At 72.8% G+C, this 57,516-nt stretch carries 51 protein-coding genes and 1 pseudogene (2 of these 52 cut by a window edge); 30 read left to right on the top strand and 22 right to left on the bottom strand.

The window, feature by feature from the left end; all coding sequences use genetic code 11:
- Window positions 1-308: the start of a LacI family DNA-binding transcriptional regulator gene (locus tag D7223_RS20980; protein ID WP_186832277.1), read on the bottom strand. The gene continues 778 nt to the left of window position 1, outside the view; only the first 308 of its 1,086 coding nucleotides appear in the window; it begins with the start codon at window positions 306-308; the stop codon falls past the left edge of the window.
- Between the two features lie 350 nt (window positions 309-658).
- On the opposite strand from D7223_RS20980, the gene D7223_RS20975 reads away from it, so the two are divergent.
- From D7223_RS20975 to D7223_RS20965, 3 genes are all read left to right on the top strand, one after another.
- Window positions 659-1,960, top strand: coding sequence for an extracellular solute-binding protein (locus tag D7223_RS20975; RefSeq protein WP_120730109.1), 1,302 nt, complete (start codon window positions 659-661; stop codon window positions 1,958-1,960).
- 107 nt (window positions 1,961-2,067) lie between these two features.
- Window positions 2,068-3,087, top strand: a complete 1,020-nt coding sequence (locus D7223_RS20970) for a carbohydrate ABC transporter permease (protein WP_120730108.1) — start codon at window positions 2,068-2,070, stop codon at window positions 3,085-3,087.
- Window position 3,088: 1 nt separating this feature from the next.
- Window positions 3,089-4,003, top strand: coding sequence for a sugar ABC transporter permease (locus D7223_RS20965; RefSeq protein WP_120730107.1), 915 nt, complete (start codon window positions 3,089-3,091; stop codon window positions 4,001-4,003).
- Window positions 4,004-4,069: 66 nt separating this feature from the next.
- On the opposite strand, the gene D7223_RS20960 is transcribed toward D7223_RS20965, so the two are convergent.
- A complete protein-coding gene (locus D7223_RS20960) occupies window positions 4,070-4,666 on the bottom strand; it encodes a TetR/AcrR family transcriptional regulator (protein WP_186832276.1) in 597 nt (198 codons plus the stop codon).
- Window positions 4,667-4,765: 99 nt separating this feature from the next.
- Here D7223_RS20960 and D7223_RS20955 point away from each other — a divergent pair, with 99 nt between their 5' ends.
- From D7223_RS20955 to D7223_RS20915, 9 genes are all read left to right on the top strand, one after another.
- Complete coding sequence (locus D7223_RS20955; RefSeq protein ID WP_120730105.1) at window positions 4,766-5,755, top strand: hypothetical protein; 990 nt, start codon at window positions 4,766-4,768, stop codon at window positions 5,753-5,755.
- A gap of 47 nt (window positions 5,756-5,802) precedes the next feature.
- A complete protein-coding gene (locus D7223_RS20950) occupies window positions 5,803-6,144 on the top strand; it encodes a hypothetical protein (protein WP_120730104.1) in 342 nt (113 codons plus the stop codon).
- 276 nt (window positions 6,145-6,420) lie between these two features.
- Window positions 6,421-7,482 carry a BMP family lipoprotein gene (locus D7223_RS20945; RefSeq protein ID WP_120730103.1) on the top strand — a complete coding sequence of 354 codons (1,062 nt, stop codon included), beginning with the start codon at window positions 6,421-6,423 and terminating at the stop codon, window positions 7,480-7,482.
- A gap of 165 nt (window positions 7,483-7,647) precedes the next feature.
- Window positions 7,648-9,267 carry an ABC transporter ATP-binding protein gene (locus tag D7223_RS20940; protein WP_120730102.1) on the top strand — a complete coding sequence of 540 codons (1,620 nt, stop codon included), beginning with the start codon at window positions 7,648-7,650 and terminating at the stop codon, window positions 9,265-9,267.
- A 76-nt stretch (window positions 9,268-9,343) separates the two neighbouring features.
- On the top strand, window positions 9,344-10,669 hold the full coding sequence (locus tag D7223_RS20935; RefSeq protein ID WP_120730101.1) for an ABC transporter permease: 1,326 nt from the start codon (window positions 9,344-9,346) through the stop codon (window positions 10,667-10,669).
- Window positions 10,670-10,674: 5 nt separating this feature from the next.
- Window positions 10,675-11,955: an ABC transporter permease gene (locus D7223_RS20930; RefSeq protein ID WP_120730203.1), complete on the top strand. Its 1,281-nt coding sequence runs from the start codon at window positions 10,675-10,677 to the stop codon at window positions 11,953-11,955.
- A 12-nt stretch (window positions 11,956-11,967) separates the two neighbouring features.
- Window positions 11,968-12,672, top strand: a complete 705-nt coding sequence (locus D7223_RS20925; RefSeq protein ID WP_120730100.1) for a cytidine deaminase — start codon at window positions 11,968-11,970, stop codon at window positions 12,670-12,672.
- A 73-nt stretch (window positions 12,673-12,745) separates the two neighbouring features.
- On the top strand, window positions 12,746-14,029 hold the full coding sequence (locus tag D7223_RS20920) for a thymidine phosphorylase (protein ID WP_120730099.1): 1,284 nt from the start codon (window positions 12,746-12,748) through the stop codon (window positions 14,027-14,029).
- A 92-nt stretch (window positions 14,030-14,121) separates the two neighbouring features.
- Entirely contained in the window at window positions 14,122-14,802 is a 681-nt protein-coding gene (locus D7223_RS20915; RefSeq protein WP_120730098.1) for a DUF4272 domain-containing protein, read from the top strand.
- A 162-nt stretch (window positions 14,803-14,964) separates the two neighbouring features.
- Here the strand turns inward: D7223_RS20915 and D7223_RS20910 are convergent, their stop codons facing one another.
- Both D7223_RS20910 and D7223_RS20905 read right to left on the bottom strand, forming a co-directional pair.
- Entirely contained in the window at window positions 14,965-15,912 is a 948-nt protein-coding gene (locus D7223_RS20910) for a putative RNA methyltransferase (RefSeq protein WP_120730097.1), read from the bottom strand.
- 1 nt (window position 15,913) lies between these two features.
- Window positions 15,914-16,645, bottom strand: coding sequence for a sensor domain-containing protein (locus D7223_RS20905; RefSeq protein WP_158610920.1), 732 nt, complete (start codon window positions 16,643-16,645; stop codon window positions 15,914-15,916).
- A 148-nt stretch (window positions 16,646-16,793) separates the two neighbouring features.
- Between D7223_RS20905 and D7223_RS20900 the strand changes: the two genes are divergently transcribed.
- Window positions 16,794-17,873, top strand: coding sequence for an adenosine deaminase (locus D7223_RS20900; protein WP_120730095.1), 1,080 nt, complete (start codon window positions 16,794-16,796; stop codon window positions 17,871-17,873).
- 16 nt (window positions 17,874-17,889) lie between these two features.
- Here the strand turns inward: D7223_RS20900 and D7223_RS33660 are convergent, their stop codons facing one another.
- Window positions 17,890-18,186 carry a hypothetical protein gene (locus D7223_RS33660; RefSeq protein ID WP_238162137.1) on the bottom strand — a complete coding sequence of 99 codons (297 nt, stop codon included), beginning with the start codon at window positions 18,184-18,186 and terminating at the stop codon, window positions 17,890-17,892.
- 503 nt (window positions 18,187-18,689) lie between these two features.
- Here D7223_RS33660 and D7223_RS20890 point away from each other — a divergent pair.
- From D7223_RS20890 to D7223_RS20875, 4 genes are all read left to right on the top strand, one after another.
- Window positions 18,690-22,271, top strand: coding sequence for a sensor histidine kinase (locus D7223_RS20890; protein ID WP_120730093.1), 3,582 nt, complete (start codon window positions 18,690-18,692; stop codon window positions 22,269-22,271).
- On the top strand, window positions 22,268-22,672 hold the full coding sequence (locus tag D7223_RS20885; protein WP_120730092.1) for a roadblock/LC7 domain-containing protein: 405 nt from the start codon (window positions 22,268-22,270) through the stop codon (window positions 22,670-22,672). Before D7223_RS20890 ends, D7223_RS20885 begins: the two co-directional genes overlap by 4 nt.
- 95 nt (window positions 22,673-22,767) lie before the next feature.
- Window positions 22,768-23,145, top strand: coding sequence for a DUF742 domain-containing protein (locus D7223_RS20880; RefSeq protein ID WP_120730202.1), 378 nt, complete (start codon window positions 22,768-22,770; stop codon window positions 23,143-23,145).
- Between the two features lies 1 nt (window position 23,146).
- Window positions 23,147-23,740, top strand: a complete 594-nt coding sequence (locus D7223_RS20875; RefSeq protein ID WP_120730091.1) for a GTP-binding protein — start codon at window positions 23,147-23,149, stop codon at window positions 23,738-23,740.
- Between the two features lie 225 nt (window positions 23,741-23,965).
- On the opposite strand, the gene D7223_RS20870 is transcribed toward D7223_RS20875, so the two are convergent.
- Both D7223_RS20870 and D7223_RS20865 read right to left on the bottom strand, forming a co-directional pair.
- Window positions 23,966-26,293, bottom strand: coding sequence for a serine/threonine-protein kinase (locus tag D7223_RS20870; RefSeq protein WP_186832275.1), 2,328 nt, complete (start codon window positions 26,291-26,293; stop codon window positions 23,966-23,968).
- A 64-nt stretch (window positions 26,294-26,357) separates the two neighbouring features.
- A complete protein-coding gene (locus tag D7223_RS20865; protein ID WP_120730090.1) occupies window positions 26,358-27,308 on the bottom strand; it encodes a DNA primase in 951 nt (316 codons plus the stop codon).
- A 118-nt stretch (window positions 27,309-27,426) separates the two neighbouring features.
- Between D7223_RS20865 and D7223_RS20860 the strand changes: the two genes are divergently transcribed.
- Window positions 27,427-27,768, top strand: coding sequence for a PadR family transcriptional regulator (locus D7223_RS20860; protein WP_120730089.1), 342 nt, complete (start codon window positions 27,427-27,429; stop codon window positions 27,766-27,768).
- Between the two features lie 9 nt (window positions 27,769-27,777).
- Here D7223_RS20860 and D7223_RS20855 read toward each other — a convergent pair whose 3' ends face one another.
- The 6 genes and pseudogenes from D7223_RS20855 to D7223_RS20830 form a co-directional block, all read right to left on the bottom strand.
- Window positions 27,778-28,473: a permease prefix domain 1-containing protein gene (locus D7223_RS20855; protein ID WP_120730088.1), complete on the bottom strand. Its 696-nt coding sequence runs from the start codon at window positions 28,471-28,473 to the stop codon at window positions 27,778-27,780.
- A 125-nt stretch (window positions 28,474-28,598) separates the two neighbouring features.
- A pseudogene (gene cydC, locus D7223_RS20850) lies at window positions 28,599-30,410 on the bottom strand (thiol reductant ABC exporter subunit CydC); the annotation flags it as partial.
- Window positions 30,356-32,032, bottom strand: coding sequence for a thiol reductant ABC exporter subunit CydD (cydD, locus tag D7223_RS20845; RefSeq protein ID WP_120730086.1), 1,677 nt, complete (start codon window positions 32,030-32,032; stop codon window positions 30,356-30,358). The pseudogene cydC and the gene cydD, both read right to left, overlap by 55 nt.
- Window positions 32,029-33,036, bottom strand: a complete 1,008-nt coding sequence (locus tag D7223_RS20840) for a cytochrome d ubiquinol oxidase subunit II (RefSeq protein ID WP_120730085.1) — start codon at window positions 33,034-33,036, stop codon at window positions 32,029-32,031. The genes cydD and D7223_RS20840 overlap by 4 nt, the downstream gene beginning before the upstream one ends.
- A 9-nt stretch (window positions 33,037-33,045) precedes the next feature.
- On the bottom strand, window positions 33,046-34,302 hold the full coding sequence (locus tag D7223_RS20835; RefSeq protein WP_120730084.1) for a cytochrome ubiquinol oxidase subunit I: 1,257 nt from the start codon (window positions 34,300-34,302) through the stop codon (window positions 33,046-33,048).
- A 78-nt stretch (window positions 34,303-34,380) separates the two neighbouring features.
- Complete coding sequence (locus D7223_RS20830; protein ID WP_120730083.1) at window positions 34,381-34,953, bottom strand: helix-turn-helix domain-containing protein; 573 nt, start codon at window positions 34,951-34,953, stop codon at window positions 34,381-34,383.
- 77 nt (window positions 34,954-35,030) lie between these two features.
- Between D7223_RS20830 and D7223_RS20825 the strand changes: the two genes are divergently transcribed.
- Both D7223_RS20825 and D7223_RS20820 read left to right on the top strand, forming a co-directional pair.
- On the top strand, window positions 35,031-35,375 hold the full coding sequence (locus D7223_RS20825; protein ID WP_120730082.1) for a hypothetical protein: 345 nt from the start codon (window positions 35,031-35,033) through the stop codon (window positions 35,373-35,375).
- A 3-nt stretch (window positions 35,376-35,378) separates the two neighbouring features.
- Window positions 35,379-36,290: an alpha/beta hydrolase family protein gene (locus D7223_RS20820; protein WP_120730081.1), complete on the top strand. Its 912-nt coding sequence runs from the start codon at window positions 35,379-35,381 to the stop codon at window positions 36,288-36,290.
- A 56-nt stretch (window positions 36,291-36,346) separates the two neighbouring features.
- On the opposite strand, the gene D7223_RS20815 is transcribed toward D7223_RS20820, so the two are convergent.
- The 5 genes from D7223_RS20815 to deoC are packed head-to-tail and all read right to left on the bottom strand — an operon-like array spanning window position 36,347 to window position 40,978.
- Window positions 36,347-37,252, bottom strand: coding sequence for a M56 family metallopeptidase (locus tag D7223_RS20815; protein ID WP_120730080.1), 906 nt, complete (start codon window positions 37,250-37,252; stop codon window positions 36,347-36,349).
- Window positions 37,253-37,262: 10 nt separating this feature from the next.
- Window positions 37,263-37,724 carry a BlaI/MecI/CopY family transcriptional regulator gene (locus D7223_RS20810; protein WP_238162136.1) on the bottom strand — a complete coding sequence of 154 codons (462 nt, stop codon included), beginning with the start codon at window positions 37,722-37,724 and terminating at the stop codon, window positions 37,263-37,265.
- 41 nt (window positions 37,725-37,765) lie between these two features.
- On the bottom strand, window positions 37,766-38,590 hold the full coding sequence (locus D7223_RS20805) for an aldehyde dehydrogenase family protein (RefSeq protein ID WP_120730079.1): 825 nt from the start codon (window positions 38,588-38,590) through the stop codon (window positions 37,766-37,768).
- Window positions 38,583-40,013, bottom strand: a complete 1,431-nt coding sequence (locus tag D7223_RS20800) for an aldehyde dehydrogenase family protein (RefSeq protein ID WP_120730200.1) — start codon at window positions 40,011-40,013, stop codon at window positions 38,583-38,585. Before D7223_RS20800 ends, D7223_RS20805 begins: the two co-directional genes overlap by 8 nt.
- Before the next feature lie 5 nt (window positions 40,014-40,018).
- Window positions 40,019-40,978 (bottom strand): deoxyribose-phosphate aldolase, encoded by a 960-nt coding sequence (gene deoC / locus D7223_RS20795; RefSeq protein WP_120730078.1) that lies wholly within the window; start codon window positions 40,976-40,978, stop codon window positions 40,019-40,021.
- Window positions 40,979-41,099: 121 nt separating this feature from the next.
- Here deoC and upp point away from each other — a divergent pair, with 121 nt between their 5' ends.
- The gene (gene upp, locus D7223_RS20790; RefSeq protein ID WP_120730077.1) at window positions 41,100-41,732 is read left to right on the top strand and encodes a uracil phosphoribosyltransferase; all 633 of its coding nucleotides are present in this window, start codon (window positions 41,100-41,102) and stop codon (window positions 41,730-41,732) included.
- A gap of 73 nt (window positions 41,733-41,805) precedes the next feature.
- The gene (locus D7223_RS20785; RefSeq protein WP_120730076.1) at window positions 41,806-42,483 is read left to right on the top strand and encodes a GOLPH3/VPS74 family protein; all 678 of its coding nucleotides are present in this window, start codon (window positions 41,806-41,808) and stop codon (window positions 42,481-42,483) included.
- Between the two features lie 136 nt (window positions 42,484-42,619).
- Here the strand turns inward: D7223_RS20785 and D7223_RS20780 are convergent, their stop codons facing one another.
- Both D7223_RS20780 and D7223_RS20775 read right to left on the bottom strand, forming a co-directional pair.
- On the bottom strand, window positions 42,620-44,344 hold the full coding sequence (locus D7223_RS20780) for a phospho-sugar mutase (protein ID WP_120730075.1): 1,725 nt from the start codon (window positions 44,342-44,344) through the stop codon (window positions 42,620-42,622).
- Window positions 44,345-44,392: 48 nt separating this feature from the next.
- Window positions 44,393-46,435, bottom strand: a complete 2,043-nt coding sequence (locus tag D7223_RS20775; RefSeq protein ID WP_120730074.1) for a serine/threonine-protein kinase — start codon at window positions 46,433-46,435, stop codon at window positions 44,393-44,395.
- A gap of 207 nt (window positions 46,436-46,642) precedes the next feature.
- Between D7223_RS20775 and D7223_RS20770 the strand changes: the two genes are divergently transcribed.
- The 5 genes from D7223_RS20770 (at window position 46,643) to D7223_RS20750 (ending at window position 53,609) form a co-directional block, all read left to right on the top strand.
- Window positions 46,643-48,226: an acyl-CoA mutase large subunit family protein gene (locus D7223_RS20770; protein WP_120730073.1), complete on the top strand. Its 1,584-nt coding sequence runs from the start codon at window positions 46,643-46,645 to the stop codon at window positions 48,224-48,226.
- A gap of 652 nt (window positions 48,227-48,878) precedes the next feature.
- A complete protein-coding gene (locus D7223_RS20765) occupies window positions 48,879-50,360 on the top strand; it encodes an amidohydrolase (RefSeq protein ID WP_120730072.1) in 1,482 nt (493 codons plus the stop codon).
- Window positions 50,357-51,139 carry a histone deacetylase gene (locus D7223_RS20760; RefSeq protein ID WP_202864679.1) on the top strand — a complete coding sequence of 261 codons (783 nt, stop codon included), beginning with the start codon at window positions 50,357-50,359 and terminating at the stop codon, window positions 51,137-51,139. Before D7223_RS20765 ends, D7223_RS20760 begins: the two co-directional genes overlap by 4 nt.
- Entirely contained in the window at window positions 51,124-52,164 is a 1,041-nt protein-coding gene (locus D7223_RS20755) for a hypothetical protein (protein WP_120730071.1), read from the top strand. The genes D7223_RS20760 and D7223_RS20755 overlap by 16 nt, the downstream gene beginning before the upstream one ends.
- A gap of 56 nt (window positions 52,165-52,220) precedes the next feature.
- Window positions 52,221-53,609 (top strand): glutamate-cysteine ligase family protein, encoded by a 1,389-nt coding sequence (locus D7223_RS20750; protein WP_120730070.1) that lies wholly within the window; start codon window positions 52,221-52,223, stop codon window positions 53,607-53,609.
- An 18-nt stretch (window positions 53,610-53,627) separates the two neighbouring features.
- Here D7223_RS20750 and D7223_RS20745 read toward each other — a convergent pair whose 3' ends face one another.
- On the bottom strand, window positions 53,628-54,410 hold the full coding sequence (locus D7223_RS20745) for a hypothetical protein (protein WP_120730069.1): 783 nt from the start codon (window positions 54,408-54,410) through the stop codon (window positions 53,628-53,630).
- Between the two features lie 161 nt (window positions 54,411-54,571).
- Window positions 54,572-55,564: a DUF4349 domain-containing protein gene (locus D7223_RS20740; RefSeq protein ID WP_120730068.1), complete on the bottom strand. Its 993-nt coding sequence runs from the start codon at window positions 55,562-55,564 to the stop codon at window positions 54,572-54,574.
- Window positions 55,565-55,687: 123 nt separating this feature from the next.
- Between D7223_RS20740 and D7223_RS20735 the strand changes: the two genes are divergently transcribed.
- The 3 genes in view from D7223_RS20735 to D7223_RS20725 are tightly spaced (at most 41 nt apart) and all read left to right on the top strand, a layout consistent with a single transcriptional unit that may run on beyond the window.
- Window positions 55,688-56,317, top strand: a complete 630-nt coding sequence (locus D7223_RS20735) for an MBL fold metallo-hydrolase (protein ID WP_120730067.1) — start codon at window positions 55,688-55,690, stop codon at window positions 56,315-56,317.
- 5 nt (window positions 56,318-56,322) lie between these two features.
- Window positions 56,323-57,258 carry a hypothetical protein gene (locus D7223_RS20730; protein WP_120730199.1) on the top strand — a complete coding sequence of 312 codons (936 nt, stop codon included), beginning with the start codon at window positions 56,323-56,325 and terminating at the stop codon, window positions 57,256-57,258.
- Between the two features lie 41 nt (window positions 57,259-57,299).
- A protein-coding gene (locus D7223_RS20725; protein ID WP_120730066.1) for an SCO6745 family protein crosses the window boundary here: on the top strand, window positions 57,300-57,516 show its 5' portion. Its footprint extends 530 nt past the window's final position; only the first 217 of its 747 coding nucleotides appear in the window; it begins with the start codon at window positions 57,300-57,302; its stop codon lies off the right edge, out of view.

Here is a 57,516-nt window from a genome sequence, read left to right as displayed (position 1 = left end):
TCCTCGCGGACCCCGCCCGGGGTCTGGGTGCACAGCACCGGTGTGAAACCGGTCGGCGCCAGCGCCGACTCGATGATCTGGGCGAACGCCGGGAAGATCGGGTTGTCCAGTTCCGGAACGACCAGGCCCACCAGACCGGCGCTGCGCTTGCGCAGCCGCGCGGGGCGCTCGTAGCCGAGCACGTCGAGGGCGGTCAGCACGGCCTGCCGGGTCTCCGGGGCCACGCCCGGGCGGTCGTTGAGCACCCGCGACACCGTGGCCTCGCTGACTTCGGCCTGCTGGGCGATGTCGGACAGTCGAGCGCGCATGGCGGCACTGTAGCTCACTGAGTAGTTCTTGCGCAGTGCTCGGCAAGTTCTTGCAGATTCGAGCAGTCATGATCGTCGAACCGCTCGGCCGGCTGGTGGGGGACCGGCAGATTTCGCCCATCGCGTCGCTCCGGCTGGGGACGCGCAGGTGACGTACGGTCTCAACGCGATCACCGTGGTGGGATGTTGGCCACGTCGCCGCCCGGTAATTTGTCCCAAAGGCACCATGCGAGGGATTGTCAGATGACAAGACGGGCTCGGTTGTTGCAAGCGCGTTCGCAAGGGGTTTCTAATCCCGAAACTTCTTGCTACCGTCGCGCCGATACCCGGCAGGCAATCTAGGAGCGAACATGCGTCGCACAGCCAAGGGGATCGCCGTACTCGCCTCCACCACCCTTGCTCTCGCCCTCACCGCCTGTGGCGGGGAGGACAAGGCCACGGAGGAGACGCCGAAGGCGGATCCCGCAGCTCTCAACGCCGAACTCACCTGGTGGGACACGTCCGACCCGAAGAACGAGGGTCCGGCGTTCCAGGAGCTGATCACCAAGTTCAACCAGACCTACCCGAACGTCAAGATCAACTACCAGTCGGTCCCGTTCGGTGAGGCGCAGAACAAGTTCAAGACCGCCGCGCAGGCCAAGACGGGCGCGCCGGACATCCTGCGGGCCGAGGTGGCCTGGGTGCCGGAGTTCGCCTCCCTCGGTCACCTCTACGCGCTGGACGGCTCCGAGCTGCTCAGCGACGAGTCGGACTTCCTGGAGACCCCGCTCGCCTCGAACAAGTTCGACGGCAAGACCTACGGCGTCCCGCAGGTGACCGACACCCTGTCGCTCATGTACAACAAGGACCTGCTCACCAAGGCCGGCATCAGCGCGCCGCCCAAGACCTGGGCCGAGCTGAAGACGGTCTCGCAGACCATCAAGCAGAAGACCGGCGCCGAGGGTGTCTACATCAACCCGGCCGGCTACTTCATGCTGCCGTTCATGTACGGCGAGGGTGGCGACCTGATCGACACCGAGTCCAAGAAGATCACCATCAACTCGGAGCAGAACGTCGCCGGGCTGAAGATCGCCAAGGACCTGATCGCCAGCGGTGCGGCCGCCAAGCCGTCCGCCAACGACTCCTACGGCACCATGATGACCCTCTTCAAGGAGAACAAGGTCGCCATGGTCATCAACGGCCCGTGGGAGGTCAACAACGTCAAGACCGCTCCCGCCTTCGGTGGCCTGGACAACCTGGGCATCGCCCCGGTGCCGGGTGGTTCCGCCAAGGCCGGTGGCCCGGTCGGCGGCCACAACTACACGATCTGGTCCGGCATGCCGCAGGAGAAGGTCGACGCGGCCATCGCGTTCGTGAAGTTCATGAGCTCCGCCGAGTCCCAGGCGTTCCTGTCGGAGAAGCTGGGCCTGCTGCCGACCCGCAAGTCGGCCTACGAGCTCGACTCGGTCAAGAACAACCCGATCGTCGCGGCGTACCAGCCCGTCGTCGAGGCCGGCATCGGCCGCCCGTGGATCCCCGAGGCCGGCCAGTTCTTCGGCCCGCTGGACCAGATGGCCACCGAGGTCATCATCCAGAACAAGGACCCGAAGGCCGCGCTCGACGAGGTCGCCAAGAAGTACAAGGCCGAGGTCGTCCCGTCCTACGGGCTCTGACCTGACCGCTGGCGCTGGCAGCGGCCGGCGCACACCTTCGGCATCCGGCAGGGTCGCGTGACCTTCGGGTTCGCGGCCCTGCCGGATCTCTCCCTGGAGCACAGCTGATGACCACTGTGACAGCCGAGCCGGCGCCACCGTCCGTGCCGTCCGGCCGCCGCCCCGCTCGCACCTCCCGGCTGCGCCGCAGCTGGGACAAGCACTGGTACGCCTGGGCCATGGTCCTGCCCGTCGTCATCGTCCTGGCGGTGCTGATCTTCTACCCGCTGTTCCGCGGGATCTGGATCTCCCTGACCAACCTCACCGAGGCCAACCAGGCCGCGGAGACCTGCTTCAAGTCGATCACCGGCGCCGAGGTGTGCGAGACGAACGACAACGCGTGGCGGTTCGTCGGCCTCGACAACTACATAAACGTGCTCTCCGGCAACGTCGGCCAGTTCTGGCAGTGGACCGGCATCACGTTGATCTGGACCGTCGCGTGCGTCGTGTTCCACTACGGCCTCGGTCTCGGCCTGGCCGTCATGCTCAACCGCCCGATGTGGGGCCGTGGCCTCTACCGGGTGCTGCTGGTGCTGCCCTGGGCGGTGCCGGCCTTCGTCAGCGCCTTCGCCTGGAAGTTCATCTTCAACGAGCGCTTCGGCCTGGCGAACTCGCTGCTCACCTCGTTCGGCATCGACCCGGTCGACTGGTTCGCCAACCAGTGGACGTCACTGTTCACCGCCATCATCACCAACATCTGGCTCGGCGTGCCGTTCATGATGGTCGCCCTGCTCGGCGGCATGCAGACGATTCCCGGCGAGCTGTACGAGGCGGCCGAGATCGACGGCGCGTCGGCGTGGCAGCGGTTCCGCAACATCACCCTGCCGGGCCTGCGCCCGGTCAGCATGACGGTGATCCTGCTCGGCACGATCTGGACGTTCAACATGTTCCCGATCATCTTCCTGGTGACCGAGGGACAGCCGGCCGGGGAGACCGAGATCCTGGTGACGGGCGCGTTCAAGGCCGCCTTCGAGGGCATCCGCAACTACTCGCTCGCCTCCACCTACGGCGTGCTGATCCTGTCGATCCTGCTGGTGTTCTCGGTGTTCTACCGGCGGCTGCTGCGCAAGCAAGGCGAGGTGTGGTGACATGAGCCAGCTGACAACCCCGGTGGCGGCGAGTCCCGCGGTGGCCGCGGCGGGCGCGAAGACCCGGGCGGTCAGGCGGCCCGGTCGCAGCCGGCGCAGCCCGGCCAAGTCCCTGCTGCTGCACGGGACGCTGATCGTGGCCTCGCTGATCGCGCTCGGCCCGATCGTCTGGGTGCTGCTGTCCTCGTTCAAGCCCGGGTACGCGGTGCAGAGCAGCGACATCACCCTGGTCAAGGACCCGACCCTGGCCAACTACAGCTACGTGCTGTTCGACACCAACTTCCCGAAGTGGCTGCTGAACTCGGTGATCGTCGCGGCGTTCACGATGCTCATCGGCATCTTCTTCTCGGCCACCACCGGCTACGCGGTGTCCCGGTTCAACTTCCCCGGTCGCCGGCCACTGATGCTGACCTTCCTGGTCACCCAGATGTTCCCGGCGGCCATCCTGATCGTGCCGATCTACACGATCATGGCCCGGTTGGGACTGATCAACACGCTGCCGGCGCTGATCATCGCGTACCTGACCATCGCGGTGCCGTTCTGCGCCTGGATGTTGAAGGGCTACTTCGACTCCATCCCCACCTCGCTGGACGAGGCGGCGGCGCTGGACGGCTGCGGCCCGTTCGCCATCTTCTGGCGGGTCATCCTGCCGCTGGCCCGACCGGCCGTGGCGGTGACCGCCTTCTACACCTTCCTCACCGCGTGGGGCGAGGTGATGTACGCGTCGGCGTTCATCCAGACCGACGACAAGTTCACCCTGGCGTACGGACTCCAGCAGTTCGTGCCGCAGTTCAACCCGCAGTGGGAGTACCTGACGGCGGCGGCGGTGCTGGTCACCATCCCGGCCGGCCTGGTGTTCATGGTCGCCCAGCGGCACCTCGTGGCCGGCCTCACCGCCGGCGGCACGAAGGGCTGACCGGGGGACGACGGTCGCGACGGGGGCGGACACCGACCGGTGTCCGCCCCGTCGTCGTTCGTGGGGTCAGCGGGTGGGTTGCAGGAGCGTGCGGACGCCGGCGAGGTAGGTCTCGCGGTCCGGTCCGCCGGTGAGGACGACCTGGAGGAGCCAGCCCGGCACCAGGGCGAAGAGGGCGGCGGCGACGGCCTCGGGGTCGGCCTCGGCCGATATCTCCCCGGTGCGCTGCGCCTGTCGGGCGAGCGTCTCGAAGTGGCGACGTAAGCCGTTGTACGTGGCGGCGACGAAGGCGCCCAGCGCCGGGTCCCGCTGCGCCTCGCCCCAGACCTGGATGGCGATCCGCAGCACGCCCTCCTCTCCGGCCTGGGTCTCCACGTAGGCCAGAATGCGGTCCAGCGCTTCCAGCAGCGGCAGGGGCGGGTCCTGGCGGATGGTCTCGGCGAGCACCCCACCCGCGCCGCCGATCGCGTCCTCGGCGATGGCCGTGATCAGGTCGGCCTTGCTCGGGAAGTAGCGGTAGACCGCCCCGACGGACAGCCCCGCCTCGGCGATGACGTCCTGCATGGTCGCGCGGTGGAAGCCTTCGCGCAGGAAGCAGCGGCGGGCCGCGTCGACGATCTGGCGACGGCGGGCGGCGAGGTGTTCCTCGGGCACTCGTGGCACGGGACACATCCTAAAGCGAACGCTCGTTCTTGACGCTGCCATCGACCGGGGTGCAGGCTGGACATCAAAGAGAACGAGCATTCGTTTTAAGGAGTGCGCATGTCGGCCCGTACCCGGTCACCCCTGCTGCTCGCCGCCCTCGTGGCCGTCCTGGCGGTCGGCCTCCAGGCGCTGCTCGTACCCCTGTTCGCGGCACCAGCGGCGAACCTCGCGCCGCGCGACCTCCCGGTCGCCGTGGCGGGCCCCGCGCCGGTCGCCGGCGAACTCGCCGGCCGGCTCGCCGCCGTCCGTCCCGCGGCCTTCGCGGTGACCACCGTCGCCGACGCGGCGGCGGCCGATCGGGCGTTGCGCGACCGGGAGGTGTACGCCGCCTTAGTCGCCGGTGAGGACGGCATCTCCCTGCACACCGCCTCCGCCGCCGCACCCGCCGTCGCCGCGCTGCTCACCGAGGCCGCCGGTCAGCTCTCGGCCGGACGGCCGGTACCCGTGGTCGACGTGGTGCCCGGCGATCCGGACGACCCGCGGGGTGCCGGTTTCGCCGCCGGTTTCCTGCCGCTGGCCCTGGCCAGCATGCTCGCCGGGGTGCTGTTGACCCTGCTGGTCCAGGGCCGGGCCGGGCGACTGGTGGGGTTGGTGGCCTACGGCGCCCTCGCCGGCCCGGTCGGCGCGGCCGTGCTGCACGGCTGGCTCGGCGTGATCGACGGCGACCGGCTGGCCGAGGTGGGCGCCATCGGGCTCTTCGCCACTGCCGCCGCAGCGACAGTGGCCGGGCTCGGCGCCCTGCTCGGACGTGTCGGTCTCGGGCTGGGCGCGGTGCTGGTGTTCCTGGTCGGCAACCCGCTGTCCGCGGTCGGTGCCGCGCCGGAGCTGCTCCCGCAGCCCTGGGGGGAGATCGGGCAGTGGCTGCCGGTCGGCGCGGGCGCCACCCTGCTTCGCTCTGCGGCCTACTTCGACGGCGCGGGTGGTGGCCGGGCGCTGGCGGTGCTCACCGGGTACGCCGTGGTCGGCGTCGCCCTGGTCCTGCTGCACCGGGGCGGGCGCCGGCCGGCCGGCGCGGGCGAGGCGACCAGCCCGGGACGGGCCGGCTGAGCGGACCCCCTACTACAAAGCGTCGTTGATGGGGCAGGATGGCGCGCGTGGAAGCTCTTCGACTGATACTTCGCTATGTCCATCTGATCGGCTTCGCGCTGCTGCTCGGCGGGGCGATCACCCAGTACGTCCTGGGCCGGCTGCGGATCAACCCGGCCATGCTGTGGGGCTCGGTGATCATGTTGCTGACCGGCATCGGCCTCTCCGCCCCGCTCCGCGACGGCGACGAGCCCGCTCCGGCGAAGCTTGTTACCAAACTGGTGCTCGCGTTGCTCATCTTTGTCATGGTCTTCTTCTCCCGGAAGCGGGACGCGGTCAACCGGGGCCACTTCCTCGCGATCATCGGGTTGACCCTGGTTAACGCGGCGGTCGCGGTCTTCTGGCGGTAGCTTCGAACGAGGGGAGCGCCCCGGGAAAACGGACGAAAAGCTACGCCCGTACGCCCTCCTGCCGGCACCGAGAGTGATCTGGCCCACCCAAGGGTTACGTAGGGGTAACAGGGCTCCAACGGTCGTGCACAGTTGTCGGCCGGTGGGTGGGCGCGGGCGTACGCTCCCGTCCGTAACGTGGGACGCCGGCGGCGCAGGGCAGGCCGGTCAAGGGCTGCCCGTCGTGTGAACCGCGGCGGGCAATGGGAAGGAGACGTCTTGCGCTCGGTGCGTGGGATGCGGATCGCCTCGATGCTGGCGGTGGGTGGGCTCGTGCTGACCGCCGCCGCGTGTGGCGATGCCCCGGAAGAGAACAACAACGCCGGCGGAGGCGAGAAGTACAACGCCTGCATGGTGACCGATGTCGGTGGCATCGACGACAAGTCGTTCAACACCTCGGCGTGGGCCGGCCTGGAGGCCGCCAAGGCGGAGAACAGCAACATCGAGACCAAGTACACGGCGTCGAAGGCCGAGGCGGACTACGAGGTCAACCTGACCCAGTACGTCAACCAGGACTGCGACTTCATCCTCGCCGTCGGCGGCCTGATGGGCACCGCCACGGAGAAGATCGCGAAGGCGAACCCGGACCAGCAGTTCGGCATCGTCGACGCGAAGGTGGAGTCGACCAACGTCTACCCGATGCAGTTCGACACCGCCCAGGCCGGCTTCCTCGCCGGTTACCTGGCCGCCGGCATGACCAAGACCAACGCGGTGGGCACCTACGGCGGCCTGCCGATCCCGCCGGTGACCATCTTCATGGACGGGTACGCCGACGGCGTCGCGTACTACAACCAGGCCAAGGGCAAGAACGTCCGCGTCCTCGGTTGGGACAAGGCGACCCAGAAGGGTTCCTTCACCAACGACTTCGTGAAGCAGGACGAGGGCAAGAAGGTCAGCGACGCGCTGGTCGCCCAGGGCGCCGACATCATCATGCCGGTCGCCGGCGGCGCCGGCCTCGGCACCACCGGTGCGGCCAAGGCCTCCGGCGGCAAGTACAACACCATCTGGGTGGACGTCGACGGCTGCAAGAGCACCCCGGACTGCCCGGCGATCATCAGCACCGTGGTCAAGAACATCCCGGACGCCGTCAAGGAGGCCGTGCTCAAGGCCGCCAACGGGGAGAAGCTCGAGGCCGACCCGGGCTTCCTGGGCACCCTGGCCAACAACGGCGTCTCGCTCGCGCCGTACAACGAGTTCGACAGCAAGGTCCCGGCCGAGCTGAAGGCGGAGATCGACAAGCTGAAGGCGGACATCTCCGCCGGCACCGTCAAGGTCGAGTCCGCGGCTCAGCCGAAGTGATCCATCCCCGGCCGGCCGCGATGAACGATCATCCGGCTGGTCGGGAGTGGCACGGCACCACGATCGGCCGCTCCGGCGCCGCGGGCACACCGTGGCACCGGGGCGGCCGATCCGCTCCGAACCCCTCGACGGGTCCGCCCCGGCAGCGGCACCCGGGCAGCTACGCTGCACCATCGCTTCGCACTCCAGGAGGTTGCGCTGAGACTCGAACTGCGCGGCATCACCAAACGGTTCGGTGATCTGGTCGCCAACGACCACATCGACCTGACGGTGGAGCCTGGAGAGATCCACGCCCTGCTCGGCGAGAACGGTGCCGGCAAGTCGACCCTGATGAACGTGCTGTACGGGCTCTACCAGCCCGACGAGGGCGAGATCCTGGTCGACGACAAGCCGCTGAAGCTGAGGGGCCCGTCGGACGCGATCGCCGCCGGCATCGGCATGGTGCACCAGCACTTCATGCTGGTCCCGGTCTTCACCGTCGCGGAGAACATCGCGCTCGGCGCGGAGCAGGTCCGCGGCGGCGTCGGCGGCTTCCTGGACCGGCGGCGGGCCCGCCGCGAGGTGGCCGACGTCTCGGCCCGCTACAACCTGCGGGTCGACCCGGACGCGATCGTCGAGGATCTGCCGGTCGGCATCCAGCAGCGGGTGGAGATCGTCAAGGCGCTCACCCGCGACGTGGACCTGCTGATCCTGGACGAGCCGACCGCGGTGCTCACCCCGCAGGAGACCGAGGAACTGCTGACCGTGATGCGGTCGCTCAAGGCCGCCGGCAAGTCGATCGTCTTCATCACCCACAAGCTCGGCGAGGTCAAGGCCATCGCCGACCGGATCACCGTGATCCGGCGCGGGAAGACCGTCGGGACCGCGTCGCCGGAGGCCAGCCGGGACGAGCTGGCCGCCCTGATGGTCGGCCGCAGCGTCCGCCTCACCGTGGACAAGAAGACCGCCGCGCCGGGCAGGCCGGTCCTGGAGGTCGCCGGCCTGGTGGTGGACGACGACCGGCAGGTACGCGCGGTCGACGGTGTCGACCTGACCGTGCACGCCGGTGAGGTGCTCGGCGTGGCGGGCGTGCAGGGCAACGGCCAGACCGAGCTGATCGAGGCGATCATGGGCCTGCGGCCCGCGCTCGCCGGCACGGTCACCCTGGACGGCGCGCAGACGCACGGCTGGTCCACCAAGAAGGTGCTCCGCGCCGGCGTCGGATACGTGCCCGAGGACCGCAGCGTCGACGGTCTGGTCAAGGAGTTCACCGTCGCGGAGAACCTGGTGCTGGACATCTACGACCGGCCGCCGTTCGGCAAGGGTCTGGCGCTGCGGCCGGACGCCATCGCCACGTCGGCGAAGGAGCGGATCGAGCAGTTCGACGTCCGCACCTCCTCGGCCGACGCGCCGGTGGGCACCCTCTCCGGCGGCAACCAGCAGAAGGTGATCGTGGCCCGGGAGCTGTCCCGGCCGCTGAAGCTGCTCATCGCCGCCCAGCCCACCCGCGGCGTCGACGTGGGATCGATCGAGTTCATCCACAGCCAGGTCATCCACGAGCGCGACGCCGGCACCGCCGTCATGGTCGTGTCCAGCGAGCTGGACGAGGTGATCGGGCTGGCCGACCGGATCGCGGTGATGTACCGGGGTCGGATCATCGGCATCGTCGGCCCGGACACCCCCCGCGAGGAGATCGGCCTGCTGATGGCCGGCATCACCCCCGACAGCGGCACGACCGGCACCCCGGCCGTCACCGAGAGCGCGGCTCCGGCCCCCGAGGGCCCCGGCAGCGAGGACAAGGCATGAGCGAGCGGAGCGAGCGAATCATCAGGCTCAGCGCCCTGGTGTCTCATGACGGCACGGAGCGAAGCGGAGTGCCGGCATGAGCAGCGTGAATCCCGGATCCCCGGACAAGGAGCCGGCGACCGAGGCGCAGGCCGCGCAGACCGCGCTCGGCAACACCGAGCAGACCGAGTCGGCGACCACGCCGAAGCAGCCGACCCCGGAGGGCAGGCCGACGCTCGGACGGCTGTTCCTGGACAACCTCTGGGCGGCGAACACCTTCACGGTGACCCTGCTGTCGCTGGTGCTGGCCATGGTCGTCGGCGCGATCCTGATGATCGTGTCCGACCCGGAGGTGCTCGCCACCTACAGCTACATCACCGCCCGCCCGACCGACGCGCTCAACGCGAGCTGGACGCTGGTCAGCGAGGCGTACGGGAACCTGTTCAAGGGTGCCGTCCTCGACCCGGACGCGGTCGGTTTCAACGCGGCGCTCAGCCCGATCTCGGAGACGCTGACCTACACCGCGCCGCTGGTCTTCACCGGCCTGTCGGTGGCGCTCGCCTTCCGCGGCGGCCTGTTCAACATCGGCGCGCAGGGCCAGGCCATCATGGGGGTCATCCTGGCCGCGCTGGCCGGCTTCCTGCTGCCGCTGCCGCCGGGGCTGCACCTGCTGGTCGCGGTGCTCGCCGGCGCGCTGGGCGGGGCGATCTGGGGCTTCATCCCGGGCATCCTCAAGGCGCGTACCGGCGCCCACGAGGTGATCAACACGATCATGCTGAACTACGTCGCGGTGTACTTCCTGACCTGGATCATCGTGCAGAACGGGGTGCAGGACCCGAACCGCGCCGACGCGATCAGCAAGACGGTGGACACCTCGGCCCAGCTGCCCCGGCTGCTCGGCGACGGGCTGCGGGTGCACGCCGGCATCATCCTGGCGGTGCTGGCCACCGCGGCGGTGGCCTGGCTGCTGAACCGCTCGACGCTCGGCTTCGAGCTGCGCGCGGTCGGCGCCAACCCGGACGCCTCCCGTACCGCGGGCATCAGCGTCACCAAGACGTACATCCTGATCATGGTCTTCGCCGGCGCGCTCGCCGGGCTCGGCGGCTCGCAGATGGTGCTCGGCACCACGGCCAGCGCGTTGACCCCGCTGGTGGTGGCCCAGATCGGCTTCGACGGCATCCTCGTCGCGCTGCTCGGCCGGGTGAAGCCGTGGGGCGTCGCGCTGGCCGCGCTGCTGTTCGGCGCCCTCCAGGCCGGTGGCAACCGGATGCAGTCCTACTCCGGCATCTCGCTGGAGCTGGTCACCGTGCTCCAGGCGCTGATCGTCATCTTCATCGCCGCGCCGGCCCTGGTGAAGGCGATCTTCCAGCTCCGGGCCGCGCGGGCCGCCCGGCTCCAGACGAGCCTCGCGAAGGGCTGGTGACCGGAGTGTCCACCATGGCAGTCGAGAACGTCGCGGTCGCCCCGGTCGACCAGGGGTTCTGGACGCGTACCCGCAAGGTCGGCGCGGTGCTGGTCGCGCTCGGTCTGCTCGGCGCGGTCCTGTTCGGGGCGCTCGCCACCGACCAGCAGGCCCGCTTCACCCTCAGCGAGGACTCCGCCGGCGCCGCGCTGGAGATCAACGGCACGGTCGGCGCGATCCTGTTCGGCCTGGTCGCCCTCGCCGCGGGCGCGGCGATGCTCGCCGGGCTGCCCAAGCGCTGGTTCACCCTGGTGCTCGGCGTCGGCCTGGTCGGCTTCCTGCTGAGCTTCCTGTGCTGGCAGGTCTCCGCCGCGCCCACCGGGCAGAACTTCATGCCGCTGGTCAACGTCCTGCGGGGCACGTTCGTGCTGGCCCTGCCGTTGATCTTCGGCGCGCTGGCCGGTGTGCTCTGCGAGCGGTCCGGCGTGGTCAACGTGGCCATCGAGGGGCAGCTGCTGATGGGCGCCTTCAGCGGCGCGCTGTTCGGCAGCATCTCCGGCAGCGTGTGGGTCGGCCTGGTCGCCGCCGCGATCGGCGGCGCGTTCATCTCGCTGCTGCTGGCCGTGTTCGCCATCCGCTACCTGGTCGACCAGGTGGTCATGGGCATCGTGCTGAACCTGCTCGCGGTGGGCGTCACCGGCTTCCTCTACGAGCGGCTGATGCAGACCGACGCGGAGAGCTACAACAGCGCGCCCCGGTTCAGCAACTGGGAGATCCCGCTGCTGTCCGACATCCCGCTGCTCGGCCCGGTGCTGTTCCGCGGGAACATCTTCCTCTACCTCGGCCTGCTGCTGGTGCTGGTGATCCACATCGCGCTGTTCCGCACCCGCTGGGGCCTGCGTACCCGCGCGGTCGGCGAGCACCCCACCGCCGCCGACACGCTCGGCGTCAAGGTGCTCCGCCTGCGGTACCTCAACGTGGTGCTCGCCGGTGTGGTGGCCGGCATCGGCGGCGCCTCCTACACGCTGGCGCTCTACTCGTTCACCAAGAACATGATCGGCGGTAAGGGCTTCATCGCCCTCGCCGCGCTGATCTTCGGCCGGTGGAGCCCGACCGGCGCGCTGCTCGCGGCGCTCTTCTTCGGCTTCGCCGACCAGCTCGCCACCTACCTGAGCGCGATCAACAGCACCATCCCCAGCCAGTTCCTGGCCATGCTGCCCTACCTGGCGACGATCCTGGCGGTGGCCGGGTTGGTGGGTCGGGTCCGGGCGCCGGCCGCCGACGGCAAGCCGTACATCAAGGGCTGACGGGAGCGCGACATGGAGATCGACTGGGAACGGCTGCGGGCCGCCGCGACCGACGCGATGCGGCACGCGTACGCGCCGTACTCGAAGTTCCCGGTCGGCGCGGCCGCCCTGGTGGACGACGGCCGGATCGTGGTCGGCTGCAACGTGGAGAACGCCGGGTACGGGGTGACCCTCTGCGCGGAGTGCGGCGTGGTCTCCTCGCTGCACGCCACCGGCGGCGGCCGGCTGGTGGCGCTGTCCTGCGTCGACGCCACCGGTGAGCCGCTGATGCCGTGCGGCCGGTGCCGGCAGCTGCTGTGGGAGAACGGCGGCCCGTCGTGCCTGGTGGAGGCGAAGGGCGGCCCGTTGACCATGACCGACCTGCTGCCGCACGCCTTCGACGTGGCCGACCTGGACGCGGTGACCGCCGAGGCCCCGGTGCCGGTGGTGCCCGAGCGGGTCGCCGCGTGGCGGGGACGGGGCACGGTCTTCGTGCACCCCGACCTGTCCGCCGGGCAGCAGGTCTGGACGGCGTACTGGGAGCGGTCGGCGGGAGACACCGAGGACGCCGAGACCGGTGTGCTGGAGGAGGGTCCCAGCTGGGACGATCCGGTGGAGGCGGTCACCTGGGGTCTGGCCCGTACGCCCCGGGTCGTGGTGGTGGACGCGGCCGGCACGATCTTCTGGGCCGGCGAGGGTGAGCCGCCGATGGAGATCCCTATCCGCTGGGGTGGTTGAGGTGTGGGGCCCGGGCCCCTCCCCGTAACGGTCCGCCGAACGGAATTCGCACCGACGTTGGAGAGATCTGGTTATGAGTGGTGGTTTTGCGGCGGTTGATGTCATTCGGGCGAAGCGGGACGGGGGTGTGCTCTCCGACCCGCAGATCGACTGGGTGGTGGACGCGTACACCCGGGGGGTGGTCGCCGACGAGCAGATGTCGGCGCTGGCCATGGCGATCCTGCTGAACGGGATGACCGGCCCGGAGATCGCCCGGTGGACCGCCGCGATGATCGCCAGCGGGGAGCGGCTGGACCTGTCTGCGGTCGACCGGCCGACCGTGGACAAGCACTCGACGGGCGGCGTCGGTGACAAGATCACCCTTCCGCTCACCCCGCTGGTGGCGGCGTGCGGCGGGGCGGTACCGCAGCTCTCCGGCCGGGGCCTCGGGCACACCGGCGGCACGCTGGACAAGCTGGAGTCGATCCCCGGCTGGCGGGCGGCGCTGAGCAACGACGAGTTCATCGCCCAGCTCCGGGACGTCGGCGCGGTGATCTGCGCGGCCGGTGCCGGGCTCGCCCCCGCCGACCGCAAGCTGTACGCGCTGCGTGACGTGACCGGCACCGTCGAGGCGATCCCGCTGATCGCCAGCTCGATCATGAGCAAGAAGATCGCCGAGGGGACCGGCGCGTTGGTGCTGGACGTGAAGGTCGGCTCCGGCGCGTTCATGAAGTCGGTCGACCGGGCCCGGGAGCTGGCCCGGACGATGGTCGAGCTGGGTGGCGCGCACGGCGTACGAACCGTCGCCCTGCTCACCGACATGTCCACGCCGCTCGGGCTGACCATCGGCAACGCCGTGGAGGTGACCGAGTCGGTCGAGGTGCTGGCCGGCGGCGGTCCCGCCGACGTGGTGGAGCTGACCCTGGCGCTGGCCCAAGAGATGCTCGCCGCGGCCGGCCTGCCGGACGCCGACCCGGAGGCGGCGCTGCGCGACGGCCGGGCGATGGACGCGTGGCGGTCGATGATCCGGGCCCAGGGCGGCGACCCGGACGCCCCGATGCCGACCGCCGCCGAGGTCGAGGTGGTCCGCGCCGACGCGGACGGTTTCGTGGCCGAGGTCGACGCGTACGCCATGGGGGTCGCCGCGTGGCGGCTCGGCGCCGGGCGGGCCCGCAAGGAGGACCCGGTCAGCGTGCCCGCCGGTGTGGTGCTGCACAAGCGGCCGGGTGACCCGGTGCGGACCGGCGACCCGCTGTACGAGCTGCGCGCCGACGACGCGTCGCGGATCCCGGCGGCGCGGGACGACGCCGCCCGGGCGGTGCGGATCGCGCCGGCGGCGCCCGCCCGGCCGCCGCTGGTCATCGAGCGGATCGGCTGACCCGGCGTTCCATTCGGCGGGACGGTGGGGCTATCCTCCCTGCCCAGGGGGGACCACCGGCGCCGAGCAGTCGTGAAGGACAGGGATTCGCCGTGACCGTACCCGCCCCCGATCCGCGTGCCGTGCGCGAGGCGAGCCTCGACGAGCTGGAGCGGATGCGGTTGCCGCTGCCGCCCGCGCAGTTTCCGCTGGTGTGGGAACCGGGCGACGAGATCGAGCTGCGACCGACCGGCGAGATCGAGGCGCGGATCGCGGTCCTGCACCTGGTCCTGGCGCGCTGTTTCGGGATGCCGCCGCAGGCGGCGATGAGCTGGCTGCTCAGCTCGCACCTGGTGGAGATGGTGACCCCGCCGGAGTGGCAGTTCGTGACCGGCGGCAAGGGCGACCACCGCTCGTTCGTGCTGCACCACGACGCCCTCTTCGCGTTGACCTGGGTGCTCGGCCTCACCAAGCAGCTCGACCCGGCGCTGCCGGTGGACGAGCGGCTGGTGGAACGGTTGCCGCACATTCCCGCCGGGGAGACGTTCGGGCAGTGGCGCACCCGCATCCTGGCCGCGCCGCAGCACCCGGCGGACGCGGCGGCGCTGCTCGATCTGCACTACTGCCTGGACTGGGCCTACCTGGAGGCGGGGAAGGCCGGCCGCACGCTGCCCGGCATGGTCGACGCGAACGCGATCGGCCAGCGCCGGTGGGCGCTGGAGTGGGCGGTGATACTGCGCGGCCCGTACCACGACGAGCCGCCCGGGTGGGAAGAGGTCGACCTCTCCACCTAGGGCCTGTGTCAAAGCCTCTGGCCGGCCTGCGGCGGGCCCAGACGACGACCGGCCGCGTTGGAGGTTCGTCCGGATACAACACCGGTATCCGCACGAACCTCCGCCTTGCCGGACCGCCGCCTGGACTTCGCCTCGGCTCGACCGAGGACTTCGACACAGGCCCTAGCGGGGCCGCCAGGTGCCGAGTCGGACCGCGACGGTCACCCGCACCGGTTCGCCGAGGACGGCGATCCGGGCGGCCAGGCCGGCCGGGTCGGTGTGCCAGGCGCTCGGACCCATGCCGACGAGAGTGGCGACCTCCGGCCCGGTGAGCGCCAGTTCCCGCCGGTGCACCTCGGCCGCCGCCTCGGTGAAGTGCCCGCCGAGGCTGTCGGAGACCCGGTCGGCCTTGGCCGGGTCGACCCGGAGCAGATCGAGCGCCCCGACCAGCTCGGCGAGGTGGTCCTCCGCTGGGGTCACCACCAGCAGCGTCCCGGCCGGGTCGAGGACCCGGTGGAACTCGGCGCCGTTGCGCGGGGCGAAGACGTTGAGCAGCACGGCGGTGCAGTCGTCGGCCAGTGGCAGTCGCTGCCACGTGTCGGCCAGCGCGGCGGCGGCCCGGGAGTGGGCGCGGGCGGCGCGGCGCAGCGCCGGCTTGGCGACGTCCAGCGCCAGACCGGCGGCGTCCGGCAGCGCCGCCAGCACCGCGGCGAGGTGCCGGCCGGTCCCCGCGCCGGCGTCCACCACCAGGGGGTACGCCCCAACCTCCGGCTGCTCGGTCCGGGCGGTTCCCGACGGGTCGCCGCCCGACGGATCCCGGCGCGGCGGCGACAGCGTGCCGGGGCCGGCGGCCCGCCAGCGGTCGACCGCACCGACGGCGGCGGCGGCCAGGGCCGACGAGATCACGTCGTAGTGCCCGGCGGCCAGGAAGTCGGCCCGGGCGGCCACCATCTCGGCGGTGTCCCCGACGTGCGGCGCCCGGCCGGCCAGCAGGTTCACGTAACCCTGCCGGGCCACGTCGAAGCTGTGCCGGCGGAGACAGCGCAGGGCGCGGGCGGTGCCGGCGGTCTGCTCGACCAGCGGCTCGCCGCAGACCGGGCAGCGGAGCCGGTCGACGATGCGAGGGTCCACGTCAGGCGTCCAGGTGGGTGAGTACGGCGCGGGTGGGACGGCGGTCGTCGTCGGCACCCGGTCGGACGGGCGGGGCGACGGCGGTGGGGCGGAGCAGCGTCCGGATCAACCGCTCCTCCAGGTGGACCGCCGCGCGGGGCAGTCGGCACCCGGCGGCGGCGACCAGGAGCGCGGCGACGCAGGCCAGCCAGGCGGTGCCGGCACCGTAACCGGGAATGGCCAGGTGGTCCTCGACCAGGTCGGGTCGTACCTCGTGCAGCAGTGGCAGGGCCAGCCCGGGAACGGCGGCGAGCCAGACCACCACCGGCACCACGGCCCCGGCCACCGCCAGGAACGGGTGGGTGAGGGCGAAGAGGAGATCCCGACCGGTGGCGGGGTCGGCGAGCCGGATCCGCAGCCGCGCGGTGAGCGACCCGCGCACCGGACGGTACGGCGTGTGTGGCGTCCCGCCGGCCACCCGTCGCCGGTGCCGGTCCAGCACCACCCGGATGCCGGCGAGCGCGCGATCCAGCAGGGGCAGCCCGACGCCGACCACGCTGAGCGCGGCGCCGAGGGCGCCGGCCAGCGCCAGCAGCAGGGCCAGCGCGACGGCCGGTGTCCCGGTCACCAGGTGGCGCAGGTCCCGTACGGCCTGCCGTGCGACGCTCACCGGCTCATCCTCCCAGGCCGCGCCGGGGATCCCGGGGGCCGGCCGCAGCCGCACCGTGCCGTCCGTCCGCGCCGCCCGCTCCACCCCTTCGACGGTAGGCGGGGTGGTGGCGGTTCTCACTGGTGCGGGTACCACAGTCGATGGTGGTGCCAGCCCCACCGTCCGGCTGGGGCCCGGGACCCACCGGCCGGTCCTCGTCGGCGGCCCGACCCGCGCCGACTAGGGTCGAGGAATGGTCGCGACAATCCGGTACGAGGACATCGTCAAGGTCCCGAAGGCACTGCTGCACGATCATCTCGACGGCGGACTGCGGCCGGCGACGATCGTGGAGTTGGCCGCCGAGGTCGGTCACGAGCTGCCCGCCACCGATCCCGAGGAACTGGGGCGCTGGTTCGTGGCGGCGGCCGACTCCGGCTCGCTGGAGCGTTACCTGGAGACGTTCGCGCACACCGTGGCGGTCATGCAGACGGCCTCGGCGCTGCGCCGGGTGGCCCGGGAGTGCGCGCTCGACCTGGCCGCCGACGGGGTGGTCTACGCGGAGGTGCGCTTCGCCCCCGAGCAGCACCTGGAACGGGACCTGAGCCTGGACGAGGTGGTCGAGGCGGTACTGGCCGGTTTCGCCGAGGGCAGCGCGGAGGCAGCCGCGACCGGCCACCCGATCCGGGTCGGCACACTACTCACCGCGATGCGGCACGCCGCCCGCTCGCAGGAGATCGCCGAGTTGGCGGTCCGGCACCGGGACTCCGGAGTGGTGGGCTTCGACATCGCCGGCGCGGAGGCGGGCTTCCCGCCCACCCGGCACCTGGACGCCTTCGAGTACCTCCAGCGGGAGAACTTCCACTTCACCATCCACGCCGGCGAGGCGTTCGGTCTGCCGTCGATCTGGCAGGCGATCCAGTGGTGCGGGGCCGACCGCCTCGGCCACGGCGTCCGGATCGTGGACGACATCACACCCGGCGCTGAGCCGGTGCTCGGTCGGCTGGCCGCGTACGTGCGGGACAAGCGGATCCCCCTGGAGCTCTGCCCGTCGTCGAACGTGCAGACCGGCGCCGTCGGCTCGATCGCCGAGCACCCGATCGGGCTGCTGCGCGACCTGCGGTTCCGGGTGACGGTCAACACCGACAACCGGCTGATGAGCGGCACCTCCATGTCGCGGGAGATGGCCCTGCTGGTGGACGCCTTCGGCTACGGCTGGTCGGAACTCCGGTGGTTCACCATCAACGCGATGAAGAGTGCGTTCATCCCGTTCGATCAGCGGTTGCGGATCATCGACGAGGTGATCAAGCCCGCGTACGCCGAGCTGGTCGACTGACCGGCGGCGCGGCCGGTCAGGTGTGGTGCCGGTGGCCGGCGAGCAGACCGGCCACCCGGCGCAGCACCTCGCCCGCGCGGGCCGCCTCGGCGCCCAGGCCGGTCTGCCGGCGCAGCACGGCCGGTTCGGCCCGCAGCAGCGCCACGCCGCGCCGCAGCAGCACACGCGGCGCCTTGCGCTGCTCGCCGAGGTCGCGGGCGAGCCGGCGGACGAACGTGGCCCCGCGCGGTCGCCGCAGGGCGTACGCCCCGGCGAGCACCCCGCGCCGGCGGCACTCGGCGACGATCTCGGCAGCGAATATCCCTTCGGCCACGAAAAGTGGCGATCCGGCTATCTCGAATGGCCGGGTGGCCACCCGACGGTCCTGATCGATCGCATAAACCGGCACGTCGGCCCGACCGTCGCGAGCCAGCCGGGCAATCGTTTCCACGGCCGCATCGGCGTCCCAGGACAGGGGTGACTCCCAGTCGACCAGGCCGTTTTGTCGCGGCAACGTAGGGTCATCACCGTCCTTGTAGAAGTCATCCAGACAGAGCACCGGAAGACCGGTTTGCTCCGCTATATACGACTTTCCGGAGCCGGAAGGGCCGGCCAGGAGGACAACGCGGTAGGGGTGTTCCATAACCTTCAGTTACTCCGGACAGACGGACTGCTATCAAATCGCATCAACATCTCATCACACCCTGATCCACGGCCAACCTGGGCTTTCTCTTTCCGGGGAGGCGTGATGGAATCTCGGATGGTCCGACCCGCCGGGTCGGCCGCTGGGCGTTGCCCTGGAGGCAGCGCGAACGCTGAAATCGCGAGGGCGGTGACGTGAGCAAACGGCCAAAGACGGCAGGCTCCTTCCTGTCGCGTCTGCGCCGGCCGGCGGGCCGGCTCCGCGACATGCCGATCTGGTCCAAGCTCGGTCTGATCATGATCGTGCCGACCATCGCCACGGTCGTCGTGGGTACCAGTGGGCTCGTCGAGCAGCTGCAGTCGCTCAACAACGCCAACCGGGCCGGTGACCTGGTCAACCTGGTCGGCTACTCGGGCGACCTGGTGCACACGCTGCAGGACGAGCGGACCTCGTCGGTCCGGCTGCTCGGCGCGCGTGGTGCCAAGGCGAAGGATCTGGACCGCTACGAGAAGGCGTTCCAGACGGCCAACGCCCGCGTCGACGCGGCCCGCGGGCCGTACTCGCAGCAGCGGGGTGAGGTCGAGGACCTGCCGGCCAACTTCAGCAACCTGCTCCGGGACATCGACCGCAGCCTGAGCGACCTGCCCGGCACCCGCAGTCAGGTCTTCAACGGCGGCCTCGGCACGTTGCAGGCGTTGCAGTTGTACGAGGGACTCATCGAGAACCTCATCGCCGTGCGCGACTCGGCCACCCAGTTGGCCGGCGACAACGAGCTGAGCGACCAGATGCGCGCGGCGACCGCCCTCGCCCGCGACAAGGACGCCCTCGCCCGCGGGCGTGACGTGGTGCACCAGGCCTTCATCCAGAAGGAACTCACGCCGACCCTGCGCGACACCTACATCGGCACGTTGACCGCGCACCAACAGGCGTTGCAGAACTTCGGCGTGGTGGCCGGGCCGGAGAACCAGGAGTTCTACCGCCAGGTCGTAGCCGGTCCCGACACCCGTGAGTACACCAACTACGAGGGTGTGCTCCGCGGCCTGTCGAACGCCACCAGCCTCGCCGCCGCGAACTTCACGCCCGACCAGTGGGACGCGGCCGTGGTGGCCCAGGCCAACCTGATCCGCAAGGTCGAGTCGAAGATCGACACCGACGTGATCGCCCTCGCCGACGACCTCCGGTCCGACGTGCAGCGCGAGGTGTTCCTGGAGACCGGCCTGCTGCTGAGCATGCTGCTGCTGGCCATCCTCTTCGCGTACCTGGTCGCCCGCTCGATGGCCCGCTCGCTGCGCGACCTGCGGCAGGGCGCCCTGTCCATCGCCCAGTACGGGCTGCCCCAGGCGGTGGCCCGGCTGCGTGATCCGCAGGTGACCGGCCAGCTCACCCCGGTGCAGCTCGCCAACCAGATCGCCGAACCGCTGCCGGTCCGCAGCAAGGACGAGTTCGGGCAGGTGACCGAGGCGTTCAACGCGGTCCACCTGGAGGCCGTGCGTACCGCCGCCGAGCAGGCCGCGCTGCGCTCGTCCGTCGCGACGATGTTCGTCAACCTGGCCCGCCGGTCGCAGATCCTGGTCGACCGGCTGATCGGCCACCTGGACCGGCTGGAGCGCGGCGAGGAGGACCCGGACCGGCTGGCCGAGCTGTTCCAGCTCGACCACCTGGCCACCCGGATGCGCCGCAACGACGAGAACCTGCTGGTGCTCGCGGGTGCCGACTCCACCCGCGTACAGCGGGAGCCGGCGGCGCTGATCGACGTGCTCCGGGCGGCACAGTCCGAGGTCGAGCACTACACCCGGATCGAGTTCGGGATCATCGACCGGGACATCGAGGTCGCCGCGCACGCGGTCAACGACCTGGTGCACCTGATCGCCGAGCTGTTCGACAACGCCACCGCGTTCTCCCCGCCGGACTCCCAGGTCATGGTGGAGGCCCGCCGCGTCGGTGACCGGGCGTCGCTGTACGTCGAGGACCGGGGCATCGGGATCAGCCCGGAGCAGATCCACGACCTCAACGAGCGGCTGGCCACGCCCCCGCAGGTGGACGTCGCCGTCTCCCGGATGATGGGTCTGGTCGTGGTCGCCCGACTGGCCTCCCGGCACGGCGTGAAGGTGGAGCTGCGTCCCGGCACCGACCGGGGCACCGTCGCCGAGGTCGTCCTGCCGACGTCGGTGCTGGTTCCCCGGGCGCTCGCCGGGCGCGGTAACCCCACCCCGGCGCTGCCCGCCCCGCAGTCGTCCGGCCCGGCACCGGTGTTCGGCGCGCTGCCCGCGCTGGGCAACGGCCCGGCCGTGCCGAGCCAGCGGTCCGGCGAGTCCGGCAACCAGGTCACCCTGGGCGGCCGGCCCTTCGAGCCGGCTCCGCGCAACGGCTCGGGTGCCGGCAACGGTCCGGCCCGCTCGATGCCGGCCTGGTCCGACCTGACCGGCGCGAGCGCGCTGAACGGCAGCCACGGCGGCGACGGGTTCACCCCCCGCCCGGCGGGCGGTGACGGCTTCAATCCGCGGCAGAGCAACGGCGGTGACCAGTTCGCGCCGCGCACCACCAACGGGCAGTCGATCGACCCGCTGCCGCAGCGACGCTCCGGTGACGAGCCGGGTGCCACCGGCCAGCAGCCGACCATCCCCCGGCAGCTGCCCAGCAGCCCGGAGGCCCGGCCCTACTCGGCGCCGCCGGTGTCCGCGCCGCCGTCGCACTACGCCGGACCGCCGGTGTCCAGCCCGCCGGTCTCCGGCATGCCGGTCTCCGCGTCGCCGGTCTCGGGGACGCCGGTCTCCGGGGCGCCGGTCTCCGGACAGCCGTACTCCGCGCCGCCGGCCACCGCGCCGCTCCCGCAGCGTCCGGTGACCCCCTCGCCCTCGCCCTCGCCGGCCGCCTCGGCGCCGCCGGCCTGGCCGCCGGTCGCCGGCCCGCCCCGGGACACCGCCGCCCCGGCGGTGCCCGAGCGGCTGGCCGCCGCGCTGGACATGACCACCGAGCTGCCGCGCGTCACCCGGCCCGGCACCGAGACGTCGAACACGCCGTCGGCCGCGCCCGGCCCGGCCGCCCGGCCGGCCCCGGCGACCCCGCCGGCCCCGGCTCGACCGACGACCCCGCAGCAGGCCCAGAGCCGCCAGCGGTACGCGGACGAGACGATGGAGCTGCCGATCTTCCGGGAGCTGGAGTCGGCCTGGTTCCGCACCCGCCGGTCGGGCCCGGAGGAGTCGGCGACCACGGCCGACACCCCGGCGGCCACCAACGGTGCCCCGACCCAGCAGTTCGCCAAGGTCGACACCGCTGGTCGAGCCGTGCCGCAGACACCACCCGGGACGACAGGTAACGCACCGATGGCAGACACCCCGACAGCCGGAGCGCCGCGCGAGAACGGCACGCCGGCGAGCCGAGCCACCCGTCCCGGTGTCGCCGACGCCTTCCCCCAGCGCCGGCCGGCACAGGGCACCGCCGGTTGGCAGACCGCCGCCGACGACGGCTGGCGGGCCGCTTCCGCGGCCAGCGAGGTCCCGGTGGCGGCAACCACCTCCACCGGCCTGCCCAAGCGCACCCCGATGGCCCAGCTGGTGCCGGGCGCGGTGGAGAAGCCCACCACGTCGGTGCAGCGGCGTACGCCGGAGGCGGTCCGTGGGCTGCTCTCCGCCTACCACCGCGGCGTCCAGCGCGGTCGCAGCCACCCCTCGGACGGCAACCCGACCAGCCCGGAGGAGACTCCGGGAGGGCAGCAATCCTCGCAGTCTGGCTCAGGCCCGGTGGCCGGGAGCGGGCAGAAGGAGCAAGAACGATGACAAGTACGCAGGATCTCGGCTGGCTGCTGGCCAACTTCGCCGACCGGGTACCGGGGGTCGCGCACGCGGTCGCCGTCTCGGCGGACGGCCTGCTCCTCGCGTCCTCGCGGGACCTCCCGCGGGACCGGGCCGACCAGCTGGCCGCCATCGCGTCCGGCCTGGTCAGCCTCACCCAGGGCGCGGCACGGTGCTTCGAGGGAGGCGCGGTGCTGCAGACAGTGGTGGAGATGGACAACGGCTTCCTGTTCCTGATGTCCATCTCGGACGGCTCGTCGTTCGCCGTGCTCGCCGCCCGCAGCTGCGACGTCGGCCAGGTCGGCTACGAGATGGCCCTGCTCGTCGACCGGGTGGGCGACGCACTGACCCCGCAGCCGCGTGCGGCCGCGGGCATGCTGGGCTGACGTCCTGCTGACCCTCAGGTCGGCGGGGCGACGGGAACGACAACGGGTGCCACCGGTGAGAGCCGGTGCGGGGTGCGAAGGAGGTGAGCGGCGACATGGCCGATCGTGACGAACCGACCGGAGCGTTGGTCCGTCCATACGCCGTGACCCGAGGTCGTACCCGCCCCCGACTCGACATCGCCCTGGAGGCGCTCGTCGAGACGACGGTGCGCGGTCGTGCCGCTGCCAACGGCAGCGTCGGCGGCGGCCGCGAACACCAGTACATCGCCGCGCTGTGTGACGGACGCGTGCAGTCGCTTGCCGAGATCGCGGCACGGATGCAGCTTCCGCTCGGCGTGGCCCGGGTGCTCATCGCCGACATGGCGACGGACGGCCTGGTCGCGGTCCACGAGCCGACCATCCTGGACGACTCGGACGACGCGGTGGGCACTGAACTGCTGGAGAGGGTGCTGAGTGGACTTCGCAGGCTCTGACATGTCGCACCGCCCGCCGAGCCCGAGCGGGCGAGTGACGTCGGCGAAGATCGTTATCGCCGGTGGATTCGGCGTCGGCAAGACGACGCTGGTCGGCTCGGTCTCGGAGATCACGCCGCTGACCACGGAGGCCATCATGACCTCCGCCGGTGTGGGCGTCGACGACACCCGGCAGGTGCCGGGCAAGACGACGACCACGGTCGCCATGGACTTCGGTCGTATCTCGATCGACCGGGACCTGATCCTGTACCTCTTCGGTACGCCGGGTCAGACCCGGTTCTGGTTCATGTGGGACGAGCTGGTACGCGGCGCGATCGGAGCCGTGGTGCTGGTGGACACCCGCCGGCTGGCCGACTGCTTCGCGGCGATCGACTTCTTCGAGCACCGGCGGCTGCCGTACCTGGTGGCCATCAACTGCTTCGACGGGATGCAGTACCACGACCCGCAGGACGTCCGGGACGCGCTGGCGATCTCGCACGACGTGCCGGTGGTGGCCTGTGACGCCCGTAACCGGGAGTCGACCAAGCACGTGCTGATCTCACTCGTCGAGTACGTGCTGACGATGCGCCGCTCGCGCGCGGTCGCACCGGCCTGACCGACGACGCACCGCGCCCGGTGGCAGCCCCGCTGCCACCGGGCGCGCTCTGCTGTCCGGGGAACGGTGTCGGTGCACCGGGCCACGGCGACAGCCGTCAGCGTGTCCGAGGCGTGCTACGGGGCGAAGCCGTCGAATGAGCCGCCCCGGGGCGTGCGACGACCCCGGTGGCACGCCATCCCGGAGCGGGTGGCAACACGGCCACCCCGCATGGATCGACGCAGGTCAGGAGCGGTAACCCGCGGAGCGGTACTCGTACTCCCGGTCGTCGTCCCGGTCGCCGGTGTCACGGGTGAAGTCCCAGCCCCCGGCGGACTCCCGCCCCGGACGGCCACCCACCGCGAACCCGCCGATCTCCTGTCCCCGGCGCCAGCCGCGGAAGTAGCCGGTGGTGTTCTCGGCGAGGCTCGCCGCGTCCCGGACTATCCGCAGGGGACGTTCCTCGCGCAGCGGGGAACCCGGCACCAGGTTGGCCTGCGGAACCCGCTTCGGCAGGCCGGCCGACGTCTCCGCGCCGACCTCCGGCCGGGAGACCTTCTCGGCCGCCTGCCAACCCGAGTCCGCGGTGGACGACCATTCCAGGTCGCTCTCGTCGCCGTGCCCCACGAACCACGCGGACTTCGCCTGCGCGAAGATCAGCAGGTCACCGTCGCCCTCGTCGGAGACCGGCGGCGGACGGTGCTCGACCGGCGGCACCGGGCGGCGCTCCAACGGGCGCTCGGCGCGCGGGACCGGCCGGGCGCCGCGACCGGCGTCCTCCCGGTCGACGAGCCGCAGCGGAGGCGTCTCCAGGTGCGGGTCGGTCGACGAGGTCAGCCCGTTGCGCAGCGCGCGGTCGGCGAGCGGCGGTGGCTCCACCAGGCGCAGCATCGGTGGCTCCTGCGGCAGATCGTCGGCGAGCCACGGCGGGGTGACCCGACGCTCCGCGCCGGGATCGGTGGGCGCGTCCACGCCACGCCCACCGTACGCGCCGACCACCGGGTTACGGGCCGAGCTGTCGGCCGGGTTCTCCGGGTTGTTGACCAGGGGCCAGTTGGCGCGGGAGCCGGGCGCGGCGGACTCCTGGTCGGGTCGCGGGGTGGGCACCGGCACGCTGAGGTCGGTGGGCCGGAAGCCGCCCGACGGCGCGGGGGGCTCACTGTTGATCTTCGGCCGGGGCGGGATCACGGTGCGCTGCCGCTCGGCCCGGGCATTGTTGATGGCCGCGGTGGTCAGGGTCGGCCGGAACGGCTCGCCCGCCTCGGCGGGAGGCACGGTGCCGCGCTGCGCCGGCGGGATCGGGGTGATGCCGGGCGGCGGGGGCGGCGGCGAGGAGACCGGGCGGTTGGTCGGGCCGTCGATCCGGCTCGGCGTGGGCTCGGGCCGGGCCGGCGGTACGGAGATCGGGGGACCGGCCATCGCGGCGGGCGTCAGCGGCGCGGGAGCGACCGGTGGTGGTGCCACCGGGGCCGGGGCGACCGGCGGAGGGCCGAGCGGGCGCGGCGCCGGTGGCGGGGTGGTGCCGCTGACCGGTTCGGGGCGGCTGCGCCGACCGGGCGGGGGCACCGGCTCGGCCTCGGCCGGGCGCACGGCGCGCAGGCCCGACGGCGCGGGCGGCGTGGGGGTCAGGTCGGCCACCGGCTCACCACGGCGGGCCGCGGCCCGGCGGCCGGGCGGCGCGGTCGGGCTGCCGGCCCGGTCGCCGAGCGCGCCCACCAGGGCCTCGCAGCCGGCGTCACAGGCGCGGACCGAGGCGACCGCCTGGCGTACGGTCTCGGCCACGGCGGCGGTGAGCGCGCGGTTGACGGTGGCGCGCCGGGGTGTCTCCGACACCGCGACCCGCAGGGCGGTCACCGCCGCGTCGATCTCGTCCACATCGGCGATGCCCTCCGCCGCGAGGTGTGCCGCCACGGCGTCGGTGGCTACCGAACCGTCGCGACCTCGGCCCGAGGTGCCGCCCAGCATGCCGGGCTCCGGCAGGGCGTCGAGCACGGCCAGCGAGACGGACTCGGCCGGGTCGGGGTAGGCGCGCAGCGCCGCCGGGTAGAGCTCGCGAAGCACCTCGCGGAGCGCGACGGCGGCGGAGTGCCGGCCGCTCGCCAGCGCGGCGTGCGCGGCCAGCACCTGCTTGTAGCCGGCCAGGTCGCGGGGGGCCGGCAGAGTCACCGCGGAGAGGGCGCCGGCCTGTAGGGCCCGGGCCAGACCGACGGCGCGGCGCTCGACCGGCGGCGACTGCATCTCCTCCAGGGAGTCGTCGTCGGCGAACCGCTCGGCGAAGTCGTCGACCGAGTCGTCGTCGGCGATCGCGAGAGGACGGCCCGCGGCGCTGAGCAGTGAGGTGACCGTGTGGTCGTCGCTGTCGGCGGCGATGGCGGCACCGCTCGGCCCGCCCGACCGCTCCACGAGCAGCGCGACCAGCCGGGCGTAGCCGGCGGGGTCGTCACCGATCTCGCAGACATGCAGCAGACGACCCGCGTCGTCGACCACAGCGGACGTCAGCGCCGAACCGGCCGAGGCCGGTCGGTCGGCCGGATCCGCCGAGGCCAGACCGCAGTACACGCGCACGAGCGCCACGGCGTCGTCCTCCCTCCCGGGACACAGGTCTTTTCTGCCAGTGACTGATGCTCCCTGGTGCGGGTCAGTCGCGCCAGTCCACGACGGCAGAGATCTTGCCGACAATGGTGCGCCAACCCAGACTCGCGGTTTGTGCCCCGATTTTCCGGAGCCGCCGTCGTCCCAGGAAGCCGCCGACGCCGCCGTTCACCGTGGCGCGCAGGGCTTCGTCCAGGTCGTCGAGGCTGGAGCCGGCGGAGAGCATGTCCAGCACCGCGGGCAGGCGCAACGCGTACGCCAGGTCGCGGGCGACCTCGCCGGCCTCGATGAGCAACGTCGAGTCCCAGCTGTCGTGCCCGCCGCGCAGGTTCTCCACGACCAGGTCGAGTTCGTAGACGTCCTCGTCCAGCGGCGCGATGTCGGCCGGTTCCACCCGTTCGGACAATTCATTCCAGCTGTCCAGTTGCGACAGGTCGTTGGGCGCGCCGGATCGGACGAAACTGACCAGAGACTCAGGAGTCTTGAAGAGCAGCAGCCGGCCCCGGTGGGTCAGGAAGACCGGCACCTCCTCGTCGCCCGCGTCGGAGTCCTCGGCGGCGTCGGAGTCCTCGTCCTCGGTGGCGGCGGTGTCGCCGCGCCGGGACCGGGCCTCCTCCTCGTCGCTCTCGGCGAACTCCTGCGCCACGTCCTCGTCGAGGATGACGACGGCCTCGTCGCCCTCGTCCTCGTCGTCGGCGTCGACGACCTGGCGGCGGGCCAGGAACGGGTCGTCCTGATCGCGCTCGGTGACGTCGGTGGGGGTCAACTCCCGCGCCGGCCGGTATGCCCGCAGGGTGTAGCCGGTGCCGGCGGGCAGGGCGATCTCCACCGGGTCGATGCGCAGCTCGTCCCAGAGCGCGCGAGCCGCCTCGGCCGACGCGGTCCCGGTGTCGGAATCGGCCGGGCCGGTGGTGTCGTCGAGCTCGGGCTCGTCGGCGTCGGGCCGTGGGGACGACTGACGGGCCACGCTGACCTCCGTGTGCTTCGGGTTGCCCACCCGCCGGTACGCGCGACCGACAAGTGACTACGGGCACATACCCTAATGGGCGATCCCGGGGATGCGGACCCCGCACCCCGGTGGCGGACCTTCCGGCTGACAAGTAGGCTTTCTACGCATGAAGGCCCAGTCGCTGCACGGACACCTCGACGCGCTGCTGCTCGCCGTGCTGGAGCAGGGCCCCCTGCACGGCTATGCCGTCATCGAGGCGCTGCGCACCGGCAGTGCCGGCCAGCTGGACCTGCCCACCGGCACCGTCTATCCGGCCCTGCGCCGACTGGAACGAGCCGGGCACGTGGCCAGCACGTGGAGCACGGTCAACGGCCGGGAGCGGCGGACCTACCAGCTCACCGACGACGGCCGGCGGGCGCTGGCCGGTGAGCGGTCCGGGTGGCGGGAGTTCCGCACCACGGTCGGCCGTTTCCTGGACACCGGTCCGGCTTCCACCGCGCCCGCCTGACATCCCCGGTCAGCCGGCGGCGTGGACGACGTCCGTCCGCAGCGACCTGGCCGCGCGGACCCACGACGTCACCGATCGGCCCAGCCACAGCTGGCCGGCACCGATCACCACCGTGCCGATCAGCATCGGCGGCCAGGTCAGCGCGGCCTCCCACATGCCCAGCGACCAGCCGAGAAGCCCGGCCCCGGCGATCAGGCCGACGGCGAGGGTGCCGGTCAGGCCGATCCCGAGGAGCTGATCGAGCGCCTGGGCGCGAGGCGTCGTCCGCCGGCCGGCCAGCAGCACCCCGGCGGCGGCGAGCACGGCGGCGGTCAGCCAGATCCAGTTGATCGACGCGGAGAGCAGCAGGTAACCCTCCGGCGGGCGGGGACCCTCGCTCCAGCTCGACCCGCGCCAGGTGAGATCGCCGGCCACCACCAGCGTCACCGCCACCGCCAGCACCCGTAGGGACAGCCCGCGCAGCGCGCCGGCCGCCAGCTCCACCTGGTACGCGGGGGCCAGCTCACCGGGCGTCCCGAACTCGGCCACCGCCCGGCGGCGGGCCTCCACCGCCGGTAGGCCGCTCTCCTGGTACGCCTCGACGGCGTCCCGCAGCCCGTCCCGGGCCTCGGTCAGCAGGTCCGCCTTCAGCCGCCGTGGCCCGTGCAGCCGCTCCGCCAACGCCCGCAGGCGCTCCTCCACCATCACGTCGTCGCCGCCCCGCATGGCACCACCCTGCCACGGCAGAGCCCCCATCGACGTCCGGGACAACCCTGGCCCGACCCGGAGGCGGGCACCGGTGTTAGGAAGGGGCCCTTCCTCTACACCAGGCGTTAAAAAGGTGCCCTTCCTTACCCACCAAGGGCGAGGTAGCCGCGCTCGGCGGCCTCCTGGAGCTGCCACTGGTCGCGGTACCAGCCGGGGGCGGACACCAGCTCGGCGTGCCGTCCCCGTTGCACCACCCGGCCGGCGTCCAGCACCACGATCTCGTCCAGCCCGTCGAGACCGTGCAGCCGGTGGCTGATCAACAGGACGGAGTGGTCGGCCGGGGTGGCGGCGAGGGCGGTGCGCAGGACCGCGTCGGCGGCGGCTGGGTCGAGACCCTCGGTGGGCTCGTCGAGCACCAGCACCGGCGGCGCGGCGAGCAGCGCACGGGCCAGCGCCAGCCGCTGCCGCTGCCCGCCGGAGAGTTGCCCGCCCTCCTCGCCGACCACGGTCTGCCAGCCGTCGGGCTGCTCGCGTACCCAGTCCAGCAGACCGGCGGCGGACGCCGCGTCGGTCAGCTCGTCCTCGCTCGCCCCGGAGCGCCCGAGCAGCAGGTTCTCCCGGACGGTGGCGTGGAAGACGTACGCCTCGGCGAGCAGGCCGCCGACCGCCCGGGGCAGCTCCTCGGCCGGGTACGCCGACAGGTCACGTCCGTCCAGCTCCACCCGTCCGCGCTCCGGTCGCACCGCTCCGGTCAGCACCGCCGCCAGCGTGCTCTTGCCGGCGCCGCTCGGGCCGACCACGGCGACCCGGCGGCCCGGCGGCAGGTCGAGGTCGAACCCGTCCAGGGCCGGCGCGGCACCCGCCCGGTACCGGACGGTGACCCCGTCGAACCGGATGTGGTGCGGGACGTCCAGCGGCACCCCGGCGACCGGCCCGGGCCCGGCGTCCGGGACCGGCGCGTCGGTGAGCAGGGCCGCGACCCGGGTGAGGCCGGCGCGCAGCCCGGTCCACTGCCGGGCCGCCCCGACCAGGGCCAGGGCGATCTCCACGGCGGCCAGGGTGCCGACCGCCAGGACGCCGACCAGTACCCCGTCCACCCCGGCCGACAGTGCGGTGACCACGACCGCGCCGGCGGTCAGGCCGGCCACCAGCACCCCGGCCGCGTCCACCGCGAAACCGGTGGCGGCCAGCCGCCGCTCCAGCCGGGCGAGACGCCCGGCCCGGTCCCCGGCGGCCCGCAGGGCGTCCGAGGTGGCGCCGAACGCGGCCAGGTCGGCGGCGCCGTGGGTGAGGTCGACCGCGTCGGTGGCGAGCGCGCCCCGCAGCGGCGCCAGCCCGGCGGCGGCCCGCCGGGTCAGCGCGGTCGCGAGCACGGGCAGCGCCACGCCCGCGACCAGCAGGCCGACGGCGAGCGCCCCGGCGGCGGCCGGCGAGATCAGGGCGGCGCCGCCGATCGCGACGAGACTGACCAGCGCGGCCCCGGAGGCCGGTACGAGCACCCGCAGGAGCAGGTCCTGGACCGCCTCCACGTCGGAGACGAGCCGGCTCAGCGCGTCGCCCGACCGCTGGCCGAGGTCGGCCCGCCGCGTGGCGAGCGTGCCGAAGACCCGGGCCCGGACGTCGGTGACCAGGCGCAGCACCGCGTCGTGCCCGGCCAGCCGCTCGGTGTAGCGCAGCACGCCCCGCCCCACCGCCAGCGCCCGGACCGCCACGATCGCGACGGTGAGCCGGTCCAGCGGGGGCCGGCCGGCGGCGCTCATCAGCAGCCACGTGGCGGTGGCCATCAGGGCGAGCGCGGCGAACTCGGTCGCGGCGGCGAGCAGACCGGCGCCGACCAGCCGGTTCAGGTAGGGCCGGGCCAGCCGCAGCACGGTGCGTTCCGGGCCGGGAGTCCGGGCGGTCATCGGGCCGCCTCCCCGGCGGCGCTCGGGGTCAGCTCGGTGACCCGGCCGTCCTCGACCCGCAGGACGCGGTCGGCGTCGGCGAGCAGCGCGGGTCGGTGCGCGACGAGCAGCGCGGTACGCCCGGCGACGAGCCGGCGGGTGGCCTCCAGCACGACCGCCTCGGACGCGCTGTCCAGCCGGGCGGTCGGTTCGTCGAGCAGCACCACCGGGGCGTCGCGCAGGAACGCGCGGGCCAGCGCGACGCGCTGCCGTTGACCGCTGGACAGGCCGTGGCCACGTTCGCCGAGCACGGTGCCCGCCCCGTCGGGCAGGGCGGTGAGCACCTCGTCCAGCGCGGCGTCCCGGACCGCGTCGGCCAGCGCGGTGTCGGGCGCGTCGGGGGAGCCGAGGCGGATGTTGTCGGCCACCGAGGCGGCGAAGAGGTGGGCCCGCTGCGGCACCCAGGCGACCTGCCGGCGCCAGGCGTCCAGGTCGGCGGTGGCGAGGTCGACCCCGGCCACGGTCACCCGGCCGGCGGTCGGGGCCACGAAGCCGAGCAGGAGCGCGAGCAGGGTGCTCTTGCCGGCACCGCTCGGCCCGACCACCGCGATCCGCTCGCCGGGCCGCACGGTCAGTGTGACGTCGCGCAGGGCGGTGGTCCGCTCGTACGCGACGGTGACCGACTCGAACCGGATCTCGCCCCGCCCGTCCGGCACCGGCCGGCTGCCCCGGTCGACGTGGGCCGGCGCCCCCTCGATCACCTCGAAGGCGTCGTTGAGCGCGGTCAGGCCCTCCATGCTGGCGTGGAAGCGGCTGCCGGCGGCCCGCAACGGCAGGTATGCCTCCGGGGTGAGCAGGAGCACCAGCAGCGCGGTGGAGAGGGTCAACCCACCGCCGAGCAGCCTGATGCCCACCGGGACCGCGACCAGCGCCACCGAGAGCGTGGCGACCAGTTCCAGCACCAGCGCGGACAGGAACGCGATCCGCAGGGTCTTCATGGTGGCCACCCGGTGCCCGTCGGCCATCCGGCGGACCACCTCGGTCTGCGCCCGGGCGCGGCCGAACGCGCGCAGCGTGGGCAGGCCGGCGATCATGTCGAGGAAGTGTCCGCCGAGCAGGGACAGCCGCCGCCACTGCCGGTCGGTGGCGGCCTGTGCCTGCCAGCCGAGCAGCGCGCCGAAGATCGGGATGAGCGGCAGCGTGGCCGCGATGATCAGAGCCGAACTCCAGTCGGCGACGAAGACCCGGACCAACACCGCCACCGGCACGGTGAGGCTGAGCACGAGCTGCGGCAGGTAGCCGGTGAAGTAGGCGTCCAGCGCGTCCAGACCCCGCCCGGCGAGGGTGGCGAGCTGGCCGGCCCGCTGACCGGCGACCCAACCCGGACCGTGCCGGCCGACCGCGTCGAGCAGCTCCACCCGCAGCGTCGCCTTGACCGTCGCCGCGACCCGCGCCGAGACCGTCCCCTGCGCCCACACCAGCAGCGACCGGGCCGCCACCGCCACCACGAAACCGGCGAGCGCCGGTCGGTTCAGCCGGCCGTCGAACGCGGTGGCGAGCAACGCCGCCAGCGCGGTGGCCTGAACCACGACCAGCCCGGCGGCGAGCACGCCGAGCAGCGCGAGCACGGCGAAGTCGCGCCGGGCCGCGGGGACCCGGTGCAGCAGACGCGGGTCGAAGGGACGGCGGTTCACCAGTACACCGGTGCCCTGCCGTCGGTCCGTCCCCGGAAAACCCACCAACACATCGCCTGGAAGCCTAGTAGGGCCGGTACGAGCGGCACCGTCAGCCAGCCCAGCAGGCGCAGGGTGGGCGCGCTGGCCGCCGCGTCGGCCACGGTGAGCGAGGCGGCGGGATCGACGGTGGACACCAGCGCGTACGGCCAGAGGATCGCCCCGACCAGCGCCACCGGCAGCGCCAGGGCCGCCGAGGTGGCGGCGAAGGCGAGTCCCGGCCGCCGCCGGGCGAGGGCCACCCGGGCCCCCACCAGCGCCGCGACCAGCAGCGCCAGCAGGAGTACGCCGACCGCCGGGCGCTGCGCCGCGGCGCGTACGCCCTCGGAGAGCAGGCCCAGGACGGTGGCCGCGCCGACCGCGGCGAGCGCCACCGGGATCAGCCGGCGGGCCAGTCGTCCGGCGGGCACGGCGGTGGCGGCCGGCAGCCGGAGGGTGAGGAATGTCGCACCGTGCGCGGCGACCAGCGCGACCAGGGCCAGCCCGACGCCCGCCGCGAACGGGGTGAAGAGGTGGGTCACCCCGGTCACGTGACCGTCGGCGTGCAGCGGTACGCCCTGGAGCAGCCCGGCGAGCACCGCGCCCCACCCGAGGGCGGCCAGCAGGCCGCCCACGGCGACCACCCGGTCCCAGGCCGACCGGGCGCCCGCCCCGGCCGGGCGGCTGCGCAGTTGCACCCCGACGGTCACCAGGATCACCCCGGTCAGCGCGCCGACGACCGCCGGGTAGAGGCCGGAGAGCAGTTCCCCCTCCAGGGTGGGGAAGGCGCCGAACAGGATGCCGACCGCCGCCACCAGCCAGACCTCGTTGCCGAGGAAGAACGGGCCGGCCGCGTTCAGGGTGGCCCGCCGGTCGGCCGGTGCGGTCCGGCGGGCCAGCAGCAGCCCGATGCCGTAGTCGTAGCCGCCGAGCACGAGGTACCCGGCGAAGAAGGCCCCGAGCAGGGCGTACCAGGCGAGTTCCACGATCGGCTCCTATCCGGCGAGGACGGTTTCGGGGCGGGCGTCGTCGGCCGGCCGGTGATCGGGCCGGCGGCCGAGCGGGGGATCGGCGGCACCCCGGGCGGCGTGCTTCGCCAGCAGCACCCAGTTGGTGACCGCGAGGGTGCCGAGCAGCAGGGTGAAGCCGATCAGCGAGGCGAGCATCACGCCCGGATCGACCCCGCTGACCGCCCGGTCGGTGGGCAGCAGCCCGTACGCCACCCAGGGCTGCCGGCCGACCTCGCGGGCGATCCAGCCGAGGATCACCGCCACGAAGGGCAGCGGCAGGGCCAGCAGGAGCAACCAGAGCGGGAACCGCAGTCGGATGATCCAGTCCCGCCAGAGCAGGGGGACCAGCAACCACAGCAGGCCGAGCCCGAAGCCGATGAGGATCATGAAGCCGAGACCGACGCTGGACAGCGCCGGCGGTTCGTAGTCGCCCGGGCCGAACGTGGTCGTCCACTCGGCGACCAGCGCGTCGGCGGCCGGCGTGCCGCCGAACTTGGTGGGCTGGGCGGTGGCGACCGGGCCGAACTGGGCGAAGCCGAAGCCCTGCACCAGGCTGATCGACACCGCCGCGGTGACCACACCGATCCGCAGCGAGGTGCGGAAGAGGGCGTGGTCCGGCGTACGACGGAGCAGGTGCCACGCGCTGACCGCGGCCATCAGCATCCCGCCGGTCAGCAGGGACGCCGCGACCACGTGCCCGAAGGCCATGCCGAAGGTGGGGTTGGTCAGCAGCGCGGAGAAGTCGGTCAGGTGGGCGATGCCGTCGCGCACCTGGTAGCCCACCGGGTTCTGCAACCAGGCGTTGGCCACCATGATCCAGAACGCCGAGGCGTACGCGGTGATCGCCACCCCCCACAGCAGGGCCAGGTGCACGACCGGGCGGAGCCGGTGCCAGCCGAAGATCCACATGCCGAGGAAGGTCGACTCCAGGAAGAAGGCGACAAGGGTCTCGATCGCCAGGGGCGCCCCGAAGACGTTGCCGACGTAGCGCGAAAGGCCACTCCAGTTCAGGCCGAACTGGAACTCCATCACCAGGCCGGTGGCGATCCCGAGCACGTAGTTGATCACGTAGAGCTGGCCCCAGAACCGGGTCAGCCGCTCCCACTTCGGGTTGCCGGTGAGGAAACCGGCGGTCTGCATGCCGACCAGCAGCGTCACCAGGCCGAGGGTGACGACCACGAACAGGAAGTGCAGCGAGGTCGTGGTGGCGAACTGCAGGCGCGCGAGAAGCAGGGTGTCCATGGCGGCTCCACACGTCGACGCTTTGACGTAGGAAGCCTACACGTAGCTGTTCTACTTATCCGCCCCGAGGCGCTGGCCTCACGCGGGCCGCTCGTCCGTCTCGCCGGCGATCCTCGGCCCGCTCGTCGGCTCCGGCAGCAGGATCGTCGCCAGCAGGCGCCGGGTGCGTCCCGGGCCCGGCCCCGCCTGCGCGTAGGGGCGTACCGCCTCCTGGATCGTCGTGATCACCTGCCGCAACTCGGCATCGGTGGCGTAGAGGCCGGCCATGCGGTAGCCGGCGAGGTCCCGGGCCAGGTCGGGGTCGCCCTCGGCGAGGTAGCGGTCGAAGTCGGCCAGCAGGCCGGCGACGAAGGTGGTGAACGCGACGCGGTGCTCCGCCACGGACATCGCCGCCAGTTCCTCCTCGGGCACCGACGCCCGCTCCGCGCGCAGCCGGAACGTGCGCTCGACCGCGCCGCGCACCCTGCGCTCGGCGGTCACCTCCAGGACGCCGGCCACGACGAGCGTGTTCACCTGGCGATAGAGCGTCGCCGGTGGCACGTCGGTCAGCACCGCGCGCAGGTCGGTGGTGGTCAGCTCCCGTCCGCCGAGCAGCGCCTGCACGACTCGCAGGCGCACCGGATGCAGCAGTAGTTCCGCACTGGTGGTCATTCACACCCCCGGCTTCGACGTTATCATTGGTGATATCGTTATCATAAATGAGAACAAAGGGAGAAAGGAGTGCCGTCATGAGCACGGTCCACGTCACCGCCGACCGGGTCCGGATCCGGCTCCGCCCCGTCGAGAAGATCTTCGCGCTGCACGGCGACCTCGACCTGCCACGCTCGGCCGTCCGCACCGCCGAGGTCCTCACCGACGGCCTGGCGGCCACGCGCGGACTGCGCGCACCCGGCCTGGCGATCCCGGGCTGGACGAAGGTGGGCACCTGGCGTGGCCGGGGTGCCCGGCAGTACGTCGCGGTCCGGCGCGGCGTACCCACGCTCCGGCTGACCCTCGACCGGCAGCGCTACGACATCGTCCTGGTCTCCACCCCGGACGCCCACGCCGTCGCCGCCGCCCTCAACCCGGAGTAGGACATGCCCGAGACCGACATCACCTTCCGATCCGCCGGCGCCACGCTCGCCGGCACCATCACCCGCCCGCACGTTGACCGGTCCGTCCCCGGCGTGTTGATCCTCGCCGGCAGCGGGCCCCTGGACCGCGATGGCAACCACCGGCGGCTGCGGCTGGACATCTCCCGCCAACTCGCCGTCGCTTTGCACGACGCGGGCCTGGCGAGCCTGCGCTACGACAAACGAGGTGCCGGTGCCAGCAGCGGCACCTTCCTCGCCACCGGCCTGCACGACAACGTCGCCGACGCCCGCGCCGCCCTCGACACCCTGCGCGCCCGACCCGGCGTCGACCCGGACCGGCTGTTCGTCCTGGGCCACAGCGAAGGCGCCGTCGTGACCATCGCCCTGTTGGCCGGCGACACCCCGCCGGTCGCCGGCGCGGTCCTGCTCTCGCCCACCGCCCGGTCCGGCGCCGAGGTGCTGCGCTGGCAGGCCGACCAGGTGGCCCACGACCTGCCGGCACCGGTAGGCGCGGTGCTGCGCCTGCTGCGCGTCGACCTCCGCGCGCGGGTGGCACGCAACCATGAGCGGCTACGCGCGAGCACCGGTGACGTCGTCCGTCTCGGCGGGGTACGGGTCAACGCCCGCTGGTTCCGTGAGTTCATGGCGTACGACCCGATGCCCGACCTCGCCCGCCTCGGCGTACCCGTCCTCGCCCTGGCCGGCGGCAAGGACCTGCAGGCGCCACCGCAGGACCTCGACGTCATCGGCACGATGCTGGGTGACCGTGCGCGAACCGTCCTGATCGACGACCTCAGCCACATCCTGCGCAGCCAGCCCGGCCCGGCGACCCTGCGCAGCTACCGCCGCGACGTCGTCCGGCCCGTGGACACCCGCGTCCTCACCGCGGTCGTCGACTGGCTGGGTCAGCACTGAGCCCGTCGGCCCGCTCCGGTGGCCGACGCCGTGTCCGGCGGGCGGCCGCGCGGGGGTCAGCTCAGGAAGAGGGAGACCGGCAGGGCGACCAGGGTGCCCGCGACGGCCAGCGCGACGGCCCCGACGACCCGGGGCGGGCGGTCGGCCACCAGCAGCCGCCGCACCCGGACGTCCAGGTCACGGTCGCCCATGCCGAGCGCGCCGGCCGGGGTGATCCGGTTGCCGGCGGCGGCGAACCGACGCAGCGCCCCGGCCAGTGGAGCCTCGGCGTGCACCGCACGCGCCTTGTCGTCGGCCCGCATCTCCACCAGCAGGGCCACCCGCTCGTGCGCGTCGCGCACCCAGCCGAACCACGGCAGGGCCCGGCAGAGCGCGGTGAACGGCAGCAGCACGAGGTCGTGACGCTCCTGCGCGTGCGCCCGCTCGTGGGTGAGCACCGCGTCCAGTTCGGCACGGTCCAGCAGGTCGAGCGTCCCCGCGCTGACCACCACCCGCGGCCGCACGCCCGGCAGGCAGTACGCCGCCGCGCTCGGGTGGTCGAGCACCAGCGCGCCGGGGATGGTGGGGTCCTTCCGGGCCACCAGGGAGAGCAGGTCCCGGTGCCGGCGTTGGGCGCGTACCGCGGCGTTGATGCTGCGTACCGTGGTGGTCAGCAGCACCGCGCCGATGCCGAAGCCGACGCCGACCAGCCCGAGGTGCGCGGCGCCCAGCCCGACCGGCAACGTGCCGTGGGCGAGATCGTCGCCCAGGGCCAGCAGGGCGCCGCCGGTCGACCGGTCGTACGCGGTGAGGCCCAGCGCCATCGGCAGCCCCATCGCGGACAACCCCAGGGCCAGCCCGACCGCCTGCCAGCAGACGATCGCGACCCGGGGGGCCCGCCACGTCCAGGTGGACCGGGACAGCACCCGGGCGACCAGCCAGCAGGCCAGCATCGTGACGCCGAAGTGCACCGCGAAGGCCATGACCGCCGCCCTACCGGTCCACTGCCTCGTCGGTGCGCCGGCCCCGGCCGGCGTGCGGGTCGCCGACCCGGTCGGACAGTCCGCCGGTGCCGTCGGCGGGCCCGCTCAACCCGGCCTCGGCGCCGAGCGCCGCGCGGAGCACGTCCGCCTCGGTGCCGGTCACCGACCGGGCGAAACGGACCAGCGCCGCGTCCCGGCTGCCGCCCAGGTCGAGGGCGTCGAGCATGAGCTGGGCGATGTACGCCTCCCGGCTGGCCGCCGCCCGGTAGCGCCAGGCGCGGCCCTCGCGTTCGCGCTGGACCATGCCCTTGCCGGCGAGCCGGTCCAGCACCGTCATCACGGTGGTGTAAGCCAACTCGCGCCCGTCCAGGGCGTCCGCGACCTCGCGCACGGTGACACCGTCCGACGTGCCGGGGACGGTGTCCCACAGCACGTCCATCACCGCACGCTCAAGATCGCCCAACCGAGTCACGCCAGCAATCCTACCCCCCGTAGTAGAGATTCCTCCCGGGGCTAGACGCCCTTCGGGTGCCAGACGGTCTTCGTCTCCAGGAGGGTGGTCATCCGGGTGATGCCGGGATCGGCGGTCCAGTCGTGGTCGGCCGGGGCGGGGCGGAGCACCCGCTTGAGGTTCTCCGCCGCCTTGACCTCCAGGTCGGCCGCCAGCTCGGCGTCGGTCACCCCGGTCAGGTCGATCGCGTTGACGTCCATGTGGCTCGCCAGCGTCGGCGCGGTCTCGCCGATCCGGCCGGTCAGGATGTTGACCACCCCGCCGGGCAGGTCCGAGGTGGCCAGCACCTCGGCCAGGGTCACCGCGGCCAGCGGCGCCGACGGCGAGGCCGCCACCACCACCGTGTTGCCGGTGACGATCGCCGGGGCGATCACACTGACCAGGCCGAGCAGCGACGGGGACTCCGGGGCCACCACGGCCACCACGCCGGTCGGTTCGGGTGCGGAGAGGTTGAAGTAGGGGCCGGCGACCGGGTTGGCGCCGCCGTACACCTGGGCGAGCTTGTCGGCCCAGCCCGCGTACCAGACCCAGCGGTCGATCGCCGCGTCCACCTCGCCGGTGGGCACACCGAGCGCCACGAACTGCTCGCGGCGGCCCTCCAGCATCTCGGCCACCCGGTAGAGGATCTGACCCCGGTTGTACGCGGTCGCCCCGGCCCACCCCTTCACGGCGGCGCGGGCGGCGACGACGGCGTCCCGCGCGTCCTTGCGGGAGGCCAGGGAGACATTCGTGTCCTGCACGAGATACGACCGTCCCGACTCGCTGCGCGGGAACTTCCCGCCGATGAAGAGCTTGTACGTCTTGCGTACCGCGACCCGCTCAGACATTGAGGTAGCCCTCCAGCCCGTGCCGGCCGCCCTCGCGACCGTAGCCCGACTCCTTGTAACCGCCGAACGGCGACGTGGGGTCGAACTTGTTGAACGTGTTGGCCCAGACCACACCGGCACGGAGCCGGTCGGCCGTCCACAGGATCCGGGAGCCCTTGTCGGTCCAGATGCCGGCGGACAACCCGTACGGCGTGTTGTTGGCCTTCTCCACCGCCTCGGCCGGGGTGCGGAAGGTCAGCACGGACAGCACCGGGCCGAAGATCTCCTCGCGGGCGATCCGGTGCGCCTGGGTGACCCCGGTGAAGATGGTCGGCGCGAACCAGAAGCCCCGGTCGGGCAGTTCACACGGCGGCGACCAGCGCTCCGCGCCCTCGGCGGCCCCGGCGTCGGACAGCTCCCGGATCCGGGCGAGCTGGGCGGCCGAGTTGATCGCGCCGATGTCGGTGTTCTTGTCCAGCGGGTCGCCGACCCGCAGCTGGGCCATCCGGCGCTTGAGCGACTCCAGCACCCGGTCGGCGACGTTCTCCTGGACCAGCAGCCGGGAGCCGGCGCAGCACACGTGCCCCTGGTTGAAGAAGATGCCGTTGACGATGCCCTCGACGGCCTGGTCGATCGGGGCGTCGTCGAAGACGATGTTGGCGGCCTTGCCGCCCAGCTCCAGGGTGACCTTCTTGCGGGTGCCGGCGACCGACCGGGCGATGGCCCGGCCGACGTCGGTGGACCCGGTGAAGGCGACCTTGTCCACGCCCGGGTGCTCCACCAGCGCGCGACCGGTGTCGCCGGCGCCGGTGACGATGTTGACCACGCCGGGCGGCAGGTCGGCCTGCTGGCAGATCTCGGCGAACAGCAGCGCGGTCAGCGGCGTCGTCTCGGCCGGCTTGAGCACGACCGTGTTGCCGGCCGCCAGTGCCGGGGCGATCTTCCAGGCCAGCATGAGCAGCGGGAAGTTCCACGGGATCACCTGCGCGGCCACGCCGACCGGCCGGGGGTCGGGTCCGAAGCCGGCGTGCTCCAGCTTGTCGGCCCAGCCCGCGTAGTAGAAGAAGTGCGCGGCGACCAGCGGCAGGTCGACGTCGCGGGACTCCCGGATCGGCTTGCCGTTGTCCAGCGACTCCAGCACGGCCAGCTCGCGGGAGCGCTCCTGGACGATCCGGGCGATCCGGAACAGGTACTTCGCCCGGTCCCGGCCGGGCATCGGGCCCCAGACCTCGTCGTACGCCCGACGGGCCGCGCGGACCGCGCGGTCGACGTCCTGGCCGCCGCCCTCGGCGATCTCGGCCAGCACCTCCTCGGAGGCCGGGTTGACCGACTTGAAGCTGCCGCCGTCGGTCGGGTCGACGAACGTCCCGTCGATGAACAGCCCGTACGAGGGCTTGAGGTCCACCACCGAGCGGGACTCGGGGGCGGGTGCGTATTCGAACATCACTCTCAGTCCAGGGTGAAGTAGTCGGGACCGGAGTAGGTGCCGGTCGTCAGCTTGGTGCGCTGCATGAGCAGGTCGTTGAGCAGGCTGGACGCGCCGAACCGGAACCAGTCCGGATCCAGCCAGTCCGCGCCGACGGTCTCGTTGACCATCACCAGATACTTGATCGCGTCCTTGGTGTTCTTGATCCCGCCGGCCGGCTTCACGCCGACCTGCCGGCCGGTGGCGGCGCGGAAGTCGCGGACCGCCTCCAGCATCACCAGGGTCACCGGGAGGGTGGCCGCGACCGGGACCTTGCCGGTGGAGGTCTTGATGAAGTCGCCGCCGGCCAGCATCGCCAGCCAGGAGGCGCGGCGCACGTTGTCGTACGTGGCCAGCTCGCCGGTCTCCAGGATCACCTTGAGGTGGGCGTCCCCGCACGCCTCCTTGGTGGCCACGATCTCCTCGTAGACCTCGGCGTAGCGCCCGGCCAGGAACGCGCCCCGGTTGATCACCATGTCGATCTCGTCCGCCCCGGCCGCGACGGCCGCCCGGGTGTCGGCGAGCTTGATGTCCAACGGCGCCTGCCCGGAGGGGAAGGCGGTCGCCACGCTGGCCAGGTGGACCTTGGAACCGCGCAGCACCTCGGCCACGTACGGGACCATCGCCGGGTAGACGCAGACCGCGCCGACGTGCGGGCAGCTCGGGTCGGACGGGTCGGGACGCAGCGCCTTCGCGGCCAGCGCCCGCACCTTGCCGGGGGTGTCCGCGCCCTCCAGGGTGGTCAGGTCGACCATCCGGATGGCCAGGTCGATCGCCTGGGCCTTGGCGGTGGTCTTGATGGAGCGGGTGCCGAGCTGTGCCGCCCGCTGCTCCGCGCCGACCTGGTCCACGCCGGGTAGGCCGTGCAGGAAGGTCCGCAGAGCGGTCTCGGATCGTCCCAGCTCGGAGAGGTCCGACCGGGCCGACGTCGCTGTCGCCGTCATGTCCCGAAGTCTACGCATCCATTCGCCTAGTGATCTTGGTCACGCCGCGGCCGGTGAGCGACATCGCTGGTCCGCGCACACCGGCGGTGGGAGCGGCGACGGGCGGGTAGGTTGAGCGACCGTGGACGTACACGTCATTGACCACCCGCTGGCCCAGTCGCGGCTGACCGCCATGCGGGACGCGCGCACCGATTCCTCCTCGTTCCGGGCGGCGCTGCACGAACTCACCACCATGCTGGTGTACGAGGCCGCCCGCTCGTTCCCGATCGAGACGTACCCGGTGCAGACGCCGGTCACCGGCACCCAGGGCACCCGGCTGGCCAACCCGCCGCTGCTGGTGCCGGTGCTGCGGGCCGGTCTCGGCATGGCCGACGCCGCGCTCGGCCTGCTGCCGGAGTCGTCGATGGGCTTCGTGGGCCTGGCCCGCGACGAGGAGACGTACGAGCCGCGCGCGTACATGGAGTCGCTGCCCCGCGACCTGTCCGGCCTGCCGGTGCTGGTGCTCGACCCGATGCTCGCCACCGGTGGCTCGCTGGAGCACTGCTGCCGGCTGCTCGCCGACCGGGGCTGCACCGACATCACCGTGCTCTGCGTGCTCGCCGCGCCGGTCGGCATCGAGCGGCTGGAGCGCTCCGGCCTGCCGCTGCGCCTGGTCACCGCCTCGATCGACGAGGGCCTGAACGACCGGATGTTCATCGTCCCGGGCCTCGGTGACGCCGGTGACCGGCAGTTCGGCGGCATGCCCCGGTTCTGATCGCGCGCCTCCGGCGCACGGTTACCTGAGGAGTCCGTGCGCGGGGTGCGCGCAGGCGCTACCGTTCCGGGCCATGACTGGTGTTCCGCTCGCCGAAGAGCTGCTTCTCCTCGCCTACGACGACGAGACCGGCAAGGCGACCATGCCGCGGATCAGCCTCGACCTCGGCATGGCCGCGGCGGTGCTGATCGAGCTGGCCCTGGCCGGACGGATCGCGTACGCCGAGGGCAACCTCGCGGCGGTCGACCCGACGCCCACCGGCGAGCCGCTCACCGACGAGGTCCTGGCCCGGATCGTGAGCGACACGCCGCACAGCCCGTCGTCCTGGGTGCAGCGGCTGCGGCACGGCCTGCGCGACCGGATCCTCGGTGACCTGTGCGCGCAGGGCGTCGTGCGGGACGTCGACGAGACCGAACTGGGCTTCATCCACGTGCACCGCTACCCGGTGGTGGATCCGTCGGTGGAGGCGGACACCCGGCAGCGCCTCGCCGACGCGCTCGCCGGTGCGGCGGCGCCGGACGAGCGGACCGCAGCGCTGGCGACCCTGGTCGCGGTGCTGCGGATGGAGGGGGCGCTCGGGGTCAGCGGCGAGGCCGCCACGGACGCCCGACGCCGGCTGGAGGAGATCGCCTCCGGTGCGGGCTTCTCCGGCACCGTCGGCCTGGAGGACTCGGTGGTCCGCCCGTCGGTCGGCCTGGTGGTCGCGACCCTGGGCCACGCCGTCGACGCCGCCCTCGGCCGCCGCCCATGAGGTGTAAGGAAGGGCCCCTTATTAACGCCTGCGGTAGAGGAAGGGCCCCTTGTTAACACGCGTCACCGCGGTGCCGGACACAAGGTGTTAAGAGGGGGCCCTTCCTCTAGACGAGGCGTTAATAAGGGGCCCTTCCTTACATGCCGAGGGCGGTGGCGATCTCGGCGCGCAGGGTGGCGACGGCGGCTGCCGCGCGGGTGCGGGCCGCGGCCACGTCGCCGTCCGCGACCGGCTCCACCAACTCCAGGTACGCCTTGAGCTTCGGCTCGGTGCCGGACGGGCGGATCACCACCCGGGCGGCTCCGGTACGCAGGATCACCACGTCGGCCTCGGGCAGCAGGTCGCGGGCCTCGGTGACCGGCTGACCGAGCAGGGCGGTCGGGGTGGCGGCGCGGATCTGGGCCATCGCCTCGGTGATCACCCGCAGGTCGTCCACCCGCACCGAGAGCTGGTCGGTCAGGTGCACGCCGAACTCGGCGGCCAGCTCGTCCAGCCGGTCGGTGAGGGTGCGGCCCCGTGCCTTCAGGCCGGCGGCCAGCTCGGCCACGGTCAGCGCCGCGGTGATGCCGTCCTTGTCGCGTACGTGGTCCGGGGCGACGCAGTAGCCCAGCGCCTCCTCGTAGCCGAAGACCAGCGGTTCGGCCCCACCGCCGGCCCGGACGATCCACTTGAACCCGGTGAGCGTCTCGTCGTACGGCAGGCCCCGGGCTTCGCACATCGCCCGCAGCAGGGACGACGACACGATCGTGGTGGCGTACAGGCCGGTGACCCCGCGCCGCATCAGGTGGTCGGCGAGCAGCACGCCCACCTCGTCGCCGCGCAGCATCCGCCAGCCGGGACCGGTCGGATCGCCGTCGTCCGGGCCGGCGACCTCGCCGGAGGCGCTGGCCGCCCGGTCGGTCCGGCGTACCGCCACCGCGCAGCGGTCGGCGTCCGGGTCGTTGGCGATGGCGATGTCGGCGCCGGTGCTCTCGGCGAGGGCCACCAGGCGGTCCACCGCCCCCGGCTCCTCCGGGTTGGGGAAGGAGACGGTGGGGAACGCCGGGTCCGGTTCCGCCTGCTCGGGAACCACCCCGGGGACCGGGAAGCCGGCCCGCACGAAGGCGGCGGTGAGCACCACCGCGCCCACCCCGTGCAGCGGCGTGTACGCCACGTTCAGGTCCCGCGGGCCGGCCGGGTCGATCACCGCGACGGCGCGCTCCACGTAGGAGGTGACCAGGTCGTCGCCGAGCACCTCGCCGGGCGGCCCGAGCGGCACGTCGGCCAGCGCGCCGACCGCCCGGATCGCGGCCTCGATGCCGGCGTCGGCGGGCGGCACGATCTGCGCGCCCGCACCGAGTTCCCCACCCAGTTCCGCGCCGAGGTAGACCTTGTAGCCGTTGTCCTGCGGCGGGTTGTGGCTGGCGGTCACCATCACGCCGGCCACCGCGCCCAGCTCCCGCACCGCGTACGCGAGCACCGGCGTGGGCAGCGGCCCGGGCAGCAGCACCGCCGGCCGTCCCGCCCCGGTGGCCACCTGTGCGGTGCGCTCGGCGAACTCCCGCGAGCCGCGCCGGGCGTCGTACCCGATGACCAGCGGACCGGAACCGCCCTGGGCGGCGAGCCAGCCGACGAGCCCGGCGGCCGCCTGGGTGACCACGGCGAGGTTCATCCCGTTCGGGCCGGCCCGCAGCGGGCCGCGCAGGCCGGCGGTGCCGAAGGTCAGCGGGCCGGCGAAGCGGTCCGCCAGCTCCGGGGTGCTCGCCGGCAGCTGGTCCAGGACCGCGCGAAGCTCCTCCCGGCTGGCCGGGTCGGGGTCGTCCGCGAGCCACCGTCGGGCCTGGTCGCGAAGGTGGTCGGTGTCAGTGGTGTCCGCCGGCATGCCTCTTGATAGCACGCCGGCGGACACCCCGGTCCGCTCGCCCTCGACTCAGCCGGCATCGGTGAGCTGGAAGGACTTCACCATCTCGTCGAAGATGGGCCGGCTCTGCGCGAACCTGGCGTCGGTGGAGGTGAGGTAGAAGGAGTACGCCTTGCCGTCGTGCACCACACCCCGCCACACGCCGTGCCGCTTGCTGTCGCCCTCGCCGCAGGTGTACTCGAACTCCGCCGCCTCCTTGCCGGCGAGCTCGAGGTCCTCGGTCGTCGAGGCGACCTGCTCGTACGGCCTCGGGCAGGAGCTGGTGCGGGACTTGAGCCCGTTCTCGGCGGTCTCCACCCAGCGGGCCGAGGTGGTGGACCACTTCTCGGTGATGATCCGGACTCGCCGGCCGCTGTCCTCGGGGTCGGTGTAGTCGGTGTACGAGCCTCCGGTGGCCTTCTTCCAGCCCTTCGGCACCATCACCTGGACGCCTCGGGCGGAGTGCTCCACCATCTCCGGCACCTCGCCGGCGGGGGCTTCGGTGGTGGGCGCGGCCTGCGGTGCGGTCGGCTGCGGGTCGTCGCCGTCGCCGAGCATGGCGATCGAGGCGATCAGCAGCAGGGCGGCCAGGCCGCCGGCCGCGGCCAGCTGGACCTTGCGCGGCCAGCCCTTGACCGTGGTGACCAGTCGACCGCCGGTGTCGCGCAGCCGGTCGACCGCCCCGCCGCCGGCACCACCCGGGGCCGGCGCGGCGGCGGGTGCCGTCCACGCCTGGCCGGTGCCGGGCACCGACCACTGGGCGCCGCCGTACCCGCCGCCGATGCGCTGGGTGGCCTCCGGCTGGCCGTACGGGCCCGGCTGGCCGGCCCGGATCTGCTGGGTGGGGTCCGCGCCCCCGCCGATCCGCTGGGTGGCGTCCGCACCGCCGTAGGTGCGGGCGACCGGTGTCGCCGGGGCCGGCATCGCGCCGGTGGGCGTGTGCAGTGGCCCCGCCAGCGCGTCGGCGCTGGTGTCGTCCATCGCGCCGGCGCTCGGTGCGACCGCCTTGCGTCGCTCGCCCCGGCGCAGCGCCGCCAGCCGGTCGGTCAGCGACTCCTCCGGGTCGAGCATCGCCCGCCCGCCGATCTGCCCGCCCGGCTTGGGCTCCGGCGCGGCCGGGGGCGGGGTCGGCTCCGGCCGCTGCACCGGCACCACCGAGTACGGGTCGGTCACCGAGTTCACCGCGGCGGCGGTGCTGGTCAGCGGGCCGGCGAGCAGCTCACGGAGCATGGCACGGGCGGTGTGCACGTCCAGCCGGCGGGCCGGGTCCTTCTCCAACAGGCCCATCAGCACCCGGGTCAGCGGACCGCTGCGCTGCGGCGTGGCCGGCGGGTCCTCGACCACGGCGTGCATGGTCTCGATCGGGTCGCCCTTGTCGAACGGGGGCCGGCCCTCCACCGCCGTGTAGAGCGTCACGCCGAGGGAGAACAGGTCGCTGGGGGGCCCGAAGTCCTGCCCCATCGCCCGCTCGGGGGAGATGAAGTGCGGTGAGCCGAGCACCATTCCCGGCGTGGTGAGCTGCACGTCGGTCGGCATCCGGGCGACGCCGAAGTCGGTCAGCACGCACCGGCCGTCGGAGCAGATCAGCACGTTGGCCGGCTTGACGTCGCGGTGCAGCACCCCGATCGCGTGCGCCACCTCCAGGGCGCCCAACAGCGCGATGCCGATCTTGGCCACCACCCGTTGCGCGACCGGCCCGTCCTCGATCACCATGTCGGCGAGGCTGCGCGCGTCCAGCAGCTCCATCACGATCCAGGGCCGGCCACCCTCGGTGACCACGTCGTACACCTGCACCACGGCCGGGTGCTGGATCGCGGCGGCGGCGCGCGCCTCGCGCAGGGTGCGTTCGTACATCGCGTCGCGGTCGCTCGGGGCGAGGCCCGGCGGCAGCACGACCTCCTTGACCGCCACGTCACGGCGCAGCAGGGTGTCTGTCGCGCGCCAGACCGTGCCCATGCCGCCGTTGCCCACGGACGAGCGCAACGAGTAGCGACCACCGATGGTGGTGCCGGGGGTCGCGCGTCCATTGGGGGGACTGGCAGGTCCGCCGCTCCACGTCGGGATCTGAGTCACAGAAAAGCCACCGGGGGGAAATCGAGGGGGCTGGGACACAACCCCCCTATCTTGCTGGTTCCGACGCCCGGAACGAAAGCCGACGCGGCGGGCGTTTACCGAACTCGACGATCCGTGCCCGATCGCTCACCTCCGGTCCACCTCCGCGGACAGAGTGTGCGGAATCCCTCACACGTCGGTGTGACGCCTCGTCGCTACCATCCGGGGATGAGCGAACGGCGGTCAAGCGAGTCCGGTTTCCCGATCAAGGGCGTCTACACGGCGGCCGACCTGCCCGAGGAGCTGGACTCACGGCTGGGCGGCCCGGGCGAGTACCCGTACACCCGTGGTGTCTATCCCACCATGTACACCTCCCGTCCGTGGACCATGCGGCAGTACGCCGGCTTCGGCACCGCCACCGAGTCCAACGCGCGCTACCACCAGCTGCTGCGGGCCGGCACGATGGGCCTGTCGGTCGCCTTCGACCTGCCGACCCAGATGGGCTACGACTCCGACGACCCGATCGCGCACGGCGAGGTGGGCAAGGTCGGTGTGGCGATCGACTCGATCGAGGACATGCGGCTGCTCTTCGACGGCATCCCGTTGGACAAGGTCTCCACCTCGATGACGATCAACGCTCCCGGCTCGGTGCTGCTCCTGCTCTACCAACTGGTCGCGGAGGAGAACGGGGTACCCGGGGCGGCGCTGAACGGCACGATCCAGAACGACATCCTCAAGGAGTACATCGCCCGCGGGACGTACATCTTCCCGCCGAAGCCCTCGCTGCGGCTGGTCGCCGACACGTTCGGTTACTGCCGGAGCGAGGTGCCGAAGTGGAACACCATCTCCATCTCCGGCTACCACATGGCCGAGGCCGGCGCGACGCCCGCGCAGGAGATCGCGTTCACCCTGGCCAACGGCATCGAGTACGTCCGTGCCGCGCTCGCCGCCGGGCTCGCGGTGGACGACTTCGCGCCCCGGCTGTCGTTCTTCTTCGTCGCCCGGACCACCCTGCTGGAGGAGGTGGCGAAGTTCCGCGCCGCCCGGCGGATCTGGGCCCGGGTGATGCGCGACGACTTCGGGGCGGAGAACCCGAAGTCGATGATGCTGCGCTTCCACACCCAGACCGCCGGCGTGCAGCTCACCGCCCAGCAGCCGGAGGTGAACCTGGTCCGGGTGGCGGTGCAGGGTCTCGGCGCGGTGCTCGGCGGCACCCAGTCGCTGCACACCAACAGCTTCGACGAGGCGATCGCGCTGCCCACCGAGAAGGCGGCCCGGCTGGCCCTGCGGACCCAGCAGGTGCTGGCGTACGAGACGGACCTGACCGCCACCGTCGACCCCTTCGCCGGCTCGTACGTGGTGGAGGCGATGACCGCCGAGATCGAGGCGGCGGCGGGCGAGCTGATGGACCGGGTCTTCGACCACGGCTCGGCGGTGGACGCGATCGAGGCCGGCTTCCAGAAGCGGGAGATCGAGCAGTCCGCGTACCGGATCGCCCAGGAGATCGACTCGGCGGAGCGGGTGGTGGTCGGGCTCAACCGCTTCGCGGTCGACGAGGAGGAGCCGTACGAGCCGCTGCGGGTGGATCCGACGATCGAGGAGGCCCAGGGCGAGCGGCTGGCGAAGCTGCGCGCCGAGCGGGACGGTGACGCGGTCGAGCGGTCCCTGGCCGCGTTGCGGTCGGCCGCCGAGGGCACCGAGAACGTGCTGTACCCGATGAAGGAGGCGCTGCGGGCCCGGGCGACCGTGGGCGAGGTGTGCGGGACGCTGCGCCAGGTCTGGGGGCTGTACCGGCCGACGGACCGTTTCTAGGGCCTGTGTCAAAGCCCCTGGCCGGCCTGCGGCGGGCCCAGACGACGACCGGCCGCGTTGGAGATTCGTGCGGATACAACACCGGTATCCGCACGAATCTCCGCCTCACCGGACCGCCGCCTGGACTCCGCCTCGGCCCGACCGAGGACTTCGACACAGGCCCTGGTCCGGGTGCGTCCGGCACCGGTCACCGGACCCCCTCCGGCGGGCCGGTGACCGTCGTGCTTCCGACGGATCTGGTTGTTTGCGCAGGTGGCGGCCGGTCGAGCCGGCGGAGCTACAGTCGAGGGAGGTCCCGTCGCCGATCGGCGGTGCGGACGCGGGGAGCGGGCCGTGCGACGACGCCGGTGCCGCTCGACCGGCGCGGAGGGCGGCGCGGCCCATCGGCCACGACGTGTGCCGGATTGGCTCGGGGGTAACCCGGGCAGGATGACGGGTTCCCGGCGCGCGGAGTCGGCGCACACGGTGTGCGGTCGGGCGATGACCGAACGTGTGATCGTCTGCGGTGTGCCGTCGCGGAGTGTGGTCGGGTAATTGCCGGAGTGGCAGTTCACCTAAAAGACTAATGCGACAATTCGGAACGAGGGGCCGGTCGGTGCGCGGTATTTCGCGTCCGCCGAATCGGTTACACGTTGTAGGAGGTGTGGGGCGGATGACGGCGTCGGACCGCGATCTACCTGCTGTCCCGCTGTTGGACGAGCGCCCCGAGCTGGGCATTCGTGACCCTGCGCGGTCCGATCATCACGGTAAAGATGTTGCCCAGCGTCACCGCCGGGGGTCTAGTCTGTCTGCTGTCGTGGAAGATCCACCCCTGTCTAGTGATCGAGTAGCCGACGTGACGACTGCGTTCCCGCCGCCGAACGGCGGCCCGGCGTCATCCACGCGGGAGAACCTGGCCGCCGTCGAGCCGCTGCCGGACGGTCTGGAGGAACTCCTCGCCCGGCGGATGCCGGACCTCGTCGCCACCCGCCGGCACATCCACGCGAACCCGGAGCTGTCCGGCGCCGAGTTCTCCACCGCCACCCTGGTCGCCGGGCAGCTCACCGCGCTCGGTCTGCGCCCCCGGCTGCTGCCCAAGGGCAACGGCGTGGTCTGCGACATCGGCTCCGCCGAGGGTCCGTTGGTCGCCTTCCGCGCCGACCTGGACGCCCTGCCGCTGGCCGACGTCAAGGACGTTCCCTACCGCTCCACGGTGCCGGGCGTCTGCCACGCCTGCGGGCACGACGTGCACACCACGATCCTGCTCGGCCTCGCCCCGCTCCTGGTCCGCCTGGCCGAGCGGGGACGACTGCACGGCCGGGCCCGGTTGATCTTCCAGCCGGCCGAGGAGGCGGTGCCCTCCGGCGCCCCCGAGGTCATCGCGGCCGGTGGCATGGAGGGCGTCTCCTCGATCTTCGCGGTGCACTGCGCGCCGCAGTTCCCGGTCGGCGCCGTGGGTATCCGGTCCGGGCCCCTGACAGCCGCCTCGGCGACCCTGGAGATCCGGGTCGGCGGGCCGGGCGGGCACACCGCCCGCCCGCACCTCACCACCGACCTGGTCGACCTGCTCGGCCGGCTGATCACCGACGTGCCGGCCCAGCTCGCCCGGCGGATGGACCCGCGCTGGCCGGTGTCGGTCGTGTGGGGGGCGGTGCACGCCGGCGAGGCGTTCAACACCATCCCGTCCCGTGGACACCTCCGGGGCACCGTCCGCTCGCACAACCGCGAGGCGTGGCACGACGCCGGTGACATGATCATGAAGTTGGTGCCGGACCTGCTCAGCGGGACCGGCGCCGAGGTCGAGGTCGAGTACGTCCAGGGCTTCCCGCCGGTGGTCAACGACAAGCACGCCGTGGACCTGATCGGCGCCGCCGCCGCGCGGGCCCTCGGCCACGAGAACGTGTTCGAGGCCGAGATCAGCATGGGCAGCGAGGACTTCTCGTTCTATCTGGAACGGGCGCCCGGCGCGATGATCCGGCTCGGGGTGGCGCCCCCCGGCACGACCGAGCAGTGCGACACCCACCAGCCCGGCTTCGACGTCGACGAACGGGCGATCGCACACGGGGTGCGCGTCCTGGCGTACACCGCCCTGGCGGTGGTCGGCGCGCCGGAGTTCCGCACGCCCGGCGGGGCCGCCCCGGAGGTGGCCCGGTGAGCCCGCGGACGTTCGGCGGCGACGGGCTGGCCGACCAGGTCGAGGACCTGGTCACCCTGCTCACGCCGGCCGACTCCGACCAGCCGCCGACCCACATCTGGTACGTCTGCTACGGCTCCAACATGAGCCTCGGCCGGCTCACCTACTACCTGGTCGGTGGCCGTCCGCCGTCCGGCGCGCTCACCTACCCGGGCTGCCGGGACAAGAGCTTGCCCGGCGACAGCCGGGCGATCCGGCTGCCCGGCACGGTGTACTTCGCCCTGGAGGCGCTGGCCTGGACCGGCGGCATGGCCTTCTACGACCACGAGCACCCCGGGACGACGCCGGCCCGCGCGTACCGGCTCACCGTCTCCCAGTTCTCCGACATCATGGCGCAGGAGATGTGCCTGGAACCGGGCGACGACGTCGACCTGGGCCACGTGATGGGCCGGGGCCGGCTCGCCCTCGGCCCCGGGTGCTACCAGACCCTGCTGCACCTCGGCGCCCTCGACGGGCTGCCGGCGTTCACCTTCACCTCCCCCTGGCGCACCCACGAGGTGGAACTCCGCAAGCCGTCCGCGGTCTACCTGCGCCATCTGGCCACCGGGCTCACCGAGGCGCACGGCTGGGACACCGGCCGGATCGCCGACTACCTCAGCACCCGGCCCGGCTCCGCCGGACAATGGACGTCGCAGGACGTCCTTCGGCTGCTGGCCGACCCCGCCGTCGTCGACGCACCCCGGGTACGCGAGACGGTCGCATTCGCAGCAGAGGAGGAACGGTCGTGCACTCCAGCGTGACGGCGGCCGACCTGGACAGCGACAGCCTGTTCCGCAAGCACCAGGCGGCGCACGACTGCTCCGACTGCGGTCACCCCTACCTGGACGTGGACCTGGGCACGACGCGGGCGCACCACCGGTGGCTCCAGGTCGGCGGAGGCACGATCGTGGCCAGCACCGACGGCCCGGTCCGCGAGCTGCACATCCTGCCGCACTGCGGCACCGAACTGCCCGGCGACCTGCTCAGCGCCACCGACCCGGCGGACTTCGGCAAGCTGGCGCAGCTGGTGCACGACAACCTCGACCTGGGCACCGCCGCCATCTACCGGCACCTGGTGGACGACATCGTCGCCGGTCGCGCCCCCGGTGTCGCGGTCGCCGGCTTCCACCTCTCCCGGATCCTGCTCGACGCCAACCGGGTCGCGCTGCACGAGCAGGTGCCCCCGGACCCGTACGCGGGCAGCGCCGACCTCTACCGGGAGTACCAGCTCAGCGAGGGGCTCCGGCTGCGCGAGGAGAAACTGCTGCCCTGGCTGGCCGCCGTCGACGACGTGCTGCGGGCCATGGGGGAGCAGGGCTCGGTCTACCACCACCACACGTACGACGTGTACTCGATCAGCCCGCGTCCCTGGGACCGGGGCTTCACCGCGAAGCGCCCGGCGTTCCAGCTCATCTGGCGGCGGCCTCCGGTGGACCACCTGGGTGACCACGTGACCGAAGGCGATCCGGGGCTCGCCCGGCTGGAGGACATCGAGGACGTGCGGAGCGGGATCCGCGACTTCCTGGAGCAGGAAATCGGCGTGGGCAACGGCACCGGGCAGATCGACTACCCGCTGCTGCTGCCGGTGCTGCCGTTCCGGGGCACCCGGCAGGGCGATCCGGCCGACTCGCCCCGGCACCTGGTGTACGACCTGCGCAAGGACCTGCTCGACACCGACCGGCAGATCCGGTCCTGGGTGGTCAGCGCGCCGTGGCGCTTCCAGGGAACGAGCCCGGCGAAGGTAATCTCTGGCCCAGAGCCTGCTCCCTCCCTCAACGTGGGCTGACACTCGTCCTCGTCACCGTGCCGACGCCGGAGGGACCGGATGGTGGGAGATACCCGATGACCCAGGGGCTGGTCCCGCACGACGAGTCGTGCCTCGACTTCGCGGACCTTGTCGAGTGGTTCGTTCCCGCCGGCCGGACCACCCGGCTGGTCGGGCTGGAGGTCGAGTGCGGGCTGGTGCGTCCCGACTCGGGCTGCTCGGTGTCGTACGACGAGCCCGCCGGCACGCGCGCGCTGCTGGAGGCGCTGCTGGACCGCCTGGACAGCGAACCGATCCTGGAGAGCGGTGCGCTGGTCGGGCTCACGCTGCCCGACGGGGGCACCCTCACCCTGGAGATGGCGGGCGCGATCGAGTATTCGTCGGCTCCGGTGGCGACGGTGACCGAGAGCCTGCGCCGGGGCCGGGAGTGCCTGGTCGAGGTGGCCCGGATCGCGGAGCCGCTCGGGCTGCGGGTGCTCACCGGCGGGCAACTGCCCTTCGACCGGCCGGGGAGCATCAAGTGGGCCCCGAAGGGGCGTACCGAGATCATGCGCCGCTACTTCGCCGGCCTGGGCGATGGTGGCCGGCTCGGCGACCAGGTGATGGGGCTGACCCTGTCCACCCAGATCAGCCTGGACGCCCTCGACGCCGAGGAATACCTGGACAAGCTCCGGGTGCTGCTGGGCGTCTCGCCGTTCCTGGCCGCCGTCCTGGCGAACACACCGGCCCTGGCGCCGGCCGACCCGGGCGACCCGGGCACGGCCGGGCTGGTGTCGCACCGGATGGCGTACTGGCGGAAGATCGATCCCGCCCGGTGCCAGCACCTGACCGCCCGGCTGTACGAGGTGTCGTCGTTGGCCGAGTTGACGGCGGTGCTGACCGACCTGCCGATGATCTACCGGCGCTCCGGCGACGGGTACGTCCCCGGTGGTGACCGCCCGTTCCGGGAGGTGCTGCGGGACGGCTTCGGAGACGACACGATGCCGACGCTCGCCGACTGGAAGACCCACCTGGCCCAGCTCTGGCCCGCCGTCCGCCCGCGCCGCACGCTGGAGACGCGGCTGCCGGACGGTCAGGCGTGGCACCACCTCGGGGTGATTCCCGCGCTCTTCGTCGGACTGGTCGAGGATCCCGCCGTACGCCGGGAGGTGGCCGGCCTACTCGCGGCGTTCCGGACCGAGGCGCTCGACCTGATCACGCTGAAGGCCGCGGAGGGTGGGCCGGACGGCATCGCCGCTCCGGTCCGCGAGGTGACCGCCCAGCTCGTCGCCCTGGCCGACCGGGGCCTGGCCGCCCGGGTGGCTGCCGGCGGTGAGTCACCCGACGTTCTCCGGCTGCTCGATCCGGCCCGCGAGTGGGCCGCCAGCGGCCGCCCCCCGGCCGAGGCCCTGCGCGCGGCGTGGGCCGGCCCGTGGCGGCAACGTCCGGACCGGTACGTCGCCGCGATGGCGGTGCCGGCCGGCTGACCGCCACCGTGGACCCGGCTAGACGCCGCGGGCCGGACTCTGCGGGTCGGTCATCCCGTCCGGGTTGTCGATCGGGCGGCGTTGCTGCGGCGGGGCGGTGGGGCTGGCGTTGGCCAACCGCCACAGCTCCCGGAAGTGGTGTTCGAACGCTGCCGCCACCCCGGCGTCCCGGACGCTGAACCCGTGCAGCTCGCCCCGGTCGTCGACGGCGAAACCGAGGAACACCACCGAGGAGTCGATGATCGCGAAGTTCTCCCCCTCCAGCTCCATCCCCGGCGGGTAGCGGAGCACCCGGACGTGGTAGTTCTCGATCTTCTCGGCGAGGTCCACCTGCTCATCCACCCATTCCTGGATGTCCGGGCTGCTGTACGGCAGCCGGATGACCCGGTGCAGGTAGCGCTTGCCCGGCGTCTTGCGGGCCCACCGGATGGTGCCGGTGTAGTAGCGGCGGGACTCCTCGGTCTGCTGGGGCGGGGCCTTGGCGTGCGAGAACACCGCGTAGACCGACTTGGAGCTGCGGGAGATCGCGTGCAGCGCCTCACCGTAGAACGCCGACGAGGAGTCGTAGACCCGCAGCGGGGCTCCGGTGGCGATCGACATGACCCGCCGCCGGGTGACGTCCAACCAGCGGAGGAAGATCAGCATGGTCAGGAAGATGAGCGGCGTGGTCCAGTTCTGGTTGCCGATGAAGTTGAAGAGGTTGTCGGCGAGGCTGACCGCCAGTGCCACCACGAGGGCGACCGTGATGAGCCTGGACTCCAGCTCCTCGACCCGGGACTGCTCGATGCGGTCGTTCGGCAAGGGGGCGCTCCCTCCGACGGGATCGACGCCGCGCTCCGCGAGCGGACACTACGCCAAGTATGACAGACCGTCGCCGTGCGTGTTCCCATGTGGACGCGCCACAGTGGAAGGTGGCCGTTCGTCGCCTCGAACGGCCACCTTCGGTCCGCTGGTGGACGACGTCAGGGCGCGGAACGTGCCCCCGGCACCGATGGCGCCGCGCCGGCCGCGGCCCCCGGAACCTGCGCCGGCAGGGGCGGGAGGCCGACGGTCGGCCGCCGCTGCCGGCGGCGGCGCAGGAACCACCAGAGCACCCCCAGGGGTACGCCGAACGCGACCAGCCACGGCAGGAGCGCGCCGAGCACGGTCAGCAGCACGGTCATCGAGGTCAGGAAGACCTTCCAGCCGCCCTTCAACCCGGCGACGAACCCGGCCTCGGTCTCGTCCTCCAGTGGCCGGGCGTCCGGCCCCACCAGCGACACGGTGATCGTGGACAGCGCGGTCAGGTCGGCCAGCCGCCGCTTCTTCGCCTCCAGGGACGCCAGGTCGGCCTCCCGCCGGGCCAGCTCGTTCTCCAGCGACACCAGGTCGCCGATCGAGGTGGCGCGGGACAGCAGCCGGCGGGCGTTGTCCACCCGGGCCCGCTGGGTGGTGATCCGGGCGTCCAGGTCGACGGTCTCCTCGGTGACGTCCTCCGTGCTGATCTCCCGCCGCTGCTGCGTACCGAGGCCGGCGAGGTCCTCGACCACGACGCTGAACTTCGCTGCCGGCACGCGCAGGGTCAGCTCGGCGGTGGCGTCCCCACCGGCGGTGCGCCGCTCGTCGCCGCCGACGAAGCCGCCGGCCGCGGTGGCCAGCGTGACCGCTTCCCGGGCCGCCTGGTCGACGTCCCGGACCTGCACCCGCATCGACCCGGTGTAGACGATGGAACGCTGGTCCACCCGCAGGTCCGCGGCCGCCGCACCGGGCTTTTCCGCGCCGGCCGGCCCGGCGCCGGCCGGTTCCGCGCCGGCCCGTTCGGCACCCGCCTCGGCGTCGACGGCCGGCCGGCCACCGCTGTCCGTGACGGCGCTGTCGTCCCCGCCCGACCCGCCACACCCGACCAACGCGAACACCGCCGCCAGCCCGGCCGCCGCCAGCGGTACGCCCCGGCGCCGACGCTTCGTTCCGTCCATGTCCCCGCTCCGATCCTCGATGGCCCCGTGGGTCGGGGCGATCGGTGAGACGGGACGCGGTGCCGCGTCCGTTCCGGCAGACTGCGCTGAGGACGTCACGATTCGATAAGCGAGGGGTCACGAATGCGGCTGACCAAGTACGGCCACTCCTGCGTGCGGATCGAGCACGACGGGGGAGTGGTGGTGATCGACCCGGGCGTGTTCAGCGAACCGGAGGCCCTGGACGGGGCGGACGCCGTCCTGATCACCCACGAGCACCCGGACCACGTGAACGTGCCGGCCCTGGCCGAGCGGCACGCCGACCGCCCGTTCCCGGTCTACGGGCCGGCCTCGCTGGCCTCCAGCCTGGACGGCCTGGCCGCCGAACTGAAGCCGGTCGAGGCCGGTGCCGAGTTCGTCGCCGCCGGCGTGCCGATCCGCGCGTACGGCGGACGGCACGCCGTGATCCATCCGGACCTCCCGGTGGTGGACAACCTCGCGTACCTGGTCGACGACCGGGTCTACCACCCCGGCGACTCGCTGGTCGTGCCCGAGGACGTGCGGGTGGACACGCTCCTGCTGCCGATCCACGCGCCGTGGACGAAGTTCAGCGAGTCGCTGGACTTCCTGCGGGCGGTCGCGCCCCGGCGGGCGTACGCGTTGCACGACGGCCTGCTCAACGACAACGGGCTGGCGGTGCTGAACCGGAACTTCGCCAGCCTGTCCGACACCGACTACCGCCGTCTCGAGCCGGGCACCCGGGTCGACGCCTGACCGTGATGCCCGACGCGCCCCCCGACCTGGTGCGGCAGCTCTACCGCACGCCACCGGACCGGTTCGTCGCCGTACGCGACGCGGCGGTCGCCGAGGCCCGCCAGGCCGGCGACCAGCGGGCCGCCCGGGAGATCGCCCGGCTGCGCCGCCCCACCGTGGCCGCCTGGCTGGTCAATCTGCTCGCCCTGGAACGCCCCGAACTGGTCGCCGATCTGGTGCAGCTCGCCGAGGCGCTGCGCACCGCCCAGCGGGAGTTGAGCGGCCCCCGGATGCGGGAACTCTCCGCCCAGCGGCGGGCCGCGGTCGCCGCCCTGGTCGCCGAGGTTCGCCGGCTGGCGCGGGCCACCGAGGGTGCCCCGTCGGCCGGGAAGCTGCCGCTGGCCGAGGTCGAGGCGACCCTCAACGCCGCCCTCGCCGACACCGACGTGGCCGAACAGGTCCGGTCGGGCCGGCTGCTCCGGGCGGTCAGCCACTCCGGCTTCGGCGAGGTGCCCAGGCCGCACCTGCGCCTGGTCACCGGCGGTCCGGACGAGGACGCGCCGGCCGCACCGGAACCCCGCCGGCCGGACCGGACCGCGCTCCGCGCGGAGCAGGCCGAACGGGCCGCCCGGGCCGAGCGCGCCCGCCGCCGCCGAGCGCTGGAGAAGGAGTTGGCGCGGGCGCGTACCGACCAGGAACGGGCGGAGGCGGACCTGGCCGGCGCGGCGGAGGCCGAGTGTGACGGCGCGGCCGCCCTGGACGCCGTGGAGGCCGAACTGGCCGAGCTGGAGCGGCGCCGGGCCGTGGCCGAGCAGGAACTGAGCCGGGCCAAGCTGGCCCGCCGGGCGGCCGAACGGACGGTGACCACGGCCCGTCGCCGGGCCGGTGAGGTCGAGGCGGCCGTCGAGGCGCTCGACGCCGAAGAGGGGGATGCCGGCACCGACGCCGGCACGGCAGACTGATCGACCATGGACGGACGGGCCGGGCGGGACGGCATCGGCGGATGACCCCGGAGCAGGTCGCCGCCGCCAGTAAACCCGCGGTGCTGGCGCTGGGCGACGCGTTCACCCGCTGCCCCACCACGCTGCGCCGGGCGCGGCTGCTCGGCATCTCCGGCTGGGCCTTCTACATCGCCGGCCGGGCCGGTGCCCTGGGTGACGTACGGGCCGAGACGGTGGCCGCGGCACTCGGCTTCATCGCGCCGGACGCGGTCGCCGACG

The organism is Micromonospora endolithica (genome assembly GCF_003626595.1).
Lineage (GTDB): Bacteria > Actinomycetota > Actinomycetes > Mycobacteriales > Micromonosporaceae > Micromonospora > Micromonospora endolithica.
This window is presented reverse-complemented; position numbering and strand designations above follow the sequence as displayed.

Excerpts from the sequence above, each read along its gene's own strand:
- D7223_RS20975 (WP_120730109.1), top strand. The coding sequence starts at position 659 with ATGCGTCGCACAGCCAAGGGGATCGCCGTACTCGCCTCCACCACCCTT.
- D7223_RS20970 (WP_120730108.1), top strand. The coding sequence starts at position 2,068 with ATGACCACTGTGACAGCCGAGCCGGCGCCACCGTCCGTGCCGTCCGGC.
- D7223_RS20965 (WP_120730107.1), top strand. The coding sequence starts at position 3,089 with ATGAGCCAGCTGACAACCCCGGTGGCGGCGAGTCCCGCGGTGGCCGCG.
- D7223_RS20955 (WP_120730105.1), top strand. The coding sequence starts at position 4,766 with ATGTCGGCCCGTACCCGGTCACCCCTGCTGCTCGCCGCCCTCGTGGCC.
- D7223_RS20945 (WP_120730103.1), top strand. The coding sequence starts at position 6,421 with ATGCGGATCGCCTCGATGCTGGCGGTGGGTGGGCTCGTGCTGACCGCC.
- D7223_RS20935 (WP_120730101.1), top strand. The coding sequence starts at position 9,344 with ATGAGCAGCGTGAATCCCGGATCCCCGGACAAGGAGCCGGCGACCGAG.
- D7223_RS20925 (WP_120730100.1), top strand. The coding sequence starts at position 11,968 with ATGGAGATCGACTGGGAACGGCTGCGGGCCGCCGCGACCGACGCGATG.
- D7223_RS20920 (WP_120730099.1), top strand. The coding sequence starts at position 12,746 with ATGAGTGGTGGTTTTGCGGCGGTTGATGTCATTCGGGCGAAGCGGGAC.
- D7223_RS20900 (WP_120730095.1), top strand. The coding sequence starts at position 16,794 with ATGGTCGCGACAATCCGGTACGAGGACATCGTCAAGGTCCCGAAGGCA.
- D7223_RS20885 (WP_120730092.1), top strand. The coding sequence starts at position 22,268 with ATGACAAGTACGCAGGATCTCGGCTGGCTGCTGGCCAACTTCGCCGAC.
- D7223_RS20880 (WP_120730202.1), top strand. The coding sequence starts at position 22,768 with ATGGCCGATCGTGACGAACCGACCGGAGCGTTGGTCCGTCCATACGCC.
- D7223_RS20875 (WP_120730091.1), top strand. The coding sequence starts at position 23,147 with ATGTCGCACCGCCCGCCGAGCCCGAGCGGGCGAGTGACGTCGGCGAAG.
- D7223_RS20860 (WP_120730089.1), top strand. The coding sequence starts at position 27,427 with ATGAAGGCCCAGTCGCTGCACGGACACCTCGACGCGCTGCTGCTCGCC.
- D7223_RS20855 (WP_120730088.1), bottom strand. The coding sequence starts at position 28,473 with ATGCGGGGCGGCGACGACGTGATGGTGGAGGAGCGCCTGCGGGCGTTG.
- D7223_RS20835 (WP_120730084.1), bottom strand. The coding sequence starts at position 34,302 with ATGGACACCCTGCTTCTCGCGCGCCTGCAGTTCGCCACCACGACCTCG.
- D7223_RS20830 (WP_120730083.1), bottom strand. The coding sequence starts at position 34,953 with ATGACCACCAGTGCGGAACTACTGCTGCATCCGGTGCGCCTGCGAGTC.
- D7223_RS20825 (WP_120730082.1), top strand. The coding sequence starts at position 35,031 with ATGAGCACGGTCCACGTCACCGCCGACCGGGTCCGGATCCGGCTCCGC.
- D7223_RS20820 (WP_120730081.1), top strand. The coding sequence starts at position 35,379 with ATGCCCGAGACCGACATCACCTTCCGATCCGCCGGCGCCACGCTCGCC.
- D7223_RS20815 (WP_120730080.1), bottom strand. The coding sequence starts at position 37,252 with ATGGCCTTCGCGGTGCACTTCGGCGTCACGATGCTGGCCTGCTGGCTG.
- D7223_RS20805 (WP_120730079.1), bottom strand. The coding sequence starts at position 38,590 with ATGTCTGAGCGGGTCGCGGTACGCAAGACGTACAAGCTCTTCATCGGC.
- D7223_RS20800 (WP_120730200.1), bottom strand. The coding sequence starts at position 40,013 with ATGTTCGAATACGCACCCGCCCCCGAGTCCCGCTCGGTGGTGGACCTC.
- deoC (WP_120730078.1), bottom strand. The coding sequence starts at position 40,978 with ATGACGGCGACAGCGACGTCGGCCCGGTCGGACCTCTCCGAGCTGGGA.
- D7223_RS20785 (WP_120730076.1), top strand. The coding sequence starts at position 41,806 with ATGACTGGTGTTCCGCTCGCCGAAGAGCTGCTTCTCCTCGCCTACGAC.
- D7223_RS20780 (WP_120730075.1), bottom strand. The coding sequence starts at position 44,344 with ATGCCGGCGGACACCACTGACACCGACCACCTTCGCGACCAGGCCCGA.
- D7223_RS20770 (WP_120730073.1), top strand. The coding sequence starts at position 46,643 with ATGAGCGAACGGCGGTCAAGCGAGTCCGGTTTCCCGATCAAGGGCGTC.
- D7223_RS20765 (WP_120730072.1), top strand. The coding sequence starts at position 48,879 with ATGACGGCGTCGGACCGCGATCTACCTGCTGTCCCGCTGTTGGACGAG.
- D7223_RS20750 (WP_120730070.1), top strand. The coding sequence starts at position 52,221 with ATGACCCAGGGGCTGGTCCCGCACGACGAGTCGTGCCTCGACTTCGCG.
- D7223_RS20740 (WP_120730068.1), bottom strand. The coding sequence starts at position 55,564 with ATGGACGGAACGAAGCGTCGGCGCCGGGGCGTACCGCTGGCGGCGGCC.
- D7223_RS20735 (WP_120730067.1), top strand. The coding sequence starts at position 55,688 with ATGCGGCTGACCAAGTACGGCCACTCCTGCGTGCGGATCGAGCACGAC.
- D7223_RS20730 (WP_120730199.1), top strand. The coding sequence starts at position 56,323 with ATGCCCGACGCGCCCCCCGACCTGGTGCGGCAGCTCTACCGCACGCCA.